This window comes from Corynebacterium sp. HMSC073D01 (assembly GCF_001815555.1).
Classification (GTDB): domain Bacteria; phylum Actinomycetota; class Actinomycetes; order Mycobacteriales; family Mycobacteriaceae; genus Corynebacterium; species Corynebacterium glucuronolyticum.
Genome location: NZ_KV821047.1, coordinates 1 through 57,671, shown reverse-complemented (window position 1 = coordinate 57,671; position 57,671 = coordinate 1). Strand labels below are relative to the sequence as shown.

General features: G+C 60.3%; 50 protein-coding genes, 4 tRNA genes and 2 pseudogenes. 9 read left to right on the top strand and 47 right to left on the bottom strand.

From position 1 onward, the window contains the following. Window positions 1-239: 239 nt before the first annotated feature. From HMPREF3044_RS06945 to HMPREF3044_RS06920, 6 genes are all read right to left on the bottom strand, one after another. Window positions 240-1,088 carry a YwiC-like family protein gene (locus HMPREF3044_RS06945; RefSeq protein ID WP_083318128.1) on the bottom strand — a complete coding sequence of 283 codons (849 nt, stop codon included), beginning with the start codon at window positions 1,086-1,088 and terminating at the stop codon, window positions 240-242. A gap of 84 nt (window positions 1,089-1,172) precedes the next feature. Further along, window positions 1,173-2,363, bottom strand: a complete 1,191-nt coding sequence (gene tuf / locus HMPREF3044_RS06940; RefSeq protein ID WP_070740310.1) for an elongation factor Tu — start codon at window positions 2,361-2,363, stop codon at window positions 1,173-1,175. A gap of 305 nt (window positions 2,364-2,668) precedes the next feature. Then, complete coding sequence (gene fusA / locus HMPREF3044_RS06935; protein WP_070740307.1) at window positions 2,669-4,792, bottom strand: elongation factor G; 2,124 nt, start codon at window positions 4,790-4,792, stop codon at window positions 2,669-2,671. Window positions 4,793-4,949: 157 nt separating this feature from the next. After that, the gene (rpsG, locus tag HMPREF3044_RS06930; RefSeq protein ID WP_005390567.1) at window positions 4,950-5,417 is read right to left on the bottom strand and encodes a 30S ribosomal protein S7; all 468 of its coding nucleotides are present in this window, start codon (window positions 5,415-5,417) and stop codon (window positions 4,950-4,952) included. 6 nt (window positions 5,418-5,423) lie between these two features. Further along, entirely contained in the window at window positions 5,424-5,795 is a 372-nt protein-coding gene (gene rpsL, locus HMPREF3044_RS06925) for a 30S ribosomal protein S12 (protein WP_005390569.1), read from the bottom strand. Between the two features lie 271 nt (window positions 5,796-6,066). Next, window positions 6,067-7,386: a PAS domain-containing protein gene (locus HMPREF3044_RS06920; protein WP_232621896.1), complete on the bottom strand. Its 1,320-nt coding sequence runs from the start codon at window positions 7,384-7,386 to the stop codon at window positions 6,067-6,069. A 137-nt stretch (window positions 7,387-7,523) separates the two neighbouring features. Between HMPREF3044_RS06920 and HMPREF3044_RS06915 the strand changes: the two genes are divergently transcribed. Then, window positions 7,524-8,069, top strand: coding sequence for a DUF1707 SHOCT-like domain-containing protein (locus HMPREF3044_RS06915; protein ID WP_070740300.1), 546 nt, complete (start codon window positions 7,524-7,526; stop codon window positions 8,067-8,069). Window positions 8,070-8,114: 45 nt separating this feature from the next. Here the strand turns inward: HMPREF3044_RS06915 and HMPREF3044_RS06910 are convergent, their stop codons facing one another. The 20 genes from HMPREF3044_RS06910 to HMPREF3044_RS06820 all read right to left on the bottom strand — a co-directional run bounded on the left by HMPREF3044_RS06910 (window position 8,115) and on the right by HMPREF3044_RS06820 (window position 29,225). Further along, on the bottom strand, window positions 8,115-8,567 hold the full coding sequence (locus HMPREF3044_RS06910; protein ID WP_231286101.1) for a hypothetical protein: 453 nt from the start codon (window positions 8,565-8,567) through the stop codon (window positions 8,115-8,117). Window positions 8,568-8,671: 104 nt separating this feature from the next. Beyond that, complete coding sequence (locus HMPREF3044_RS06905; protein ID WP_070740297.1) at window positions 8,672-12,685, bottom strand: DNA-directed RNA polymerase subunit beta'; 4,014 nt, start codon at window positions 12,683-12,685, stop codon at window positions 8,672-8,674. A gap of 97 nt (window positions 12,686-12,782) precedes the next feature. Continuing rightward, window positions 12,783-16,268 (bottom strand): DNA-directed RNA polymerase subunit beta, encoded by a 3,486-nt coding sequence (locus tag HMPREF3044_RS06900; protein ID WP_210400533.1) that lies wholly within the window; start codon window positions 16,266-16,268, stop codon window positions 12,783-12,785. Window positions 16,269-16,465: 197 nt separating this feature from the next. Next, on the bottom strand, window positions 16,466-17,383 hold the full coding sequence (locus tag HMPREF3044_RS06895; RefSeq protein WP_168167239.1) for a cell envelope lipid trafficking protein PgfA: 918 nt from the start codon (window positions 17,381-17,383) through the stop codon (window positions 16,466-16,468). A 388-nt stretch (window positions 17,384-17,771) separates the two neighbouring features. Beyond that, the gene (rplL, locus tag HMPREF3044_RS06890; RefSeq protein ID WP_005394800.1) at window positions 17,772-18,158 is read right to left on the bottom strand and encodes a 50S ribosomal protein L7/L12; all 387 of its coding nucleotides are present in this window, start codon (window positions 18,156-18,158) and stop codon (window positions 17,772-17,774) included. A gap of 90 nt (window positions 18,159-18,248) precedes the next feature. Beyond that, window positions 18,249-18,758, bottom strand: coding sequence for a 50S ribosomal protein L10 (rplJ, locus tag HMPREF3044_RS06885; protein ID WP_034989360.1), 510 nt, complete (start codon window positions 18,756-18,758; stop codon window positions 18,249-18,251). A 273-nt stretch (window positions 18,759-19,031) separates the two neighbouring features. Then, the gene (locus HMPREF3044_RS06880) at window positions 19,032-19,571 is read right to left on the bottom strand and encodes a twin-arginine translocation signal domain-containing protein (protein WP_070740287.1); all 540 of its coding nucleotides are present in this window, start codon (window positions 19,569-19,571) and stop codon (window positions 19,032-19,034) included. A 6-nt stretch (window positions 19,572-19,577) separates the two neighbouring features. Beyond that, window positions 19,578-20,948 (bottom strand): NHL repeat-containing protein, encoded by a 1,371-nt coding sequence (locus tag HMPREF3044_RS06875; protein ID WP_070740283.1) that lies wholly within the window; start codon window positions 20,946-20,948, stop codon window positions 19,578-19,580. A gap of 173 nt (window positions 20,949-21,121) precedes the next feature. After that, window positions 21,122-21,829, bottom strand: coding sequence for a 50S ribosomal protein L1 (gene rplA, locus HMPREF3044_RS06870; RefSeq protein ID WP_005390588.1), 708 nt, complete (start codon window positions 21,827-21,829; stop codon window positions 21,122-21,124). 62 nt (window positions 21,830-21,891) lie between these two features. Beyond that, window positions 21,892-22,326, bottom strand: a complete 435-nt coding sequence (gene rplK / locus HMPREF3044_RS06865; protein ID WP_005390589.1) for a 50S ribosomal protein L11 — start codon at window positions 22,324-22,326, stop codon at window positions 21,892-21,894. A gap of 161 nt (window positions 22,327-22,487) precedes the next feature. Beyond that, complete coding sequence (gene nusG, locus HMPREF3044_RS06860) at window positions 22,488-23,270, bottom strand: transcription termination/antitermination protein NusG (RefSeq protein ID WP_070740280.1); 783 nt, start codon at window positions 23,268-23,270, stop codon at window positions 22,488-22,490. Between the two features lie 92 nt (window positions 23,271-23,362). Beyond that, window positions 23,363-23,671 carry a preprotein translocase subunit SecE gene (gene secE / locus HMPREF3044_RS06855; protein WP_070740275.1) on the bottom strand — a complete coding sequence of 103 codons (309 nt, stop codon included), beginning with the start codon at window positions 23,669-23,671 and terminating at the stop codon, window positions 23,363-23,365. A gap of 31 nt (window positions 23,672-23,702) precedes the next feature. Then, window positions 23,703-23,775: transfer RNA gene (locus HMPREF3044_RS06850), tRNA-Trp, on the bottom strand. Between the two features lie 82 nt (window positions 23,776-23,857). After that, window positions 23,858-23,931: transfer RNA gene (locus HMPREF3044_RS06845), tRNA-Met, on the bottom strand. A 21-nt stretch (window positions 23,932-23,952) separates the two neighbouring features. Continuing rightward, window positions 23,953-24,025: transfer RNA gene (locus tag HMPREF3044_RS06840), tRNA-Thr, on the bottom strand. Window positions 24,026-24,344: 319 nt separating this feature from the next. Beyond that, window positions 24,345-24,485, bottom strand: a complete 141-nt coding sequence (locus HMPREF3044_RS13225; RefSeq protein WP_005394792.1) for a DUF6198 family protein — start codon at window positions 24,483-24,485, stop codon at window positions 24,345-24,347. Continuing rightward, entirely contained in the window at window positions 24,482-24,805 is a 324-nt protein-coding gene (locus HMPREF3044_RS13220; protein ID WP_070740272.1) for a DUF6198 family protein, read from the bottom strand. The genes HMPREF3044_RS13225 and HMPREF3044_RS13220 overlap by 4 nt, the downstream gene beginning before the upstream one ends. A gap of 83 nt (window positions 24,806-24,888) precedes the next feature. Continuing rightward, window positions 24,889-27,531, bottom strand: a complete 2,643-nt coding sequence (locus HMPREF3044_RS06830) for an ExeM/NucH family extracellular endonuclease (RefSeq protein ID WP_070740269.1) — start codon at window positions 27,529-27,531, stop codon at window positions 24,889-24,891. A 512-nt stretch (window positions 27,532-28,043) separates the two neighbouring features. Then, window positions 28,044-28,129, bottom strand: a tRNA-Tyr gene (locus tag HMPREF3044_RS06825). A 73-nt stretch (window positions 28,130-28,202) separates the two neighbouring features. After that, window positions 28,203-29,225, bottom strand: coding sequence for a polyprenyl synthetase family protein (locus HMPREF3044_RS06820; RefSeq protein ID WP_070740266.1), 1,023 nt, complete (start codon window positions 29,223-29,225; stop codon window positions 28,203-28,205). Window positions 29,226-29,319: 94 nt separating this feature from the next. Here HMPREF3044_RS06820 and HMPREF3044_RS06815 point away from each other — a divergent pair, with 94 nt between their 5' ends. Beyond that, window positions 29,320-30,477, top strand: a complete 1,158-nt coding sequence (locus HMPREF3044_RS06815; RefSeq protein WP_070740263.1) for a geranylgeranyl reductase family protein — start codon at window positions 29,320-29,322, stop codon at window positions 30,475-30,477. Window positions 30,478-30,836: 359 nt separating this feature from the next. Here the strand turns inward: HMPREF3044_RS06815 and HMPREF3044_RS06810 are convergent, their stop codons facing one another. Genes HMPREF3044_RS06810 through HMPREF3044_RS06790 form a run of 5 tightly spaced genes read right to left on the bottom strand, consistent with a single transcriptional unit; the run spans window position 30,837 to window position 35,683 of the window. Beyond that, complete coding sequence (locus HMPREF3044_RS06810) at window positions 30,837-31,523, bottom strand: demethylmenaquinone methyltransferase (RefSeq protein ID WP_005390597.1); 687 nt, start codon at window positions 31,521-31,523, stop codon at window positions 30,837-30,839. 15 nt (window positions 31,524-31,538) lie between these two features. Then, window positions 31,539-32,735: a glycosyltransferase family 4 protein gene (locus HMPREF3044_RS06805; protein ID WP_034989355.1), complete on the bottom strand. Its 1,197-nt coding sequence runs from the start codon at window positions 32,733-32,735 to the stop codon at window positions 31,539-31,541. 46 nt (window positions 32,736-32,781) lie between these two features. Then, complete coding sequence (locus HMPREF3044_RS06800) at window positions 32,782-33,225, bottom strand: DUF3592 domain-containing protein (protein ID WP_005390602.1); 444 nt, start codon at window positions 33,223-33,225, stop codon at window positions 32,782-32,784. Continuing rightward, window positions 33,222-34,760: a 2-succinyl-5-enolpyruvyl-6-hydroxy-3-cyclohexene-1-carboxylate synthase gene (gene menD / locus HMPREF3044_RS06795; protein WP_005394784.1), complete on the bottom strand. Its 1,539-nt coding sequence runs from the start codon at window positions 34,758-34,760 to the stop codon at window positions 33,222-33,224. The genes HMPREF3044_RS06800 and menD overlap by 4 nt, the downstream gene beginning before the upstream one ends. Next, window positions 34,757-35,683 (bottom strand): o-succinylbenzoate synthase, encoded by a 927-nt coding sequence (locus tag HMPREF3044_RS06790; RefSeq protein WP_070740261.1) that lies wholly within the window; start codon window positions 35,681-35,683, stop codon window positions 34,757-34,759. Before HMPREF3044_RS06790 ends, menD begins: the two co-directional genes overlap by 4 nt. A gap of 571 nt (window positions 35,684-36,254) precedes the next feature. On the opposite strand from HMPREF3044_RS06790, the gene HMPREF3044_RS06785 reads away from it, so the two are divergent. Genes HMPREF3044_RS06785 through menE form a run of 3 tightly spaced genes read left to right on the top strand, consistent with a single transcriptional unit; the run spans window position 36,255 to window position 39,058 of the window. Beyond that, window positions 36,255-36,986 (top strand): DUF559 domain-containing protein, encoded by a 732-nt coding sequence (locus tag HMPREF3044_RS06785; protein WP_239171009.1) that lies wholly within the window; start codon window positions 36,255-36,257, stop codon window positions 36,984-36,986. A gap of 18 nt (window positions 36,987-37,004) precedes the next feature. Next, window positions 37,005-37,919 carry a 1,4-dihydroxy-2-naphthoyl-CoA synthase gene (locus HMPREF3044_RS06780; protein WP_005390612.1) on the top strand — a complete coding sequence of 305 codons (915 nt, stop codon included), beginning with the start codon at window positions 37,005-37,007 and terminating at the stop codon, window positions 37,917-37,919. Continuing rightward, window positions 37,919-39,058 (top strand): o-succinylbenzoate--CoA ligase, encoded by a 1,140-nt coding sequence (menE, locus tag HMPREF3044_RS06775; RefSeq protein WP_005390613.1) that lies wholly within the window; start codon window positions 37,919-37,921, stop codon window positions 39,056-39,058. The genes HMPREF3044_RS06780 and menE overlap by 1 nt, the downstream gene beginning before the upstream one ends. Here menE and HMPREF3044_RS06770 read toward each other — a convergent pair. Next, the gene (locus tag HMPREF3044_RS06770) at window positions 39,029-39,892 is read right to left on the bottom strand and encodes a hypothetical protein (RefSeq protein ID WP_005390614.1); all 864 of its coding nucleotides are present in this window, start codon (window positions 39,890-39,892) and stop codon (window positions 39,029-39,031) included. The two genes, menE and HMPREF3044_RS06770, sit on opposite strands and share 30 nt — an antisense overlap. A gap of 62 nt (window positions 39,893-39,954) precedes the next feature. Here HMPREF3044_RS06770 and HMPREF3044_RS06765 point away from each other — a divergent pair, with 62 nt between their 5' ends. Continuing rightward, window positions 39,955-40,830, top strand: a complete 876-nt coding sequence (locus HMPREF3044_RS06765) for a 1,4-dihydroxy-2-naphthoate polyprenyltransferase (protein ID WP_005390615.1) — start codon at window positions 39,955-39,957, stop codon at window positions 40,828-40,830. On the opposite strand, the gene HMPREF3044_RS06760 is transcribed toward HMPREF3044_RS06765, so the two are convergent. Further along, window positions 40,816-41,124, bottom strand: a complete 309-nt coding sequence (locus tag HMPREF3044_RS06760; RefSeq protein ID WP_005394773.1) for a DUF4229 domain-containing protein — start codon at window positions 41,122-41,124, stop codon at window positions 40,816-40,818. The two genes, HMPREF3044_RS06765 and HMPREF3044_RS06760, sit on opposite strands and share 15 nt — an antisense overlap. 54 nt (window positions 41,125-41,178) lie before the next feature. Between HMPREF3044_RS06760 and HMPREF3044_RS06755 the strand changes: the two genes are divergently transcribed. Next, entirely contained in the window at window positions 41,179-41,412 is a 234-nt protein-coding gene (locus tag HMPREF3044_RS06755) for a hypothetical protein (protein WP_005390617.1), read from the top strand. 602 nt (window positions 41,413-42,014) lie between these two features. Here HMPREF3044_RS06755 and rfbA read toward each other — a convergent pair. The 4 genes from rfbA to HMPREF3044_RS06730 are packed head-to-tail and all read right to left on the bottom strand — an operon-like array spanning window position 42,015 to window position 44,903. Next, on the bottom strand, window positions 42,015-42,887 hold the full coding sequence (rfbA, locus tag HMPREF3044_RS06745) for a glucose-1-phosphate thymidylyltransferase RfbA (protein WP_070740254.1): 873 nt from the start codon (window positions 42,885-42,887) through the stop codon (window positions 42,015-42,017). Next, on the bottom strand, window positions 42,888-43,481 hold the full coding sequence (gene rfbC, locus HMPREF3044_RS06740; RefSeq protein WP_070740251.1) for a dTDP-4-dehydrorhamnose 3,5-epimerase: 594 nt from the start codon (window positions 43,479-43,481) through the stop codon (window positions 42,888-42,890). It abuts the gene before it with no gap. Further along, on the bottom strand, window positions 43,444-44,619 hold the full coding sequence (locus HMPREF3044_RS06735) for an MFS transporter (protein ID WP_070740248.1): 1,176 nt from the start codon (window positions 44,617-44,619) through the stop codon (window positions 43,444-43,446). Before HMPREF3044_RS06735 ends, rfbC begins: the two co-directional genes overlap by 38 nt. After that, window positions 44,616-44,903: an SdpI family protein gene (locus HMPREF3044_RS06730; RefSeq protein WP_231286103.1), complete on the bottom strand. Its 288-nt coding sequence runs from the start codon at window positions 44,901-44,903 to the stop codon at window positions 44,616-44,618. The genes HMPREF3044_RS06735 and HMPREF3044_RS06730 overlap by 4 nt, the downstream gene beginning before the upstream one ends. A gap of 145 nt (window positions 44,904-45,048) precedes the next feature. Here HMPREF3044_RS06730 and HMPREF3044_RS06725 point away from each other — a divergent pair, with 145 nt between their 5' ends. After that, window positions 45,049-46,248, top strand: a complete 1,200-nt coding sequence (locus tag HMPREF3044_RS06725; RefSeq protein WP_070740245.1) for an Nramp family divalent metal transporter — start codon at window positions 45,049-45,051, stop codon at window positions 46,246-46,248. Here HMPREF3044_RS06725 and rfbB read toward each other — a convergent pair. The 8 genes and pseudogenes from rfbB to hemL all read right to left on the bottom strand — a co-directional run bounded on the left by rfbB (window position 46,226) and on the right by hemL (window position 53,385). After that, window positions 46,226-47,209, bottom strand: coding sequence for a dTDP-glucose 4,6-dehydratase (gene rfbB, locus HMPREF3044_RS06720; RefSeq protein ID WP_070740242.1), 984 nt, complete (start codon window positions 47,207-47,209; stop codon window positions 46,226-46,228). The two genes, HMPREF3044_RS06725 and rfbB, sit on opposite strands and share 23 nt — an antisense overlap. Continuing rightward, window positions 47,206-47,507: pseudogene (locus HMPREF3044_RS06715) on the bottom strand (multidrug efflux SMR transporter). Before HMPREF3044_RS06715 ends, rfbB begins: the two are co-directional and overlap by 4 nt. A gap of 57 nt (window positions 47,508-47,564) precedes the next feature. Beyond that, window positions 47,565-48,482, bottom strand: coding sequence for a c-type cytochrome biogenesis protein CcsB (gene ccsB / locus HMPREF3044_RS06710; RefSeq protein ID WP_005390636.1), 918 nt, complete (start codon window positions 48,480-48,482; stop codon window positions 47,565-47,567). An 11-nt stretch (window positions 48,483-48,493) separates the two neighbouring features. After that, a complete protein-coding gene (locus HMPREF3044_RS06705) occupies window positions 48,494-50,035 on the bottom strand; it encodes a cytochrome c biogenesis protein ResB (protein ID WP_005394764.1) in 1,542 nt (513 codons plus the stop codon). Continuing rightward, window positions 50,036-50,806 carry a cytochrome c biogenesis CcdA family protein gene (locus tag HMPREF3044_RS06700; RefSeq protein ID WP_005394763.1) on the bottom strand — a complete coding sequence of 257 codons (771 nt, stop codon included), beginning with the start codon at window positions 50,804-50,806 and terminating at the stop codon, window positions 50,036-50,038. It abuts the gene before it with no gap. Between the two features lies 1 nt (window position 50,807). Then, window positions 50,808-51,401, bottom strand: a complete 594-nt coding sequence (locus tag HMPREF3044_RS06695) for a TlpA family protein disulfide reductase (protein WP_070740238.1) — start codon at window positions 51,399-51,401, stop codon at window positions 50,808-50,810. Continuing rightward, window positions 51,398-52,003, bottom strand: a complete 606-nt coding sequence (locus tag HMPREF3044_RS06690) for a histidine phosphatase family protein (protein ID WP_005390640.1) — start codon at window positions 52,001-52,003, stop codon at window positions 51,398-51,400. Before HMPREF3044_RS06690 ends, HMPREF3044_RS06695 begins: the two co-directional genes overlap by 4 nt. A gap of 50 nt (window positions 52,004-52,053) precedes the next feature. After that, window positions 52,054-53,385: a glutamate-1-semialdehyde 2,1-aminomutase gene (hemL, locus tag HMPREF3044_RS06685; protein ID WP_005394758.1), complete on the bottom strand. Its 1,332-nt coding sequence runs from the start codon at window positions 53,383-53,385 to the stop codon at window positions 52,054-52,056. Between the two features lie 63 nt (window positions 53,386-53,448). On the opposite strand from hemL, the gene HMPREF3044_RS06680 reads away from it, so the two are divergent. After that, entirely contained in the window at window positions 53,449-54,885 is a 1,437-nt protein-coding gene (locus tag HMPREF3044_RS06680) for an Hsp70 family protein (protein WP_070740235.1), read from the top strand. Here HMPREF3044_RS06680 and HMPREF3044_RS06675 read toward each other — a convergent pair. Both HMPREF3044_RS06675 and HMPREF3044_RS06670 read right to left on the bottom strand, forming a co-directional pair. Then, window positions 54,870-56,261, bottom strand: coding sequence for a protoporphyrinogen oxidase (locus HMPREF3044_RS06675; protein ID WP_070740232.1), 1,392 nt, complete (start codon window positions 56,259-56,261; stop codon window positions 54,870-54,872). The genes HMPREF3044_RS06680 and HMPREF3044_RS06675 overlap by 16 nt on opposite strands. Before the next feature lie 562 nt (window positions 56,262-56,823). Next, window positions 56,824-57,671 (bottom strand): annotated as a pseudogene (locus tag HMPREF3044_RS06670) (hypothetical protein); the annotation flags it as partial.

The window sequence follows — 57,671 nt, the reverse complement described above, 5'->3', positions numbered from 1 at the left end:
GGCCGCACTCGGTACCTTGGGGTCCCAACGCGGCCCGGCAGGTGGACTGCTCTCGGCAGCAACGCGGGGCTGGGCCGCATTCCGAACCTTGCTGGCCCCAACGCGGCCCAAACGGAACCAGCTACTCGGCCGCCTCGCTACCCGGGCCGCACTCGGTACACGTGGCAACAGAACACGGCCCGACAGGATTCGGCCACGCGCCAAAGGAAGCGCTCGGGCCGCCTTTCGTGCTTAGCGGGTTAGAGAAGGATGTCGATGAGTCCCCAGAGTGCAAGGACGTAGGCTGCCACGGTAATGGGAACCTCCATCATGCCGACCTTCTTTGCGGTGAAGGCCACACCGCGATCCTGCAGCATGGGGACGCGAACGGCTCGGTACAGTGCTGCAGCCATGACCAGGGGGCACAAAATGACATAGATCTTGGGGCACATAATCGCTGCGGCGATGGCTGCAACAAGGCACAGGACGTGGTATGAAACCGAGGCAAGGCGGAACTTTCGATCGCCGCGTTTGCGGATGACGGACTTGACGTACATCGTCGTAGAGAAGTGATAGAGGCCGATGAAGATGGTGACGGCGAAAATGGGGCCGGTGGGGCGGGTGACCAGGTGCAAAACCGCAGGGATGATGAAAGCGGAGGCGAAGGTCGTCGAAAAGCCAGAGAGAAGTGAGCGGGGCCGTCCACGCCAGCTTTCGTAGGTGGCGACGGCTATGAGAATCCCGAAGGGAATGCCCCAAATGAGTAGGTGGGGGTACAAGACGACGGCGATGGTGCAGGCGACCGCACAAGTCGGACCGTAGACCTCAAGGGGCCGAGCGTAGAGGCGACGGCGGGAAGGGTTGCGAGCCTTCACCCACAGCCCGAACGCGAAGAACGTAAAGTAGCCCATCAGCCACGCGACGAGGATGGCCACGAGCGCAATGGCGACGAGCCCGGGCTCTGATGAGGAGCCGCAAACCAGGGCCACAACGAGCGCGATGGTAGCGACGATGGCGGGGCCAAGGAGCATGGACCAGGCGCCGTGCTGGTTGGGTAACCAGGCGGAGACGTGCGGCTTGCGGGACTGTGTAGAACTTTTTATGGTCACCTAACTCATACTAATAGATGAGGCTTTGAGCAAAAGAAAACCCCCGACACGAGTCGGGGGTTTCTCAAGAGCTAAGAGCTGGTGTTACTTGATGATCTTGGTAACACGGCCAGCGCCCACGGTGCGGGAGCCCTCGCGGATAGCGAAGCGCAGGCCCTCGTCCATAGCGACGGGCTGGATGAGCTCAACGGTCATGTCGACGTTGTCGCCAGGCATAACCATCTCGGTGCCCTCGGGGAGCTTCACAACGCCGGTCACGTCAGTGGTACGGAAGTAGAACTGCGGACGGTAGTTGTCGAAGAACGGCGTGTGGCGGCCGCCCTCGTCCTTGGACAGAACGTAGACAGAGCCCTCGAAGTTGGTGTGAGGGGTGTAAGCGCCGGGCTTGATAACAACCTGGCCACGCTCGACCTCTTCGCGCTTGGTACCACGGAGAAGCAGACCACAGTTGTCGCCAGCCTCGGTGTAGTCCATCTGCTTGCGGAACATCTCGATACCGGTAACGGTGGTGGAGATGGCCTTGTCCTTGATGCCGATGATCTCAACGTCCTCGTTGATGTTCAGCTTGCCACGCTCGACACGGCCCGTAACCACGGTGCCACGGCCGGTGATGGTGAAGATGTCCTCGATCGGCATGAGGAACGGGTGGTCGATGTCGCGAACCGGATCCGGGATGGAGTTGTCGCAGGCATCCATGAGCTCCATGATGGAGTCTTCCCACTGCTTGTCGCCCTCGAGAGCCTTGAGAGCGGAGATGCGGACGATCGGAGCCTCTTCGTCGTAGTCCTGCTCAGCCAGAAGCTCGCGGACCTCCATCTCGACGAGCTCGATGAGCTCCTCATCGTCAACCATGTCGCACTTGTTCAGAGCAACGAGGATGTAGGGGACGCCCACCTGGCGGGCGAGGAGCACGTGCTCGCGGGTCTGCGGCATCGGGCCGTCGGTAGCGGCAACCACGAGGATTGCGCCGTCCATCTGAGCGGCACCGGTGATCATGTTCTTGATGTAGTCGGCGTGACCCGGGGCGTCAACGTGTGCGTAGTGACGCTTCTCCGTCTGGTACTCCACGTGGGAGATGTTGATGGTAATGCCACGCTCCTTCTCCTCCGGAGCCTTATCGATGTTGTCGAACGGCGTCGACTCGTTAAGGTCGGGGAAGCGCTCTGCCAGCACCTTGGTGATGGCAGCCGTCGTGGTGGTCTTACCGTGGTCAACGTGACCAATGGTACCAATGTTAACGTGCGGCTTGGTACGCTCGAACTTCGCCTTTGCCACTTCTTTGTCCTCCTGGACTCGCGGTGGCCACGGATCTCGCAGCCACAAGTTGATTAATACTTACATTGTCTATGCCCGCCGCCGTCAATAGTTACTGGCAGGCAGAAGGCACAGAAAATTTTTGTGCCAGTTACATAATCCTAGGTAGTTCTATGGACATTTTCAAACTAGCACGTCACAGTCGGCCTTAGGGGTAACGGCCAGCTCACCTGCAAGCGGTGACTCTTGTAGGTCAGCTGACCATTACCCCGCGTCCAGTCCCGGGCAGGAGATCCCTACCCGGGCGGGACGGCCATGATGGAGTTTTAGTTGCCGGTACGCTCGGCGATGATCTCCTGAGCCACGTTCGAGGGAACCTCGCCGTAGGAATCGAAGATCATGGTGTAGTTGGCGCGACCCTGCGTCTTGGAGCGCAGGTCACCAACGTAGCCGAACATCTGGGACAGCGGCACCTTGGCCTTGACCACCTTCGCGCCGGAGCGATCCTCCATTGCGCTGACCTGGCCACGGCGGGCGTTCACGTCACCGATAACTTCGCCCATGTACTCCTCAGGCGTGATGATCTCAACTGCCATGAGGGGCTCAAGAAGAACAGGCTTTGCCTTGGCAACAGCTTCCTTCAGAGCCTGGGAACCAGCAATCTTGAAGGCCATCTCAGAGGAGTCAACCTCGTGGTACTGGCCGTCGAGAACGGTTGCCTTGATGTTCACCAGCGGGAAGCCGGCGAGGTAACCGTACTGCATGGCGTCCTGGATACCAGCGTCGACAGACGGGATGTATTCCTTCGGAATGCGGCCACCGGTAACGGCATTCTCGAACTTGTACGTTGCGGACTCGCCCTCTTCCAGGGTCTCCGGATCCGGGTTGTACGGCTCGATGGAGATGATGACCTTAGCGAACTGGCCGGAACCACCGGTCTGCTTCTTGTGGGTGTATTCCAACTTCTCCACGGGCTTGCGGATCGTCTCGCGGTAAGCAACCTGCGGGGCACCAACGTTAGCCTCAACCTTGAACTCGCGCTTCATGCGGTCAACAAGGATGTCCAGGTGGAGCTCGCCCATGCCGCCGATAACGGTCTGGCCGGTCTCCTCATCGAGCTTCACGGTGAAGGTCGGATCCTCCTCGGCCAGCTTCTGAATAGCAGTGCCGAGCTTCTCCTGGTCAGCCTTGGACTTCGGCTCAATGGCGACCTCGATAACCGGATCCGGGAAGTCCATGGACTCGAGGATGATCGGATCGTGCTCGTCACACAACGTGTCACCAGTGGTGGTGTGCTTGAGACCGATGAAGGCGTAGATGTTACCGGCGTGAGCAACGTCTACCGGCTGCTCCTTATTGGAGTGCATCTGGAAGATCTTGCCGACGCGCTCCTTGGAATCCTTGGTGGAGTTCAAGGTGGTGTTGCCGGGCTCGATGGTGCCGGAGTACACACGCACGTAGGTCAGCTTGCCGAAGAACGGGTGAACCGCGATCTTGAAGGCCAGAGCGGAGAACGGTGCGGACTCGTCCGGCTTACGGGTCAGCTCGGTGGACTCGTCGCCCATCTTATGACCGTGAACCTCGCCGATGTCCAGCGGGTTCGGCAGGTAATCAACAACAGCGTCGAGCAGCGGTTGGACACCCTTGTTGTGGTAGGCGGTACCGCAGTAAACCGGGTAGATCTCGGAAGCAACCGTCATCTTACGGATAGCGCCCTTGATCTCGTCCATGGTGAGCTCTTCGCCGGAGAAGTACTTGTCCATGAGAGCCTCGTCGGACTCAGCAACGGTCTCAATGAGCTTCTCGTGATACTCCTGAGCCTTGTCCTTGAGATCGTCTGGGATCTCCTCAATGGTCGGCTCTGCGCCCACGTCCACCTTGCCACGCCACGTAATGGCCTTCATCTCGAGCAGGTCGACGACGCCGTCGAAGGCATCCTCCGCACCGATCGGGAGCTGCATAACCAGCGGCTTAGCGCCGAGGCGGTCGATGATGGTCTGAACGGTGTAGTAAAAGTCCGCACCGAGCTTGTCCATCTTGTTCACGAAGCAGATACGCGGAACGTCGTACTTAGCAGCCTGACGCCACACCTGCTCGGACTGGGGCTCAACGCCTTCCTTGCCGTCGAACACGGCGACTGCGCCGTCGAGGACGCGGAGCGAACGCTCCACCTCCACGGTGAAGTCCACGTGGCCAGGGGTATCGATAATGTTAATCTGGTGGTTATTCCAGAAACAGGTCACGGCGGCGGAGGTAATCGTAATGCCGCGTTCCTTCTCCTGCTCCATCCAGTCCGTCGTGGAGGCACCGTCGTGGGTCTCGCCAACCTTGCGGTTGATGCCGGTGTAGAACAGGATACGTTCGGTCGTGGTCGTCTTACCAGCATCGATGTGGGCCATGATGCCGATATTGCGGACCTTGTGAAGATCTTTAAGCACTTCTTGTGCCACAGTAGTTCCCCAAATCGTATTATTGCGGCAGTTCCCCACCGACAGTGCCGGAGCCCGGCCACAGCGGAGAAAATACCGTTTTGGATAATGTACGTTTGTTTATCTTGCCATCACAGGAGCTGCCGCGCATGGCGGAAGCTGATGACCGAAAAAATTTCTACCAGCGGTAGTGAGCGAAGGCGCGGTTGGCCTCTGCCATCTTGTGGGTGTCCTCGCGGCGCTTCACCGAAGCACCGAGGCCGTTAGCGGCATCGAGAATCTCGTTAGCCAGACGCTCTTCCATCGTGTTCTCCCGACGCTGACGAGTGAAGCTCACGAGCCAGCGAAGAGCGAGCGTGTTGGCGCGGCCGGCGCGAACCTCAACCGGGACCTGGTAGGTAGCGCCACCGACGCGGCGGGAGCGAACCTCGAGCTCGGGGCGAATGTTGCCGAGAGCCTTCTCCAGGGTGCCGACCGGATCGGTACCGGTCTTCTCACGGCAAGCCTCGAGGGCGCCGTACACGATACGCTCGGCGGTAGCCTTCTTGCCATCGACGAGAACCTTGTTCACCAGCTGAGTAACGAGAGCGGAGTTGTAAACCGGGTCCTTTACCAGCTGGCGCTGGGGTGCCTTACCTTTACGCATTGTTTCTTACTTCTCCTTCTTCGCGCCGTAGCGGGAACGTGCCTGCTTGCGATCCTTCACACCCTGGGTGTCGAGGGAGCCGCGGATGATCCTGTAACGAACACCCGGGAGGTCCTTCACACGACCGCCACGAACGAGCACCATGGAGTGCTCCTGGAGGTTGTGGCCCTCGCCGGGGATGTAGGCGGAAACCTCGATGCCGGAGGTCAGGCGAACACGCGCAACCTTACGGAGAGCGGAGTTCGGCTTCTTCGGGGTGGTGGTGTACACACGGGTGCACACGCCGCGACGCTGAGGGGATCCCTTCAGAGCAGCGGTCTTTACTTTCGACTTCTTGCTGTGGCGGCCCTTACGGACCAGCTGCTGAATTGTTGGCATTAACCGTCTTTCCTCAAAAATTGTCTTTTTTAGCCTGACGCTCGACGACCCGACTTTTCGTGAGCCCTCTTGCGAGAGGCCGCGGGCGACGGCCCCTGCAGACCGTCCGACATGAAACTTCAAGCTTTGTGCGAAAACCCAAGGTATTTTAACCGTGCGAAACCCAGTCAGCCGCTCTCGCTGGCCTACTGGGTGATTCTCGCTCCCGAAACTTAAACGGGACTGGAATAGCACACTACATTGTTAGAGGCGAAATTCCAAACCCCACGGGCTAGACCTGCAGCTTTCGCACTTCAGCGTCTACAACGTCGAGTTCGTGGAGCATCGCACGGGGACTTTTTTGCTCAATAGTGCTCAAGCGCTCCAGGAGTTCGTTGAGCTCTGTCACCATCGCGCCCGTGGACTCGATTTCGGCAGCCACGGCACTGATGAGATCCGGCATATCGATGGATGGCCCGAACTCCTTCACGTTCTTCCACCAGTCCATAATCATCTGCTGGGGAATCTCCACGAGGCTCAATACGCCGCGGAGACGACGTTCACACCGGCCAAGGTTCTGCCCATAGCTCGCCACATCCTTGCCCATTGCTTCCACTTCCGTGGTCAGGGCGCTGGTGAGTGTTCGCATCGACGCGATTCCTGCGAAGCCGTCTGCGGTTTCCCGCACAAAGCTGGCGAGGGAATGCGTCTGGACGCGGGCGAGAGCGATTGTGTAGCGGGCACTATCGATGCATGAGCGCAGTTCAGCGAGCTTATTAGCCAAATCGTCGACGTAGTCCGCAACGATGCTTCCCATAGAAACGGCCACGTTGAGCGGGATCGATTCCATCGGCGTGAGCTTGGAGCTCCACGCCTCTGCCTGTTCCTTGAGTTGCGCAGTATGCTCGAGCGATTGCTTCGTCCTGCCGGCTACTACTGTGAGCCTTTCGGCCAGCTCGGCCATGGCATCCTGGCGGCTGCTCCACGCCTCTTCCTCGGTCCGCAGCCGACTCACGGCTTGGGACAGAGGGGCAAGGGATCCGTCGGAAACATCCCACAGCGTCATCTCACCGCAGGCTGCCTCCCACGCGGCGATCTCGTGCGGCAGAAGGAATCGCTGCAACTCGTCGTAGGTGCCAAAGCCGTAGTCCCCAACTTTGTCGTTGATGAATGTGGCGCCCCTTTCGGCTGCGTCACGGCGGTTCTTCCCCTGCCCTAGGAGGACATCTTCTTCCGCCCTGGTTTCGCCGTAGAGCCACCAAATCTTCGATGCGAAGTCGGGGTCGCTCACCCGCGTGCGCACGGACAGGTAGCCACCCTCCGCCAATGGGGTCACAGTGGACAGCACCTCATATGGGAGGCCGTCTTTTGCTTGGTTGCGCACGTAGGCAACGAACGGTTTGCCCGCCTGGAGGGTGTCCCACATGAGACGGAAGGCTCCGCCAGGCATCTCGGGGTTTCGAATGATGTTGTGCGGTGAGCCAGTGAGCTCCTCGCGGGAGTAACGGGAGATGTCTACAAAGACAGAGTTAGCATCGGTAATTACGCCTTTGTCGTCAGTGACAGAGAAAAAGATCTGCTGCGGTCCAACGTCATGCTTCTGGTCAGTCATGATGAATTTTTTCCACAATCGCTTCGCTAGGAGTGGCCACCAACAGGTGACCGGTGAACTTTTTTACTTTATCACTGGTTCATGAGAATTTCTTAGCTTTGAGAACAAAACCTACCCCTGCTACGTACAATGGTGCTGTGACTCACCCAGACCGCCGCGCAGGCGATAAAGACCGCGAATCCACCCTCGCTATCCTCCGCACCGCCGTCGATTCAGGACAGCTCAGCGTGTCAGAATTCGATTCCCGCTGTTCTCTGGCTTGTTCCGCGACGACCATGGGGGAACTCGTTTCACTTGTCGACGATCTGCAGGAACTCGGGCCCTCGTCTGCTACCCCCGTACTCGATCCGGGACGCTCCACAGACCTCGCCCTTTTCGGGGGTACTGTTCGCTCGGGAGTCTGGACTTGCGGGAAGAGATACACACCCGTCGCCATCTTCGGCGGAATTGACATCGACCTCCGGAATGTCCAATTGCAGACCAATCCGACGGTCATTTACTGCGTCGCAGCGTTCGGCGGAATCGATATCTACGCACCCCGGGGGATGATTGTCGACGTGCGCGGTCACGGTGTCTTTGGTGGTTTCGACACCGATGGCGAAGCGGCCCCCTCCCCCGACAGTCCTGTCGTGTACGTCGACGGCATCGCCCTCTTCGGAGGCGTCGAGGTGCACTTCACATAAAAGAACCCGTGTGCGTATGCACACGGGTGAGGTATAGAGGCTCTACTACGGGGCGGGGGTCTCCACAGCGGTTTCCGTCACCATCGTCGTGGCGTCGACGGTGGTTGCCTCGGGAGACACGGTCTCGGTCACTTCCGTCGTGACATCGACGGTGGTGGTTGCAGGAGCAACCTCGCCATCGTCCTTCTGTCCACCAAGCAGCCACCACAGGAGCGCAGCGAGGAGCAGCAAGACGATCACGCCGATGACCCAGGGAAGGGCCGAGCCCTTCTTCTCGGCGTCTTCGACAACGCGCTGCGGGCGCTCGCGATGGGTTTCCACCACGGGCTGCTCGGTGACGCGCTCAACATGGGTCTCCTGTGCAGGGATGACCTTTTCTACACGCTCAGGGGTTTGTTCAGTGTGAAATTCGGGGTTTACGCGGGTCGTGTCATCGGCGGAGAAGGTGTGGGAACCACCGTCGATGTTGTCCGGATTAAGGTTATGCTTATCAGTCATGTCCACCAGAGTACAGTCATTCCGCTCAGCGTGCCAGGCAAAGAACGAAAAAGTGGGCCTCACAAACGCGAGGCCCACCTTATTTTTGCCGGTCAGGCACCTTTTTAGAAGGCCGTGTCATCCAGCGGCACAGATGCGCCGGTGTACTCGGCATATGCATCCTCACCGCCGTAAATGGCATCGCTATACGTCGGGATGGAGTACGTCGCGTTGCGCGCAGCCTCCGTCGGTTTGACGGAAATGTTGCGGTAGCGCGAGATACCCGTACCAGCGGGGATGAGCTTACCGATGATCACGTTCTCCTTCAGGCCGATGAGCTTGTCGGAGCGCTTGTTGATCGCTGCATCCGTGAGAACACGGGTGGTCTCCTGGAAGGAGGCGGCCGACAGCCAGGACTCCGTGGCCAGGGAGGCCTTGGTGATACCCATGATCTCCACGCGGAGGTCGGCGGGCGTGCCGCCTTCCTTACGCACCTCGGTGTTGACGATCTTCGCCTCGGAGATGTCGACGAGCGTACCCGGCAGGTAGTCCGTGGTACCCGGGTCGATGACCGTGGCACGACGAAGCATCTGACGGATGATGATCTCGATGTGCTTGTCGTGGATGGCCACACCCTGGGTCCGGTACACGGCCTGAACCTCGTCGATAAGGTGCTTCTCCACACCGCGACGTCCGAGCACAGCGAGGACATCGTGCGGATCGGCGGGACCGCGCAGGAGACGGTCACCCATCTCTACGTGGTCGCCGTCGGCAATTGCACGATCCGTCGTAGCGCCGGGGATGCCGGGCAGCGGAACGGTGATCTGAGCAAGGCCCTGGCGCTTGGAGAGCTTCTCGTACACCTTCTCCTCGGAGCCGTCGTCAGGCTCGATGGTGAGGGTGTAGAAATTCGAACCGTCGTCCTCGAGGTGAACCGTACCGGACACCTCGGCGATCGGGGTCTTGTTCTTGGGCACGCGGGCCTCGAACAGCTCCTGTACACGGGGCAGACCGCCGGTGATGTCGCCACCGACACCGCCCTGGTGGAACGTACGCATTGTCAGCTGCGTACCAGGCTCACCAATGGACTGTGCAGCAACGATACCCACAGCCTCGCCGATATCGACGAGGTGGCCAGAAGCCATGGACTTGCCGTAGCACTTAGCACAGACACCGGACGGTGTCTGGCAGGTGAGCACGGAGCGTACCTTGATCTCCTCAACGCCCTTGTCCACCAGGGTGTCGATGTTCATATCCGTCAGGTCTGCACCGGCCTCGAGCACAACGTTGCCGTCAGCATCGGTGGCATCCTGCGCGAGGACACGACCAGAAACGGACGTTTCGATGAGACCGTCGCGCTCGTAGCCCACAATGGTGCCCTCGGAGTCGCGCTGCGCGTGGCAGACAGCGACGCGAACACCCTGGTGGGTGCCACAGTCCTCCTCTCGGACGATGACATCCTGTGCCACGTCCACGAGACGACGGGTGAGGTAACCGGAGTCAGCGGTACGCAGAGCCGTATCGGCCAGGCCCTTACGGGAACCGTGGGAGTTGTTGAAGTACTCCAACACGTTCAGACCTTCACGGAACGATGTCTTAATCGGGCGGGTGATGTACTCGCCGCGGGAGTTCACAACCATGCCCTTCATGCCGGCCAGGGTCCACAGCTGGCGCATGTTACCGGCAGCACCCGACTTCACGATCATCGGAATCGGGTTGTCATCCGGGTACAGGTTCTCCACTGCCTTACCGACGACGTCGGTAGCGTCCTTCCACAGCTCCACCAGGCGGTCGTAGCGCTCGCGCTGGGTAAGGGCACCCTTGACCCAGTACTTGTTCTCGACCTCGGCAGCTGCCTTCTCGTAGCGCTCGAGGATCTCCTTCTTGTTCGGGAGAACAAGCACGTCACTCATGGTGATGGTAACGCCGGAACGGGTGGCCCAGTAGAAGCCACAGTCCTTCATCTTGTCCACCGTCTGCGCGATGGTGATCATCGGGTACTTGGCGGCCAGATCGTTAATCACGTCACCGAGGAGGATCTTGCCCTCTCCGCCGCCCTTACGGACCATGACGCCCTCGAGGTAGGGGTAGTTCCACGGCAGCAGCTCGTTGAAGTAGATGCGGCCGAGCGTTGTCATCGCCGTCCACGTGTCACCACGCTGCCAGCCATCGGGGAACTGTTCTGCCTCGATGTCTGCCGGCGGGCGCAGGTGCGAGATGCGCACGCGGATCGGTGCCTGCAGGCCAATCTGCTCGCGGTCGTAAGCCATGATGGCCTCGGCGACCGACGAGTACTCGCCCTCTGCCGGGTGATCGGTGGTGGCGGGCTTGTACCGGCCCTGGCCACCAATCTCGTCCTCGCGCTTATCCATCGTGAGGAAGTAGAGGCCGGTCACCATGTCCAGACGCGGCATAGCCAGCGGCTTACCGGATGCCGGGGACAAAATGTTGTTGGAAGCCAGCATCAGGATGCGGGCCTCGGCCTGTGCCTCAGCGGACAGCGGCAGGTGAACAGCCATCTGGTCACCGTCGAAGTCGGCGTTGAAGGCCTCGCAGGCCAGCGGGTGCAGCTGGATAGCCTTGCCCTCGACGAGCTTCGGCTCGAAGGCCTGAATGCCGAGGCGGTGCAGCGTCGGTGCACGGTTCAGCATCACCGGGTGCTCGGAAATGGCCTCTTCCAGCACGTCCCACACCTCGGGACGCTGGCGCTCCACCATGCGCTTCGCGCTCTTGATGTTCTGCGCGTACTCGTTTTCCACGAGGCGCTTCATCACGAACGGCTTAAACAGCTCAAGTGCCATGAGCTTAGGCAGACCGCATTCGTGCAGCTTCAGCTGCGGGCCAACGATAATCACGGAACGGCCGGAGTAGTCAACACGCTTACCCAGCAGGTTCTGACGGAAACGGCCCTGCTTGCCCTTGAGGAGGTCGCTCAGCGACTTGAGGGCACGGTTACCCGGACCAGTGACGGCACGGCCGTGGCGGCCGTTGTCGAACAGCGCGTCGACGGATTCCTGCAGCATGCGCTTCTCGTTGTTGACGATGATCTCGGGCGCTCCGAGGTCAATCATGCGCTTGAGGCGGTTGTTGCGGTTGATCACACGACGGTAGAGGTCGTTGAGGTCAGAGGTGGCGAAGCGGCCACCATCGAGCTGCACCATCGGGCGCAGCTCCGGCGGGATGACCGGGATGCAATCCAGAATCATCGAGGCCGGATCGTTGCCGGAGCGCTGGAACGCGGCGACAACCTTGAGGCGCTTGAGGGCACGCATCTTCTTCTGGCCCTTGCCCTCCTTGATGATGGTGCGGAGGTTCTCCGCCTCAGTATCGAGGTCAAAGTTACGCACGAGGGTCTGGATAGCCTCAGCGCCCATGCCGCCGGTGAAGTAATCCTCGTAGCGGTCTACGAGCTCTTCGTAGATAGTCTCATCGATGATCATCTGCTTCGGGGCAAGCTTGACAAAGGTGTTCCAGATCTCGTCGAGACGCTCAATCTCGCGCTCAGCGGCCTGGCGGATGTGGGTCATCTCACGGTTCGCGGCGGACTGAACCTTCTTGCGGGCATCCGCCTTAGCGCCGTTTGCCTCCAGCTCAGCGAGATCCTCTTCGAGCTTCTGAGCGCGCTCCTGGATCTCCTCTTCTGCGTCAGCCTCAACATCCTTCTTCTCCAGAAGCATGTCTGCCTCAAGCGTGGTGAGATCGTCGTGGCGAGCCTCCTCATCAACGGTGGTGATGATGTTGGCTGCGAAGTAAATCACGCGCTCCAAGTCCTTCGGAGCGAGATCCAGAAGGTAGCCCAGGCGGGAGGGAACGCCCTTGAAGTACCAGATGTGCGTAACCGGGGCGGCGAGCTCAATGTGGCCCATGCGCTCACGGCGCACCTTGGACTTGGTCACCTCAACGCCACAGCGCTCACAGATAATGCCCTTGTAGCGGACGCGCTTGTACTTACCGCACTGGCACTCCCAGTCGCGGGTAGGTCCGAAGATACGCTCGCAGAACAGGCCGTCCTTCTCTGGCTTCAGGGTGCGGTAGTTAATGGTCTCCGGCTTCTTCACCTCGCCCTTGGACCAACGACGGATGTCGTCAGCGGAGGCAAGGCCGATGCGGAGTTCGTCAAAGTAGTTGACGTCGAGCACAGTTAAAACCTTTCACTCGTGTCTTTCACACGAGGCTTTTCGTCTTTTTAAGAGTAATTTTCGGTTCGAATGCAGGCGGGATGTACCCGCCTACCTGCTATGCGATATCGTCTGCGCGCTCGTCACGGGACAGGTTAATGCCCAGGGACGCACTAGCCGATTCGAACTCGTCGTCATCTGCCCCGCTGAGCTCAACAGGCGTTCCGTCAGCGGACAGAACCTCAACGTTGAGGCACAGGGACTGCAGCTCCTTCAGCAGCACCTTGAAGGATTCCGGGATACCAGGATCGGGGATGTTGTCACCCTTCACGATCGCTTCGTACACCCGAACACGGCCATTCACATCGTCGGACTTGATGGTCAGAAGCTCCTGCAGGGTGTAGGCAGCGCCGTATGCCTGCATTGCCCACACCTCCATCTCGCCGAAGCGCTGGCCACCGAACTGTGCCTTACCACCCAGCGGCTGCTGGGTAATCATCGAGTATGGGCCGGTGGAGCGGGCGTGGATCTTCTCGTCCACGAGGTGGTGCAGCTTAAGCATGTACTTCTCGCCCACACAGACCGGGTACTTGAAGGGCTCGCCGGAACGACCGTCGAAAAGCTTCGCCTTACCGAACTTGTCAACCAACCGGTTGCCATCGCGGTCGGGCAACGTAGAGCCGAGCAGCCCCTCGATCTCCTCGTTGGTTGCACCGTCGAAGACGGGGGTTGCCACGAGCGAGTCAGCCGGGACGTTGCGCAGCTCCTCGGGGATGCGCTTGGCCCAATCCGGATCGCCTTCGATGGCCCAGCCGGCCTTCGCCAGCCAGCCGAGGTGGACCTCGAGCACCTGACCGATGTTCATACGACGTGGCACACCGTGCGTGTTGAGGATGATGTCGATCGGGGTACCGTCCTCCATGAACGGCATGTCCTCCTGCGGGAGGATCTTGCCCACAACACCCTTGTTGCCGTGGCGGCCGGCGAGCTTATCGCCGTCCTGAATCTTGCGCTTCTGGGCAACGTGGATGCGGATCATCTCGTTTACTCCCGCAGGCAGCTCGTCGCCCTCGTCCCGGGAGAAGCGGGAAACACCGATGACCTTGCCGGTCTCGCCGTGCGGCACCTTCAGAGAGGTGTCACGAACTTCGCGGGCCTTCTCACCAAAGATGGCGCGGAGCAGGCGCTCCTCTGGAGTCAGCTCGGTCTCGCCCTTCGGGGTGACCTTACCGACGAGGATGTCGCCGTCGCGGACATCTGCACCGATGCGGACGATGCCACGCTCGTCGAGGTCCTTCAGCACATCCTCGGACACGTTCGGGATCTCGCGGGTGATCTCCTCAGCACCAAGCTTGGTGTCGCGGGCATCGATCTCGTGCTCCTCGATGTGGATCGAGGTAAGGAGGTCCTCCTCCACCACGCGCTGGTTGAGGATGATGGCATCCTCGTAGTTGTGACCCTGCCACGGCATGAACGCCACGAGGAGGTTCACACCGAGGGACATCTCGCCGTCGTGGGTACCCGGACCGTCGGCCATAACCTGGCCCTTTTCCACACGGTCTCCGATGTCCACCAGCGGCTTCTGGTTGTAGCACGTGTTCTGGTTGGTGCGCTCGAACTTGCGCAGGCGGTAGGTGTCACGCTTGCCCTCATCGCTCATCACAGTGATGAAGTCAGCGCAGACGTTCTCGACCACGCCAGCGTGTTCGTTGATGACCAGGTCGCCAGCATCGTATGCGGCAGGGGCCTCCATACCCGTGCCGACGTACGGCGACTGGGAACGGATCAACGGCACGGCCTGACGCTGCATGTTCGCACCCATGAGGGCACGGTTAGCGTCGTCGTGCTCGAGGAACGGAATCATGGCAGTAGCGACAGACACGATCTGACGCGGGGACACGTCGATGTACTCGATCGCCTCCGGGCCAACAACCTCAATGGCGCCGTCCTTCAGACGAACCTCATTGCGCTCCTGGGTAATAACACCGTTCTCGTCGTGCTCCGTATCTGCCTGACCGATAACGAAGCGATCCTCTTCATCGGCGGTGAGGTAGTCGACCTGATCAATGATCTTGCCGTCTTCAACCTTCTGGTACGGAGTCTCGATGAAACCGAAGGGGTTCACGCGGGCATAGGATGCCAGCGAACCGATAAGGCCAATGTTCGGGCCCTCAGGGGTCTCAATGGGACACATGCGACCGTAGTGGGACGGGTGCACGTCGCGAACCTCGATGCCGGCACGCTCACGGGACAGACCACCGGGGCCAAGAGCCGAGAGGCGACGCTTGTGCGTCAGGCCGGACAGGGAGTTGTTCTGATCCATGAACTGGGAGAGCTGGCTCGTTCCGAAGAATTCGCGGATAGCTGCACTCACGGGGCGCACGTTGATCAAGCTCGTCGGCGTGATCGACTCTGCATCCTGCGTGGTCATGCGCTCGCGCACCACACGCTCCATGCGCGCCAGACCAACGCGCACCTGGTTCTGAATCAGCTCGCCCACGGTACGCAGGCGACGGTTACCGAAGTGGTCAATATCGTCCGTCTCGAGCGGGATCTCCACACCATCCGGGGAGGTCATCGTCCGCTCACCGGCATGCAGGCGAACGAGGTACTCGATGGTGGTAGCGATATCTTCCTCGGTCAGCGTCTTCACGCCGTCGTGATCGCCACCAAGACCGAGCTTGCGGTTCACCTTGTAACGACCCACCTTAGCCAGGTCGTAGCGCTTCGGCTTGAAGAAGCTGTTCTCCAGCAATGCCTGTGCAAGATCGCGCGTGGGCTGCTCACCCGGGCGCTGCTTGCGGTAAATCTCGAGCAGAGCCTCGTCCTCGGAAGCCGCGCCGTCGTTTTCCAGCGTGGACATCATAATCTCGGAGAAGCCGAAACGCTCGCGGATCTTCTCCTCAGACCAACCCAGGGCCTTGAGGAGCAGAGTCACCGGCTGGCGACGCTTACGGTCGATGCGGACACCGACGGTGTCCTTCTTGTCGACGTCGATTTCCAACCACGCACCGCGGGAGGGGATAACCTTCACTGCGTGCAGCGGGCGCTCCGTGGACTTATCCAAAGTCTCATCGAAGTACACGCCCGGGGAACGAACGAGCTGAGACACAACGACACGCTCGGTGCCGTTGACAATAAAGGTGCCCTTCGGGGTCATCATCGGGAAATCGCCGATGAACACCGTCTGAGACTTAATCTCACCGGTGTCCTTATTCTCAAACTCGGCCGTCACATACAGTGGCGCAGAGTAGTTGATGTCCTTCTCTTTACACTCATCAACACTTGCCTTGACCTGCTCGAAGTACGGCTCCGAGAGGGACAGGCTCATGTTGCCAGAGAAGTCCTGAATAGGAGAAAGCTCCTCGAGGATATCTTCAAGGCCACTCGTTACCTTGTAATCCTCACCCTTCTCAGCCTTCTGTTGTTCACGCCACTCGGGCGTACCAACGAGCCAAGCAAAGGAGTTCAGTTGTAGGTCTAGTAATCCAGGTAGCCCAATAGGCTCCTTGATCTTCGCGAACGAGTATCGCTTAGGAGCTCCAGGGTTCTTAACGTTCATATTGGTCTGGCGGGAGACTGCCAAGATGCATCCTTCCAGCACCTCGCGCGGCCAGAAGCACCCCACTATTTGAGCACCTGACCGCTTGGTTTTGTAAAGCTTTCGGTCTGCTATAGGAAACGGTGCCCAGATAGCACTGAATGACCTTGTCAAATTCCGGCTTTTGCCTTCCTCTGATCAAGGCCTTCAAAACAACGGCCACCGAATCTAGCGCAACGAATAATCCTAGACCATCCGGACTAATTTGTAAAGTGCTCTCTTCTGCGTTTGTCAAATGCACCGAAAACGCCCAGCACACCGAGCAAAGCCAGAACCCCGCCGATGCCCGCCGCGACCCAGTTCGCGGTGCGCCATGCCGACGGATCCGCGACACCCGCTGCCAGTTCGCGCAGGTTTTCGGATTCTTCCGGTGCTAATGACCCCTCAAAAAGGAGAACGTCTTGACGTTGCCCATCTGTGAGGTAGTAGTCCTCCAGCTTGGCTGTCACGTCGACGATGATTCCAGTAGCCTTGTCGACGATCAACTCGCGCCTGGCGCCATGGTACAACACACGGCCCGCCCCATCAGCGTCACCCACCGTTTCCGGCTCGAACTCCTGCACGTACGTGACAAGCTCGCGCCCGTCTACCACGCTCTCGGCTTGCTTGACAGCGGGGCGTGAGGCGCGGAGGGTGGCGTCGAAAAGAGGATAGGATTCCGCGCTCGCGTTGGGGGGAAAAGCGAACCACAGCCCATCGACGTCTACCGTCGCAACCGGGCTCGCCAACTGCTCAGAAACCGTCGCGGGTGTCACAGCCCTCCCCGACATCCGATCGAGCCTGTAGCTGTAGACCTCCGCCTTCAGCAGCCCGTCCAAATCTGTCGCCCGCTCGGTCCGCCGCTCAGACAGCCCGATCCGCACCGTCGCTTCCTCATTGGTAATGGGCGAGGTGTACACCACATGAAGCTGACGTTCCACCGGCTCTACCTTGGTCGCCATGTCTGCCGGCGCGAGACTCTTCGCGTTCTCGTCCCGCAGTGTGTACGTAAGCTCACCATGGGCGACAGGCACGTTCTCCCCCACCAGCGTAAACCGAGGCGTGACCAAACCCCACACCAGCAGAGCGAGACCCAGGCCGATGAGGAGAGCTGAAATTACGCGCGAACGTGGAAGCATGTCTTTCACTGTACATTGACATGCCCGGCCCGTTTCAACCCACGTCTTCATCACTGGACCAAACAAGGCCTATCGGTCGCACCCCCTTGGTGATTGCTGCGCTGCGCACCCGCGCAGTACCGAATGCGGCCCAGGAGGTGGAATCCGCAACCGTCCCGGGTTGGGTCGGGCCGCGTTGCGCACCCGCCAATCCCTAATGCGGCCCAGCTGCTACCAACCACCGACACCCCGGAGCCGGTCGGGCCACACTGCACACCCACAAATCCCGAACACGGCCCGACCCCCGCCAACAGCCGAGATGCCGAATCAAATCGGGCCGCTTTGCGCTGCGGATGGCTGCGGGCATAAAAAATCCCCCGGCACGAACCGGGGGAAAAGCAGTAAGAGACTACTTGAGGGTGACGGAAGCGCCAGCCTCTTCGAGCTTGGTCTTAGCAGCCTCAGCGTCTTCCTTGGAAGCGCCCTCGAGGATAGCCTTCGGAGCAGCCTCAACGAGCTCCTTAGCTTCCTTCAGACCCAGGCCGGAGACGATCTCGCGGACAGCCTTGATCACGCCGATCTTCTTGGCGCCGGCATCCTCGAGCACGACGTCAAACTCGGTCTTCTCTTCCTCAGCAGCAGCCTCGCCGCCGGCGGCACCTGCAGCAGCAACGGCAACCGGAGCAGCAGCGGTAACGTCGAAGGTCTCTTCGAACAGCTTGGTGAACTCAGAGAGCTCAATGAGGGTCATTTCCTTGAAAGCTTCGATGAGCTCTTCGTTGGTGTACTTAGCCATAACGGTCAAGTCCTTTCAGTTTGTTTTTCCGAGCACATGCTCGGGGAGGTAAATGGTGATGAAATTTTCGATCCCTGGGGAAAGGAAGATTTACTTCTTTTCCTGCAGTGCAGCGGAAAGACGTGCGACCTGAGATGCAGGGGCTGCGAACAGGCCTGCAGCCTGGTTCATCTTGCCCTTCAGGGCGCCAGCCAGCTTGGCCAGCGTGGTCTCGCGGTCGTCGAGGTCTGCAAGTGCCTTGACCTGGTCGGCATCCAGAGCGGCGCCGTCCATGTATCCGCCCTTGACAACGAACTTGTCGTTGTCAGAGCCGAACTTCTTCATGGCCTTGGCAGCATCCACTGCCTCGCCCTTAATAAAGGCGACAGCGGTAGGACCGGTGAGGAGATCATCAAGGCCCTCAATGCCAGCCTCAGCTGCGGCTCGCTTGATGAGGGTGTTCTTGGCGACGTGGTACTTCACGTCTTTACCGAGATCAGTGCGGAAATCAGTGATCTGCTGAACAGTCAGACCACGGTACTCGGTGAGCACCAGAGAATCAGCCTCGTCAAAGTATTCCTTGAGCTTGGCCAGCTCCGCAGTATTCTTCGGGTTTGCCATTTCCTCGCCTCCTTCCATTAAACGGTTTTTAAAACATTTGTCCGCCACAGGGCACAAATAATGCCCCGTGCAAGAGCACAGGGCACAAACCAATTCAAACATTGGAAGGTGTTGCAAGTGACTCCTGCGTGGGCCGTTTCCTGTTTTATGAGGAAACCTTCGAGCCTTTCGGCTGACCGACGGTCTACGGTGAAACTTGGGCAGGAAGCGCCGGAAGCGCTTCCTCACAAACTTCGTGGATTGACCATACAGCCCACGCCGGAGTTATGCAAACTAGCTGGACAACGGGGATGCTGACTCAGCCGAGGTGGGTGCAACGGGGATCCCCTCATAGATGAATTCCTCCGACTGCACCTCGCGGTAGGTCTCGCCCGGGATAACGACAACTGCCAAAACCTGCGTGCGGGGCAGGTAGGAGAAGTTGAACAGGCCGGTCTTCCACAGCAGCTCGAAGGTGACCGGCGTGTGAGCGGGAACGTCTTCGGGGAGCGCGAAACTGTACTCGCCTGCACCTTCATCGGTGGGGGCAATCGTCGACAAGCGAGGAGCGATAGACGAGGGGCCGGTGACCAGACCGGAATCGTCCAACGCGCGGGCGAAGATCGTCAGCTCAGTGCCGGCCGGAAGATCCGTATCGACATTAACCGTCACGGCGATAGGAAGCATGAACGACTGCCCCTCGGCGACAACGGAGCCGACCTTGAACGTAATACCCGGAGCATCCTGAGCCACAGCGATGGCCGGGAGGGATGCAACGGCAGCTGCGGCCGCTGAGCCGGCGAGGAACGTACGACGGGTGAAAGTGAAAGTCATGACTACCTACTTCTTTGTGATCTTGAAGATGCCGCCGATGGTGCCCTGCCACCACGTGCCGTTGTTATCAATCGTGCCAACCATCTGCAGCGTATCGACGCCGAAGACGGTGACCAGCCCCGGGAAGTCCTGCGAGTAGACGGTTTCGCCGGTTTCCATATCGATGATCGAACCGGAAATAACTGAGCCGTTGACCAGGCCGAAGCGCTTGCGTTCACAGATGTAGATGTAGCCGTCGGCCGTCGACAAGCGTGGAACCACAGCCGAGTAGACATCCCTCCGTTTCCACACGTCCTTGAGCCCCGCTGGGGTCACATCGTAGCGCTCGAGACCAGGCGCAAACAGCGCGGATGAGGGGACGGACGGGCCGGCACCCTCCGGGTAGCGCGGGTACGGATAGCCATACGTGGAGCCCACGACGATGGAGTTCTGCACACCGATGGCCGAGCACTCCGTGCCCGACGTTCCTGGCTGGAACACGCCCGTGGAACCAACAAGGCGACCGGTAGCGGTCTCATAAACGATGAGATTCTCCTGCTCGTCGGCGTTATCCGTGAGCATGACGTAATCCGAACCGTTCGGCCCAAAGAACGTGGGCGATGCGCCGGAGCCCCAGGACAGCTGGCCGGGCTTGCGGGCTGTTCCCCGGTCGTAGAGGGCGTGCCAGAGAATCTCCGGGGTGCCGTCCTCGTCCGCATCCAGCATGTAGATCGCATGAGAGGTGACCACCGACACACCCTGCGGGCACGCGGAAATCGAGTTATCCACCGTCTCATAGTCCGACTGGGACTTTTTCAGAAAGATCGAGCGAACCTCGCGCTTATCGGCATCTACAACACCGATCGCGCCGTGGGCCGAAGCGACCCAGACACGGCCCTGCCAGTCCGGAACCACGCCGACGACCTGGTCGCCCTTGTACTGCGACAGGAAGCGGTTGAGGGACACACGCTCGTCCACGTACACGGTCCGACCGTCGGCTGAGTGGGCCACGCGCAGAAGCGTGTTGGAACCATCCACGAAAACCATGCGGTCCTTGTGGTCGATGTAGGCGTAGACACCGCCGAGAAGAGCGCCCTTCGGCACCTCCAAGCTACCGAGCGTCTCGCCGCTTTCTGGATCCAGGATGGCTACCTTCGGCTGCAGGAACGTGAGCTTCGAGCCGAAACGCTGCGTCACCAGAACCTGGATGTAGCCATCCGACCCGACCATGATGGTCGGGCATGCGCCACCCATGTCGATGTGTTTGACGTCCCATGGACCGGCACCCGGGCCGGGAACCGGCGAGCAGTCCGATGACTGGGCCTCACCGTGCATACACGCCATACCTGGCGTACCGAGGTAGGCATTTTCCTCGGCGTTATATTCAAAATTTGACATTAACAATCCTCGTCGCTGGAGAATATTTTACCTTGTACCACCTGGTAGTTTACATTGGGAAAACAAAAAGCTCATCTCTGAGAAAGAGATGAGCTTTTATTATTTACTTTTCGACGCCCGACCGTACAGGTTTTCGGTTCTGTTACGGTTAGCGCGCCTTAAAGCCTGGTGGCTTAAGCCTCGGTGAAGTCCTTCTGAATGGAGGGATCGACCTGGATGCCGGGGCCATTGGTGGCAGCGACGGTGATCTTCTTCACGTAGATGCCCTTGGAGGAGCTCGGCTTCAAACGGTTGATCTCGTCGAGGAGAGCGCCGTAGTTCTCAGCCAGCTTCTCAGCATCGAAGGATGCCTTGCCGATGAGAGCGTGGAGGTTGGAAGCCTTGTCAACGCGGAAGGAAATCTTACCGCCCTTGATCTCCTTCACAGCCTTGGCGACATCCGGGGTCACAGTGCCAGTCTTGGGGTTCGGCATGAGACCACGCGGGCCGAGGACGCGAGCGACGCGACCAACCTTGGCCATCTGATCAGGGGTAGCGATAGCAGCATCAAAGTCGGTCCAGCCACCCTGGATCTTCTCGATGAGCTCAGCGGTGCCGACGAAATCAGCGCCTGCCTCCTCAGCGGCGGTAGCGTTGGTGCCCTCAGCGAAGACGACAACGCGAACTTCCTTGCCCGTGCCGTTAGGCAGGGACACGGTGCCACGCACAAGCTGATCAGCCTTGCGGGGATCAACGCCCAGACGCATCACAACGTCGATGGAAGCGTCGTAGTTCTTGGAGGAGGTCTCCTTAGCCAGCTTGACAGCCTCGAGCGGGGTGTACAGGTGGTTGGAGTCCACCTTTTCAGCGGCCTCGCGGTAAGCCTTAGAGCGCTTTGCCATAATTCATCAATCCTTTCGATGTGTGGTGAGCGGGCCTGGCCGGCCCTTCCACAAGATGTTTCTTACAGACCCTCGACAACGATGCCCATGGAGCGGGCGGTGCCGGCAATGATCTTGGCGGCAGCGTCGATGTCGCGTGCGTTGAGGTCCGGCTCCTTCTGCTTAGCGATCTCCTTGACCTGGTCAAGAGTCACCTTGCCCACCTTATCGGTGTGCGGAACGCCAGAACCCTTCTTCAGGCCAGCGGCCTTGAGCAGCAGCTGAGCTGCCGGCGGGGTCTTCAGCTTGAAGTCGAAGGAGCGGTCTTCGTAGACGGTGATCTCCACAGGGACAATGTTGCCGCGCTGGTTTTCCGTGGCAGCGTTGTACGCCTTGCAGAACTCCATCATGTTCACGCCGTGCGCACCAAGCGCAGGACCAACCGGCGGTGCAGGGTTAGCCTGACCAGCCTCGATCTGCAGCTTAATGAGGGCCGTGACTTTCTTCTTCGGGGGCATCTTCTACCTACTTTCCTTGTTACCAGCGCCCCGCCTCGAGATGCGTCAAATAAAAGGGCGAGGTGCCGTCCGGATGCCTTGTTACAGCCACCGGGAAAAACGTTTACGTACATGCCTATAAGGCACGGGCGAAGATGTTACACCACGTGCCCCACAAAACGCTAATTGATCTTTTCCACCTGATCGAAGGTGAGCTCCACCGGCGTATCGCGGCCGAAAATGGACACGAGAGCGTGCAGCTTGCCGGAATCCCGGTCAATATCAGAAATCGTGGCAGACACCGTCGCAAGAGCACCGGACAGAATCGTCACCGACTCTCCCACCTCGAAGTCAACCTCAACCGGCTTCTTCTCCGCCGCAGGTGCAGCAACAACCGTGTCGCCCTCAGCATCCGCTGCCTGCTCCTCCACCGCCTGCTGCGGCATGAGGAACTTCGCCACATCCTTCGGCTTCACCGGAGTTGCCTGGCCTTCGTTACCCACGAAGCTTGTCACACCCGGCGTCCCACGAACAACCGACCACACGGAGTCGTTCATCTCCATGCGCACCAAGACGTAGCCCGGAAGCAGCTTCTTCTTCACGATCTTCTTCTTGCCGTCACGCATCTCGGTAACTTCCTCGACCGGCACGACAATATCGTGAATATACTCGTCCACCTCAAGGTTCTCCGCACGCTGCGTGAGGTTCGTCTTCACCTTGTTCTCGTAACCCGAGTACGTCTGAATGATGTACCAGGTACCAGGCAGCTTCTTCAGCTCGCGGATGAACTTGCGCAGGCGCTGCTTATACTCCTGCAGTGCCTTCTCCTCAGCAGAAAGCTCCTCCGTCTCCGGGGTTTCCGGGGTCTCCGTCTCCGGGGTCTCCGGAGCCTCTGGCTCGGTGGCCTCCGACTCCGGGGCTTCCACCTGGCTCTCAACCTGTTCGACGTTTTCTTGCTCTTCCATCTTCACTCTCTCCAGATCAAAAATTTATCCCGCCTCCCTGGAATGTCCAGGAGGCGGGATAATGAAGTATCACAAACGTTTATACCATCTAGCTACGGGGTGAGCAACCACTGCACGCCCTTGGCGGTGAGAATATCCGTTCCCCACACAACGATCGTCATCACGATGAGGAACAGGAACACGATGAGCGTGTAGTTAAGCATCTGCTTCCCCGTCGGCCAGATGACCTTCTTCATCTGCTCGATCACTTCGGGGATGTAAGACTTGATGCCGCCACCCCACTTTTCGTCCTTGTTTTCCTTCACAAGGCGCTTTTCAGCGTAGGCATCAGCACTCGTAGTGCTCGCGCCCGTAAGCTGTCGCTTACCTGTAGGACGAGCAGTGCGATTTTCATCAGCCACGTTAAATCCTCTTTGCACTAGGAGTACTTTGCAGGGGCGACAGGACTCGAACCTGCAACCTGCGGTTTTGGAGACCGCTGCTCTACCAATTGAGCCACGCCCCTATTCAGGACACATGTATTTCACATGCACCTTGCACACTGTACCAGAAAACCCCCGCACCTTGGCGAGGGGGGCTCAGTGCAGTAGCGGTGGAGAGGTTCGAACTCTCGACCTCACGATTATGAGTCGTGCGCTCTCACCAGCTGAGCTACACCGCCATCGTTCCAATAAAAGAACAGAGCCCCCTGTCAGAATCGAACTGACGACCTTTTCCTTACCATGGAAACGCTCTGCCGACTGAGCTAAGGGGGCCGTGCTTCATGTTGAAGCCTTGGATAGAGTAACTGACATTCATGCATTCACACAAATCGGCACGTCAGTTGCTATTTTCCACTCCTATTCCGGTTTTGCGGCCCAACCGGGTGATCGTGGCCTGCTTTTGACTGCGCTTGGGCCGTGTTGGGGACCCAGCAATACCCAATGCGGCCCAACTGGTGCAAGCATCCCGGGCTTTGACCTTGCCTGGGCCGTGTTGCGGACCCAGCAATACCCAATGCGGCCCAACCGGTGCAAGCATCCCGGGCTTTGACCTTGCTTGGTCCGTGTTGAGGACCGCTGCGAGGTACGCCCCCTAGCGGTATTTCTGCAGTGGCTCCAACCAGCGAACGAAGTATTTGGCGATGAAGCCGACGAGGAGGGCGGCTGCCAAGGTGCCCTCGCGGATGCCTTCGACACGGCCAAGAACGGCGAAGGAAAGGACAGTCGCAATCACGACAAGGCTCGTATCCACGGTGATCTTGCAGTTACCAAAGGCGTGCCATTTTTTGGCTCGAACTTCCGGTTGAGCGTGGTGGAGACGGCAATGGCCAGGCCATCGCCGTCCATGACGACGGCGGCGGGCAACTGGACGAGCTGCCGGGGATCGTAGCGTTTGCACAGGAGGAGCATCTGCAAGATCATGAAACCTGCGTTCATGGCGATGGTCCCCGTACCAACCGTGAAAGAGCTAATGAGGCTCAAAACGTACGGAAAGCTGGAGATCGGTGATGTCCCCAGCTCCGCGATGATAGATAGCGCGATTCCGCACGCCATCAGTGATAATCCAATTATTCCCAAAATATATCGACGCACTAAATTTTCTTTCGTGCAAACCATAGTGCGACGAATGGGATTATCTAAATTCCAAACAAGCCCTTGACCTGGTTAACAAGGTCCGGTGCGAAATGCTGGGCCGCAGCACCGATCCCCAGCAGTCCAAGGATCGCGCCAACGAGACCGCCGATGACCTCAAGCGCCGCCACGGCCTCCGGAGGAAGGTCGGAGGAAGTGTTGGATCCGGTGGCAGCACCGGAGTCGCCCGAGTCGCCGGGCTTGCTGGGCTGGTCGGGCTTGGCGGTGCCCAGGTTGAAAGCGACCTTGATCGGGTCGTGGTCAGAGGAGCGGAAGACGGAGTCGTCGACAAGCGGGGCGATGTTGTAGTTTTCGCGGGAGTACTCGAAGGCGATGGACTCATCCGAGTTGATATCCCACACATCCGCGTCGACGACAAGCTTCATCGCCGCAGCGTTGCCAAAGGCATGATCAAGGGAACCGATGCGGCCCGCAAACTGGTACGAATGCCCGGAATCGTACGTTGCGGCGATATTGGTGTAACCGGCATCCTCGAGGACCTTCATCGTGTCTTCCTTGGTGTAGGAGTTGAGGTCGCCGACGACGAAGACCGGCATGTCGTTCCATTCCTCGTGAGCAGCGATCGCCTTCGTCAGCGCGCGAGCTTGCTCGGCGCGGAGGTTCGGGTTATTGCCCTGGCCGTCGTTTTGGTCCTTATCGCCTCGGGCAACCGAGCCCTTGGACTTGAAGTGGTTCACCACGGCGACGAACTCGGGATCCTTCTGCCCCACACGAGCGAAAGCCTGGCCCAGTGGCTGGCGGGCAACACCGGTGTAGGCCGAGTCGTCGATGATGACAGAGGGGCCGACAGGCGCCACCTTCGTCTTGTTGTAGATGAATGCCACGCGGATAACATCCTCCCGGCCGGGCACCTTTTCCGGCGATGCGACGAGCTCCCATGTCGGCTCTTTACCTCTCGCTGTGAGGTCGGCGTTGAGAGCTGCCACAAGTTTGCTCAGAGCTTCATCCCGGCGGCTGGCATCGCCGGTGACGCTGGCTGTATTTTCGATTTCTTCCAGGCCCAGAACCGACACGTTGAGTGTGTTGATGGCATTGACGATCTTCGCCTGCTGTCGCGTGAAGGCCTGCGTGGACCAGGCACCGCGCACCGTGCACCAGTTAGCGGTGACGTTGTTGCCCTCGCGGTCGGTGTAGGCCTTGCAGCCCTCCTCCGTCTCGCCGAGAGTGGTGAAGTAGTTGAGGACGTTAAACGAGGCAAGCGACAGCTCCGAGTCCTTCACGTTCGGGCCCGCCTCTTCTGCGGCCCGAGAATCCTCCCATGTGATGGGGAGGCTCTCGGAGTTGCCGGTAATGGGCACCGTGGGCTGCAGGCCCCACTTGTCGTACCTGCCGCTCACAATCACAGGCTCAGTGAAGATGACAGTGTCCCCGGCGCGCAAGGACTTCACCGTCTTTCCGCCGGTAACCAGGTAAGGAAGCGGGGTTTCTGTATCGGATTTGGCATAGTTGCGCGACCTTCCGTCGTCAAGCGAAACCTCCCGCAACCCCTGGCTAACGGCGAGCTTTTGCACCTCCGAGTTCGGGTCCGTCGAGGGCGGGAAAACATCCGTGGGCTGGTAGAACGGCTCCGTACCCGGGGCGAGCCCCACCGTACCGTACGTGTTGAGCTCATAGTTGTTACTCACCGTGTAGGGGCCCGTGACCTGCACAAGCATCCCCTCATAGGCCTCGCGCGCCGCGTCCCCCTCCGGCAACTCCGAAAATTCAGTTGGAACAACTGTCGGGCCGCAATCCGTGTCCGGGACCACCTCGGGGTCACTCAGCTGCGTCTCCCCCGTGTACTCTCCCGCCGTGCCCGTCACCGTGACGCAGGAACCGACCTCCGGCACCTGCCCATCCCGACCAAGGAACACGAAGATGCCGTTCGAAGCCTCCGACTTCTCACCGCCCTGCTGCATGTAGAAGCCGTCGAAACCACCCTCCGGATAGCTCGCCGTTACATACCCACTGGTCGTTACCCGCTGGCCATCCAGGGGTGTCACAGGGCCCGTGCCCTGGATCTCCGCAATGGTCACCGTCCCCGCATTCTCCGGCTTCAGATCACCCGGCGTCGGCGCTCCCGTCACGAAATCCGTGGCGTTGTTGTCCGTGTCCACCCCCGTCTGTGCTCGCTGGACCGAGACGCTATTCGACGTCCCCGGGGCCGCATTCCCCTCCGCAAAGGTCGCCTCTCCCCAACCAAGCAGGTCCACAACCTGCGCCGACGGGGTCCACGGATCCGCACTGTTGGTCAGCGCCACGATGCCGCCCTTACCGCTCATCGCGATATCGCCCTCGAGATCCGCTTCAATGCCCCGCGTTCCGCCACTGCCCTGCGCCAGCTGGATCAGCGTGTAGCCCTTCGCCGGAGTCTCCCCCGCAAGCTGCAGGATGTTCCCGCTATTCGGCTTCTTCCCCTTCACCGACGTGTACTGCAGGTACATGCCATCCAGGGAAATCGGCGCGTCTGTGGGGTTGTACAGCTCCACGAAATCATGCGTGTACGTCGCACCCGAGTTCCCGCCGCCGCCGTACACCTCGTTGATGACGATGTTCGTCCCATCCGGTGCCGCCGCCGCAGGTGACACCGCCGAAGCGACAATCGCCACCGAGCTGACTAGCGCCACGCCCAGCCTTGAAAACCTCATCTAAACCCTCACCTCTTAGTAGACAAAAACTATCTGTAGTTCTTTTCTTACCGGCTCCACGTGGACTTCGCAGCGCAAGTTTCCGGGCTTCTACCCCCCGCCTGTTTTGGGGCGCGTTTCGTGTGCAGCCGGGGTGCTGTCGGGGAGCAGTTGGGGTGCATATGCGACCGGCTGCCTTTCGCGGCCCAAGCCGAGACGGGTTCTCGGGGTTTGGAGGCAAACGGGCCGCAGTGCGGCACGCACCCGCGCACAACACGGCCCAAGGGCACCCGAACGTCGACAAGCAAGAACCGGATGGGCCGCAATGCGCAACACCGGTACCAAGCGCGGCCCAAGCCGAGGCGGGATCCCGGGCTTTGAAGGCAAACGGGCCGCAGTGCGGCACGCACCCGCACACAACACGGCCCAAGCGGAGGCAGGGACCCGGGATCCAAAGAAAGATGGGCCGTGTTGCGGCGCGGAGAACCTGCGCATGCGAAAACCCCGACCCTCGTGGCGAGGATCGGGGTTATTGGTGCCAGGTAGAAGATTCGAACTTCTGTAGGCGAAAGCCGACGGATTTACAGTCCGCTCCCTTTGGCCGCTCGGGCAACCTGGCCCGCACTTCGTGAGTGCGAGACATACTTTACTATGTCCCCACCCCCAAAAGGCAAACCGGCTGCACAGCGGGGCTATCGGACGCGGGAGATGGAGTACTCGGTGAGGGAACGGAGGGCGGAGCGCACGGGACCGTCGGGAAGCGTGGAGAGCTCGTCGAAGGCTTTATCGGTGAACTGCTGCACAACTTCGAGGGCCTGCTCGCGCCCGGAGGTCTGCTCGATGAGGGCGAGGGCACGCTCAACGTCGTCATCGCTGGTGAGTGGGCCGGTGAGGAGGCCACGGAGCTCCTCACCTGCGGGGGACTCGTCCTTCAGAGCGAAGAGGACGGGGAGGGTGAAGACGCCTTCGCGGAGGTCGGTGCCCCGGGTCTTGCCGGACTGAGCGGAGGCGGAGAAGATGTCGATGATGTCGTCGACGATTTGGAAGATCGTGCCGATGTAGACACCGAATTGCTGCAAAGCTCGCGTGATCTCCGGCGAGCATCCGCCGTGGAGCGCGCCGAGGTAGCCGGCCGACGAGATGAGCACACCGGTCTTTTCGTGCACAACGTTGAGGTAGTGCTCGATCTTATCGCCATCGCCGGGGCCCACAGTCTCGCGCATCTGGCCGGTGACGAGATCCCCGAAGGTCTGCGCGAAGTGGGCGACGGTATCGGTACCGAGAGTGGCCATAAGCCGCGAGGCGTGGGCGAGGAGAATGTCCCCGGCAAGGATCGCGACAGAGTTGCCCCAGCGGGCGTTTGCGCTTTCCACCCCGCGGCGGCGGTCAGCTTCGTCCATGACGTCATCGTGGTAGAGCGTGGCAAGGTGCGTCATCTCCACGACGGTCGCAGCTTTGATCACATCCTCGCAGGAAGCACGTGTGCCGAGCTGCGAGGCCAACACCGCGAACATGGGGCGGAAACGTTTTCCGCCGGCAGCAGCTAGATGAATGACCTTTTCATTGACAAAGTCTTCGCCGTGGTTGAGTTCTTTTTGCAGGAGCTCTTCCACGCGCTGAAGGTCGCGTGAAACCGTAGCCGCGAGCTCGGGCTCATCAAATGAAATCCCAGTTAGGGGCGTGTCCCTGTGCAGCCGGGGGCGGGTGTCATTCATAGTGTAAAAACTGCCCTCTGTCCGATACGTTGGTTAGATAACTTACCCCTTTACCGTAGTCTAAACATGCATTTCTACCTACCCCAGGGTACAAATGAGGGCCATGGAGTTTTTTCCGGAGGTAGCCATTATCGGCGCAGGCCCAGCTGGGTCAGCTGCAGCAATTCATCTACAGGACAAGGACGTGCTGCTCATCGACAGTGCGGAGTTCCCCCGCGACAAAACCTGCGGCGACGGTCTTACTCCACGCGCGATGCGTGAGCTTTCGGCGCTCGGCATCGATCTGCCGTTCCGCACTCGTGGTCTTAAGCTGCATGGCTTTGGCCGCACGGCGGAGATCCCGTGGAAGTGGGGTGTTGGTTCGGCGATGCGTCGGCAGGAGTTCGATGCGCTCCTCTACAACCGCGCCCCCGCGCAGAAACTCACGGGGGTAGCTACCTCCCCCGTTGTGGAGAACGGCCGGGTCGTGCGCTTCCAGGTAGGCGAGCATGTCGTGCATCCGCAGGTGGTTCTAGTCGCCGATGGTGTCCGCTCCACCTTCGGCACGCAACTCGGCCGCGTCTGGCACAAGCAGCAGGTCTACGGCATCGCCGCGCGCAGCTACTGCACCTCCCCCCGCTCCTCGGAGCCCTGGATCCACTCCCACTTCGGTGACCTCCCCGGTTACGGTTGGTTTTTTCCGCTTGTCGACGCCGCCAACGTCGGCTGTGGGGCTCTTTCCACCGCGGCTCGCCCAGCCAAGGTGAACACCAAAAAGCTGCTGCGCTTCTACGCCTCATCCATTCAGGAAGAATTTGGGCTTGGTGAACCCACGTCCGTCACGTCTGCGGCCCTGCCCATGGGAGGCTCCGTCTCCGGGGTGTCGGGCCGCAACTGGGCACTGCTTGGCGATTCGGCCTGCTGCGTCAATCCCCTGAACGGCGAAGGCATCGACTACGCCCTCGAAACAGCCCGCCTTGCTGCCTCATTAATTGACGAGGACCTGCGCGTGTGGCCCTCCGTCCTGCGCGAACACTACGGCGAAACCTTCACCCTCGCCCGCAGCCTGGCCAAGCTTCTTACATACCCCCGCATGCTGCCCACCTTTGGTCCGCTTGCATTCCGCACTCCCCTGCGCACTCTGCTCATGCCCACCGTTGCCCGCGCGATGGGTAACCTCATCGACGATTCCGACCGCGACCTCGCCGCCCGCGTCTGGCACGCCGCAGGCACGGCGACCCGCTCCCTCAACACCGCGCCACTCTGGGGCTAGGCTTCCACCTCCCCTTTCTCCCCCTGTTTCTCCCCTTTTGCGGCCCGATCCAGTTCGCGTACTCGCGCTCCGTCGATAGTCGGGCTGCAAAAAGGGATCGGCGAGGGGAAACGTAAGCACGGAGTTCCTCATACGGCCCAGACGGGGTGAAGCTCTCGGGGGGTAGCGCGAGTCGGGCCGCGTTTGGTCACAGGACTCTCCAGCCGCCGCAAAAAGTGGCCCAAGCGGAGTGGATCACTCGGGCTTCAAGAGGGAATGGGCTGCAAAAGGGACTCCAGGGATCCGAATGCGGCCCAACTGCAACCACCCACACGGGTTTCAGGAAAAGATGGGCCGCAAAAAGGGACGGGTAGTTAGGGTTACTCCTTGATGGCGGAGTGCATCGCGGTGATGCCGAACGTGAGGTTCTGCCAGCCGCAGTCGGACCAGCCGTTGGCGTTCACGATGGTGGCGAGTTCCTCTTGGTCGGGCCACGCGCGGATGGATTCGGCAAGGTACTCGTAGGCCTCGCCGTTGGAGGAAACCTGCTTGGCTACCAGTGGCAGGATCCGCATGAGGTATTCCTTGTAGACGAAGGAGAACATTGGCAGAATCGGGGTGGAAAACTCGGCAATGGTCAGTCGACCGCCCGGCTTGGTAACGCGGGCCATCTCGCGGAGGGCCTGGCCCGTGTCCTGGATGTTGCGGAGGCCGAAGGAGATCGTGACGGCATCGAAGGTTTCGTCGGCAAACGGGAGGTTCATACCATCGCCGACAACCTTGGGCACGTCGCGATGTGCACCAGCCGCGAGCATGCCCTGGGAGAAGTCACAGGCCACACACCAGGCACCAGATTTGGCTAATTCCTCGGTAGAAACGGCGCTTCCGGCTGCCAGGTCGAGGACCTTCTCCCCCGGCTTCAAAGCAAGGCGCTCGCGGACACGACGACGCCACATACGATCCTGGCCAAAACTCAGGATCGTATTCGTGATGTCATAGTTCTTGCCCACGTCATCGAACATGCGGGCAACGTCGGACGGGTCTTTTTCTAGGGTTGCTTTAGCCACAAGTGACTAGTCTAGTCAGACGCGCGCACCGAGAGCCTTCGCGGCCCAGCGAGGCAACTCGGGGATGGGGCCGAAGATCGTGAGTGGCACACGCCGGGATTGCTCGATAACAGCGGCGTAGTGCTTGACCAGCTGAGTGCAGAGGTTTTCCCACGTCTTGGGCCGCACTCCGTCACGGGCTGCCTGGCGCATACGGGTATAGTGCCGGGGGTCAAGAATGGTGTCCAACGTGGAGGAGAGCTTCTCCTCGAAGGTGTCGACATCGAGCAGGTAGCCGTCGACACCTGCGGTGATGAGGTCGATGGGGCCACCAGCACGCGGGCCGATGACGGGGACACCCGAGGCAAGCGCTTCCTGAATGGTCTGACAGAAGGTTTCGAACTCGCCAGTGTGGACGAACACGTCGAAGCTGGCGTACGCCTGGGCGAGTTCCTCCCCAGAAAGCGCACCGGTGAAGACTGCGTTGGGGCACTCGTCGACAAGCGCATCCCGATCGGGGCCGGAACCGACGATGACAACCTGAACATCGGGGCGCGCGTCAAGAACCCGGAGGCGACGGACACCCTTTTCTGCGGCGAGGCGACCGACGAAGCCGACGATGACCTTCGTACCCTCCGGATCCCAGGTGAGACGCAGCGCGTCTGAGCGCTTGGAGGGATGGAAGCGAACCGTATCCACACCGCGGCCCCAGTGGTAGATGTTGTGAATGCCGTGAGCTTCGAGCTCCGCGATGGACATGGAGCTCGGGGCGAGCGTGCGCTGGCACATGTTATGAATGTAGCGTGTCCACTCCCAGACTGCGGTGGCAAGAAGCGTGAAGTGATACTTGGTGGCGAAACCTGCGACATCCGTCTGGTAGACAGCAATGGCTGGGATCCGCAGCTGACGGGCCGCAATCGCGCCAGCCGCACCGAGGACGAACGGGCTGGCGAGGTGCACGACATCCGGCTTGAACTTCGCTAACGCGCGGGCGACAGCGGTGGTGGGAACGCCGACGGGAAGAGAGTTAACACCGGGGAACATGATCGTAGGAACCCGAACAATGGGATATCCCTCGTACTCGGCGACTTCTTCTTCGTGGCCACGGGCACCCGGCGCGATGACAAGCGCCTCGTGACCTTCTCGACGCAGATGCTCGAGGACGCGCAGCACGGAATTCGTCACTCCATTGATGTTTGGCAAGAATGCTTCTGCCACAATCGCAACTCGCATACCGGCCATTATGCACCCATTGCCTGACAATAACGTGGAAGAAAAGTTAAATGTTGGTGACGTTTTGGTTTCGTGACTGTGCGGCAGAGCGACGCCGAGAAATTGCCGTAACCAGGCCAAAGAGCACACCGGCGACGGCAGAGGCCACCGCCAAAATGGATAGCGCTGGCCTAAATGCAAGCGTCCACTGGCGCCCATCCACCTTGACCACATCCGGTCGAGCCGCGTTGTAGGTCACCCACACCCGCTGCCCCTCGTTCAACCCCGTTGGGTACAAAAGGCCAAGCTCAGGGCTTTGAAGCGAACCGTGGACATCCTGAAAATCGATGGCGGTGCGGAGTGTACCCACCGACGTCACGCGTGCTAGGGAACGCACGGGGGCCTCGGCAATGAGGCGATCGTTCATGTACGCGCCGCCGACCATCGCCACGCACATGATGGCCGCAAGGATCCAACTGCCGATGATCGCCTGCTTAATTCGCCTGGTCACACGTGCATCCTCGCGCGCATCTTGGCGTGAATGTCACGCAGGTTGTCCCGGTCGGTGACGGCTTCAATGATGCGGATGCCGTCAGGCTCCGTCTCCAGCTCCTTTTGCAGGCTAGGCAGGTCGATGACCTTGGTGTATTCGATGTCGTAGGCCTCGGCGATGTGGGCAATATCCACGTCGGTGTGCGGTGTGCCGAAGAACGGCTCGAAGGCGTCCCGATATTCCTGTGCTCCCTGCTCGAGGGTCTCGAAGATCCCGCCGCCGTTGTCGTTGGCAACCACGATGGTGAGATTTTCGGGCCGCGGCGAGCCGTCAACAATAAGAAGGCCACCGATATCGTGGAGGAACGTGACATCGCCGAGGAGGGCGACAGTTCGAGGCGCGGTGGGCGCGGTCGGATCCGCTGCCTGATGTGCAAGCGCCACACCGATCGCCTGGCTCACGCTGCCATCGATGCCGGCAGCCCCACGCGGTGAGTACGTGTCCACGCCGTCGAAAGGCAGCCCGGCTAAATGCATGTCCCTGATGGGGTTGGAAGCACCGATGAAGAGGGCGTTTGACTGGTACAGAGAATCTGCTACCGCTGCGGCGACGGTCAGGCCAGTAAATTGTTCCAGTTGCTCACGAACCGCTTCGGCACCAAGCTCGCTCGCTGCGTCGAGCACCTTCAGCCACTCATCACGGGGCTGACCCGTCACTTTCAGGTCTGTGGCGATCTCCTGGGCAGTCCCCTCCGGATCGGTCACATAGTGCTCACCGGGCTGCTGAACAACAATCTTCGGCACCTCGTTGGTGAGCTTCATTACGTCTCGGTGCAGCGTCGGGTGCCCCACCACAACGATCTGCTCCGGCTTGTCTAGCTGGTCAAACATGGCCGCAGCGAGCGGATGCACCGGATGGTACGGCGCCGGTGCCGTGGGCTCAGCAAGGGTGGGCACGTCTTCCAACCCCGGGATTTCCTTCGCCCCGTCTCCCGCAATGACCAGGGTGTTCTTGGTGATATCGAGGCTTACTTCATGCTTGTCGACGTCCGGTCGCACCCACGTCCCCACCGTCGACTCCGGGCTCACGGCCGGGCCGACAAGGGGCACGTCAAACGAAACGTTGATATGGACCTGCGGGTGCTCCAGAGCCACCCCCACAGAGGTCACCGTCGGCGCGTACGGCTCAAACAAACCCTTCTGCACAATCGTCTGGCTCGCGCCCTTGCCCACATAGCGCTCCGGACGATCTGCAGAAAGCACCACAAACGGAGTGGCCGAATAATAGGCCTCCACCATTGCAGGAAGACAGTTTGCGACGGCGGTGCCCGAGGTTGTGACGACGGGAACCGGCCGCCCAGACACCCGGGCCATTCCCAAGGCGGTAAACGATGCAGACCTTTCGTCGATACGCGAATGAACCCTCAGCGAGGACTCCGCAAACGCCAAGGCCAACGGCGCGTTCCGGGAACCCGGACAATACACCACATCCGTCACCCCCGACTTTTGGAGGTCCGCCACAATCTGCTTCGCCAACTCCGGTGAACTAGTCATGACCTCGATTGTAAATAACCCAGGCACTCCTTTAAACGCCGATACCAAAAGTCCTCGTTCTTGCAGGCAGGGAAGTTCGTCGGTGCGACAGGCGTGACATCAATCGCACCGTCCACAATCTGTCGCCTCTCCGCCACATCCTCATAGAAGAACCCACCCGTACCCAGGCCCGCTGCGGGCTGAACATCTTGGGCCGCAGCAGTTGCCAGGCACGCGTACATCCCCACCGCAGTTTCCAACGCGCTCGACACCGTCACACGCAGCCCCAACTCCTTTTCCACCTTGAGGACGTTCGTCGGGCCACCCATTGGCTGGCACTTCAAAATCGCGTAGTCAACGCGACCTTTGACCTTCAGCGGGTCGCTTTCCTTGCGAATACTCTCATCGGCTGCCACCTTGACATACGGCCTGACCTGCTCCAACTCCTCTATCGTTGCGCACGGCTGCTCCATATACTCAAGCGGGCCCAGCCGCTTCGCCGCCTCTATCGCTTGGTCGACTGACCAGCCCCGATTCGCATCCACACGAATGGTCGCCTCAGGCATGAGGCGACGCACCTCCTGCACCCTCTCGATGTCATCCTGCAGACTCTGGCCCCGCTCCGCGACTTTCACCTTGACCGTCTTCACCCCAGGAAAACGGGCCAGAATATTCTCCACTTCTCCCGCCGCCACCGCCGGAACAGTACCATTGACCTGGACTTTCGTTCGCTTCGGCGTAGGCACACCGACGTACGCCACCTCCAGCGCACATTTCAACCACGTTGCCGCCTCCGGGGTCTCATACTCGAGAAATGGTGACCACTCCGCCCATCCCTTCGGCCCCTCGATCAGCATTGCCTCCCTGTGGGTGATCCCGCGGAACTTGATCATCGGCAAATCCACAACTCGCGCTCGCTGCGCAATCTCCTCAAAGGTAACCATGACTTCCAGGGTATCCCTGCCCGCCCCTTTTCACGGCCCAAGCGGTGCTATTCAGCGAGTAGTCCGCCCCGGCCGGGCTGCACTAGGAACCACAGGCGTACGGGCACGAAGCCCCCTCCCTCGAAAACAGCCCAAGCCACATCGCGCACCCGAGACACACAACCGGTCGGGCCGCATCCGGCACCCAGCCCGTCACAACACGGCCCCAGCGGTGCTAAAGCGCGAGTAGGCCGCCCCGGCCGGGCCGCAATCCAGGTCGAGCAAGCAACCCCGAATGCGCATTCGAAAATCACGTCAATACCGGTCACGTAAAGTTCGTTATTTACAGTACGTGAACAGTATTTTTATTCAATTCGAACGTGCGTGTGTATGCCGTGCTCTATGGTGTATTCCAAACCACTGACCACCACATCACCAAAAGGAAACCACCATGGATTACGGATACATCCGAACAAGGGATCTGGGTCTGACACGGAGCCAAATCCGGCAAAAGATGAAGAACGGAGAGCTATTCCGGGTTCGCCGGGGTTGGTACTGCACGCACGAACCCACGATTTTCGATCAGCTGCTTGTGCTGCAGGCCATGCATCCAAACCTAGTTTTCACAGGAAAGACTGCTTTAGCGCTCCACCTCAGGCAGCTACCTGAGGGAGAAATCGAAGCAGTAATTCCAAAACACCAGCGGATTCCCAAGATCGCCGGAGTGAAAATCAAGCGAAGCCGGAGTGTGAAGTCTGAAGTTGTCCGGATTTTCCGCTGCGTTTCGATGATCGAGGCAGCGCTGGAAACGCCGGAGGACGAACGACCACGGGACTTGGTGGAAAAACTCAACGAGCATTACGCCAAGCGCAAGGGGAAGAGACAATGGATATACGACATCAAAAACGTCCGGAGAAGGCACTTGGCGCGCGCGGTGAAAAAGGACTTCGCTTACGTTTTGCCGGGTGCATATTCCAAGCAGGAGCTGCGAGTGGGACAAGGTCTGGTGCAGCGGGGTTATGAGGTGGAAATGAGTTTTAAAGTCTGCGGGTACATGTTCGATATCAAGATCAGAAAAACCGATGTACTCGTGGAGCTAGATTCGTTCATGTTCCATGAGGGTGAGGGACGTAAGAGGACGTTTGTAACGGATCGGTGGAAACAAAACGCGGCAACGATGGCAGGACACCGGGTGCTGCGTTTCACCACCGATGACACTTTCCATTACCTGGACCTGGTCCTCGACGAAATCGAGCGAGCAATTCATTTCCAGGAGACGGCTGTTACTGAGGTGTGGAAGGGCCTCGATCCGGCAGTGGCCTGACCGTATAGAGTTACAACCATGACTGATAATCCGTTTGACTCGTCGCAATGGAAGCCTGTTCCAGGCTTTGAGGATCTGACCGACATCACCTATCACCGCCATGTCGGCACGGAGCGCAAGGATGGCATTGTTCGCATCGCATTTGACCGTCCGGAGGTACGCAACGCGTTCCGTCCACACACGGTGGATGAGCTCTATAGGGCTCTCGACCATGCCCGCCAGACCCCGGATGTCGGCGTGGTGCTGCTTACCGGAAACGGCCCGAGCCCGAAGGATGGCGGTTGGGGCTTTTGCTCCGGTGGCGACCAGCGTATTCGCGGTCGCTCCGGCTACCAGTACGCAAGTGGTGATACCGCGGAAACCGTGGATAAGGCACGGGCCGGCCGCTTGCACATCCTAGAGGTCCAGCGCCTCATCCGGACGATGCCCAAGGTTGTTATCGCACTGGTTAACGGCTGGGCCGCCGGCGGCGGGCACTCACTCCACGTGGTGTGCGATCTCACGCTCGCCAGTAAGGAAGAAGCTCGCTTCAAGCAGACGGATGCTGATGTGGGATCTTTCGACGCTGGTTATGGGTCCGCCTACCTGGCGAAAATGGTTGGACAGAAGAAAGCCCGGGAGATTTTCTTCCTCGGCCGCACCTACTCCGCGCAGGAGATGAAGGATATGGGCGCGGTTAACGAAGTTGTGCCACACAAGGATTTGGAGAAGGTGGCTATTCAGTGGGCCGAGGAGATTAACGGCAAGTCTCCCACCGCTCAGCGGATGCTGAAGTTTGCCTTCAACCTTGTCGACGATGGCCTCATGGGACAACAGGTATTCGCCGGTGAGGCAACACGCCTTGCGTACATGACCGATGAGGCTGTGGAGGGTCGCGACAGCTTCCTGGAGAAGCGTGATCCGGACTGGTCTGAGTTCCCCTTCTACTACTGATGAAAACACTGGAGGAACTTCCCATCCCCAGCCGGGGGATGGTGGACGAGCTGGAAAGAGCAATCGCCGGAGAAACGGCATACTGCCCTGTCCCTAGCGGAGCATCAGCAGGAGATCGGGCGCGCGCCACATCGCTGCGCGCAACGCAACGTATTGGGGAAGCCATCGACGATGATGTTGCCCTCGTAGTAGCGACGTCTGGATCGACCGGTGTTCCCAAGGGTGCGATGCTGACTGCCCAGAACCTGGTGAGTGGCGCGGATGCGACGCACGCCAGGTTGGGAGGTCCGCGTCCGTGGTTGTGCGCACTGCCTGCACACAATATTGCGGGTCTGCAAATCCTCGTTCGTTCACTGGTAGCGGGCTATGACCCTCTGGTCATGGATGTCTCCCACGGTTTTAGCGTGGAGGAATTCGCGCAGAAGACAGCAGAGATCGGCGAGGGGTGTTACACCTCGCTTGTGCCGAATCAGCTGGCGAAGCTTCTGCAATCGTTGCAGGGAGTGGAAGCCCTGCAACAGTTCGAGGCAATTCTTGTCGGTGGCGCCCCTATCACTGGCGACATGGCGACGCGAGCTGCGCGACTCGGGATCAATATCGTCACGACGTATGGGTCCTCGGAAACCTCTGGTGGCTGTGTGTACGACGGTGTGCCGATCTCTGGTGCAAAGGTGCAGCTCCACGGGGAGCGGATTTGGCTCGGCGGGCCGATGGTGGCGAAGGGCTACCGAAATGTCGCCAGCGAGGAGGCTTTTCCCCAACCGGGATGGTTCCGCACCAGCGATGCCGGGCGCATCGAAGACGGGAAACTCCACGTCATCGGACGGCTGGACGCGATCATTGATTCCGGCGGTTTGAAGCTGCATCCCGAAGTGCTGGAAAAGGCGATCATGCAGATTCCAGGCGTGACGGAGGTGGTCGTGGTCGGTGTGCCCGACGAGCGACTCGGCACGGCGATCTCGGCTGTCTACGCAGGCTCCCCCACCCCAGCGCAGATTATCGAGGGCCTAAGCGATCTGCCGCGTTGGCAGCTCCCCAAGCACCTCAGCCACGTTGCGGCGGTGCCGAGGATGACCAGCGGTAAGGTCGATCGTCGACAAGCAGAAAAGTTAATCCTCAGCGGCGCTGGCCCGAAGTAGAACCTCGAGGTCAGCGGGCGTGTAGGTGGCGGCGATCTGCGCATCGTTGGCGCCGGCGAGGTTGTTCTGGACGAGCGAGGTGAGCTGGGTCGACGGGATGACCGCGAAGTTGCGCGGCTGTGCGAAGACCTGGCGCACCTTGTGCCCGGAACGTAGCTCCATGAGGTGCAGCCACACGTCGTCGGCGTTGGGTGCATGTTCGGCGAAATCACCGCCGTGAGCTGCGACGTAGTCGATGAAGCTGGCTGGGTAGAGAACACCGGAGACACCGGTGGCGAAGTGGAGGATGGATGCGGAGGAGCTGATCGCCTTGGACCATTTGGCGTACGGGCGAATGAGACCGTCGCGTAGCTCGATGCGGTGGGCGCGGTAGGCGACGACGGTGTCGAAGCGGTACTGCCCCACTACCAGCAGTTTTTCCACGAGCCACTCTGGGTAGATGATGTCATCGTCGACGGTGATGACACGAGTGCCGGTACCCGCAACCTCGCGAAACTGGTTCCAATACTTCGTGTGCGGCCCGTAATGCCCATCGGAGCAGCGCACCTGAACCCCGCGGTCGATGAGTCGCTGCAGGGACGGCGGGTACGGTCCGCCGTAATCTTCCGGGTCGAGCCACAGGATGATCGGAACCTTGACGTATCCGCGGGCCAGCGACTCGAGAGTGAGGTAAACCTTTTTGAGGCGCGCGCCGTGGGTGGTCAGGGAGATCACAACGTCGCCGTCGCGCGGAATGCGGCCCTGGCCGAAGCGGTTGCGGAGGTTGAGTGGAACCATGCGGCCGAGCGTCAAAAAGATGCTCACCACCTGGCCGAGCACGTAGCTCACCCACATCCTTGGTCCTCCTTTTGCTTGTCGACGTTTAGTTTTCCATCAAAGCGTGGATAATAGACCACATGCACGCAACCGTTCACGATTGGATCCAAGCCGCCCGACCTCACACATGGCCAAACGCCTTTGCGCCCGTGATCGTCGGCTCCGGCGCCGCCGCCTTCCACTTTGGCTTCGACCTCGGGCACATGTTACTCGCGCTTCTTGTGGCTTGGTCGCTCATTCTAGGCGTGAACTTTGCAAACGACTACTCCGACGGAATCCGTGGCACCGACGAAGATCGTTCCGGTCCGCTCCGCATCACGGCGTCGGGCAAGGTCAACCCCACCGTGGTGAAACTGGCCGCATTCGGATGCTTCGGAGTTGCTGCCATCTTTGGCCTCATTCTCACAGTCAGCTCCGGGCATGTATGGATGATTCTCATAGGAATTATCTGCATTCTCGGTGCCTGGTTCTACACCGGTGGCTCCCACCCCTACGGCTACATCGGACTAGGCGAAGTCGCCGTCTTCATCTTCTTCGGCCTCATCGCCGTACTCGGCACCGAATACACCCAAGCCGACCACATCTCCTGGGTAGGGATCTGCTCCGCCATCGGCATCGGCTGCATCTCCGCAGGTGTCAACCTTGCTAACAACATCCGCGACATCCCCACCGACGAAGCCTCCGGCAAGATGACACTGGCCGTCCGCATCGGCGACTCCCGCTCCAGGTTCCTCTTCCAAATCCTCGTCGCCATGCCGTTTATCATGTCTTTCTTTATCGCCGGCCAGACCGTGTTCGCCCTCATCGCCTTGGCGGCACTCCCCCTCGCTGTCATTGCCGTCATGCCCGTCAGAGAAGGAAAAACCGGCCAGGATCTCATCCCTGTACTGGGACTGACCGGCCGGTGCATGATTGTGTGGTCCGTTATCACCGCACTTGTACTAGCGCTTACGTAGCTCCTCATCCATCCACTTCTTGTGCTCCTTCCGCTGCCGATCCCACTCGGCGAGCTCCTGCGTCACCCGCAGCCTCAGCCCCCGGAACAGGAACATCGACAGCGGGAAGGCGACGATGAGCGCCAGCAGTGCGGAGATCATCAGCGGGAATGTCACCCCCACAAGAACGGAAAGGCCCTGAATAACGGCCGTCAGCACGACAAACAACAACAGACGTGCCAACCCGTACAAAACGACATCCAGCCACGCGCGGTGGCGCAGCTTCTTATCTGGTGTAGGTGCAGTATCGGTCACAAGGGGTAAGCATATTAAACTAAATCTGAAACCTACAATCCAAGGAGGAGTTTCGTGGGACGTGTCCTGATACTTGTCCTCATCGTTGTCGCCATCTACCTGGTCTGGAAGGCCTTCGGGCCACAAACCTGGAATCGCACCCCGCAGGCCCCCGAGATCAAGGGCCCCGACGATGACGAGGAATTCCTCTGGGAGCTGGAAAAGAAGCACTTCAAGGAGATGCGTGCCCGCCAAGAAGCCGAAGAGGCCGAAAGGGAGCGTCGCCGTCGCGAGGGGAAAGAGCGCTAGTTTCTCTGCTGTATTAGATTCGTTTGCGGCCCGCTCAGTGTGGTGCTTTCAGGGGTTGGTAGGAATTGGGCCGCTTTGGCTCTGGGGCTGACCTGAAGCTGGCCCACGTGCTCCCGGGGATTCGGCCATTCGGCGAAGCTGGGCTGCAAAAGGAATGCGCTTGCATGACTGGAGGAGGATATAAGAATGAGGGTTCGGTGGCCATGGCAGCGGTGGCGAAAATATGACCTGACCGTCAACGAGTATAGCTTCCGTGTGTGGGTCAACCCTGTGCAACGGGATGTACAGTGGCTCAATTGCCCGAGCCAGTACGTGCCTAGTGGCTACTCGTCAGCAGCGTATGTTGCAGATGGAGGATCATGGCTCGACCGATGGAAGCTCCCAATCCCCTCTGAAGAGGATATGCGAGAAGAAATCAGTTATTGGCTTGAGAACATCGATGACCCAGATGAGTGATCCCGAAGGTGGCCCGTCGTCATCCAACCACCCGAGCTTTAATGGAAGATGGGCCGCAAACGGAATAGCGGCCAATTCAATTGCGGCCCGAGGGGAATCACGCGCCCAGGAATCGATGCCAGATGGGCCGCAATCGGGAACAAAACCTAGTGGAACTCGCGGTCTACTACGGAGCGTAGGTACGTGCCGTAACCCGACTTCTCCAGTAAAGCGGCCTGCTCCAAGAGCTGTTCGGTAGAAATGTAGCCCATGCGCCAGGCGACTTCCTCGGGGGCGCCAATTTTCAAACCTTGGCGCTGTTCGATGGTGCGGACGAAGTCGCCGGCGGCCATGAGCAGATCGACGGTGCCGGTGTCGAGCCAGGCGGTGCCGCGCGGGAGAACCTCGACGTGGAGGGCACCTTCTTCTAGGTAGCGGTTGTTGATGTCGGTGATTTCGAGTTCGCCGCGGGCGGAGGGCGTGAGGGATTTGGCGATCTCGATGACGCGGTTGTCGTAGTAGTACAGGCCGGGAACGGCATAGTTGGAGGCGGGGTGAGCAGGCTTTTCTTCAAGCGAGAGTGCGCGCCCTTCGGAATCGAAGGAGACAACGCCGTAGGCGGTGGGGTCGGCAACCCAGTAGGCGAAGATCGCGCCGCCGTCGATGTCACGGAAGCGGCGGAGCTGGGTGCCAAGGCCTGGGCCGTAGAAGATGTTGTCGCCAAGGACGAGGGCGACGGAGTCGTCGCCGATGTGGTCCTCGCCGACGATGAAGGCCTCGGCAAGCCCGCGGGGTTCGTCCTGTTCAAGGTAGGTGAGCGTGATGCCGAATTGTTCACCGGTGCTGAGCAGGCGGCGGAATTGGGGCGCGTCCTGCGGGGTGGTAATGATGGCGATGTCAGTGATGCCGCTGAGCATGAGGGTGGTCAGCGGGTAGTAGATCATCGGCTTGTCAAAGACGGGCACAAGCTGTTTGGAAATGCCCTTGGTGATGGGATACAGCCTAGATCCCGTCCCACCTGCGAGGATGATGCCCTTCATCTAGGCATCCGCCCACGTTGCGCGCACCACGTCCTCGAATGCTTTGCACTCGTTGTAGCGCGGCAGTTCCACCTCGCGAAGCCCCGGCGCGTTTTGATCCTTATCACTCAAAATAACGTCGCGAGACGGCCAATCAATGCCGAGTTCCTCGTCGAAGGCATTGATGCCGTGCTCGTGGGAGGGGTTGTACCCCTCGCTGCACAGGTAGGCGACGGTGGAATCTTCCAGCGCGACAAAACCGTGTGCGAAGCCGACGGGAAGGTAGAGGCTGTGCCGGTTTTCTGCGGATAGTTCGACACCGATGTAGCGTCCGAAACTCGCGCTCCCCTTGCGGATGTCGACGGCAACGTCCCAGATCCGGCCGCTGATGCACGAGACGAACTTGGCTTGTCCCGGGGGGACATCGGCGTAATGGAGACCTCTCAGGACTCCGCTTTTCGACGTCGATACGTTTGCTTGCTGGAGGTCGAACGGGAAACCTACGGCTTCCTCAAAGTCGATGGCCTTAAACCATTCATGGAAGGTTCCCCGGTCATCTGGGTGAATCTCGGGGACGCTAAGTAAGACTCCTGGTAGGTTCGTTTCCTGCAGCATGCCCCCAGTTTAGCGCGTAGGCCACACCGACGACGCTGAGAACGACAACGAATCCTACAGATACAGGCAGGATGACGGCGGTGGCGATGCCGAAGATGACCATGCCGGTGGGGATTGCGGCGGTGTTCACCAACTGATCCTTGGTGGCGAACTGATGGACAAGACCTGCCGAGTCGAAGGATTGCCCTGCCACATCCCAGGCAATCCCGGCCATGGTGGTCAGCGCGGAGCTGAGGGCTGCCGCCGCGACGATGAGCGCGACGGATGGGGCCCATACGAGGAGGATGACGTAGACGGCAGAAAGCACAAGAGCGAGGGCCTGCTTGTACCTAAACGGGAATCTCATTACGACGGATCCTGCTGATCCTGCTAGGGAGCCGGCGGCGGCACCAGCAGCCACCCAGCCCCACATCCGCTCGTCGAAATGCTGCATGACAAGGGTCGGTGCAGCCGTGCCGAGGAAACCGATGGAGGCGGATAGCACGAACCAGGTGGCGAGACCCGGGTTGACCCACGCGGGAAGTTTTTCTTTTGCGTAAGACTCCTCCTCTGGCGCGCGATGTGTTCCGCGTGTGAGCGGCCAGAAGCTGGCGAGGATGAGGATAGAGACGGCGAAGCTGGCAGCGTCGACAATTAATGCCGCCTCGAAGCTTGCGTGCACCGTGATGAACGTGCCAAGCAGCGGACCGCAGACAAAGAGCACATCCCCTACTGCCGATAGCAGGCTGTTGAGTTTGACCTTCTCGTTTTCCGTCTTGCAGACGATGCTGATGAGCTCGAATCGGGCCGGGTTAAAGAAGGCTGTTGCTAGCCCGTAGGTAAGGCACGAAACGAAGAATGCCGCCGCGAAGTGGGAGCTTTGGGCCACTACCCACCACAGGAGTAGGAGCTGGGCGAGCATGCGAACGATGTCGGAAAGGATCATCCAGCGTGCAGGGAATGTTGGTGCGGGCATGCGTTGCGCCGCGATGGAAGATAGAAGGCGTCCGAGCCAGAGTGAGAGCAGGACGATGGTTAAGAGCCTGCCGGATTCGTCTAACCGGTAGGACTGGATGGCGAAGCTTGCGGGGATAATGCTGTCGCCGACCCCTGAGATGGTGTAGGCCAGCGCGGTGCGGGTTTTTCCGCGTCCGTTCAAACGGTGTCTCCTTTTTCTTTGGCGTCTGCATTCGCAATTGCTGCGCAGTTGATGAAACCACCGATTGTTGTGGCGTAAGCAATGAGAATGATCGCGAGGGCAATATCCACATAGCCATAGGCACGCAGACGGGGAGCCGCTGCTTCATGTCCACGCTTCCACGCAGCGTCGCTTCTCTTCGTCTGCCTCGTTCGAATGCCAAGGCTCCCATTGCGCGGGATGGTGGAAGCCACAGCGCCGAGGAACGCCATGGACACCGAAGAAACAACAAGGGAAATTCCCACGAGGTGACTACTTTCAGCTAGACAATGAGATCCGACGTAGGCACCAGGTTACAACTTTTCCCTCCACCCCCCACTAGGGGTTATTATTGCAATTAAATTTTTCATTCAACAAACAACCGGTTAGTTTTCGGCTCTTTGAACTTGTATGCTCATAATCATGAAATTGATGAGACGCGTCTCGCTTCTAGGTCCAGCGTTTGTCGCCGCCGTGGCCTACGTCGATCCAGGTAACGTAGCGGCAAACATCACCGCCGGCGCACGATACGGATTCCTTCTTATCTGGGTCCTCGTCCTCGCCAACGCGATGGCCGTCGTCGTCCAGTACCACTCCGCCAAGCTGGGGATCGTGACAGGGAGGTCACTCCCGGCGCTACTGGGCGATACGATGCCACGCACGCCGCGCCTCTTGTACTGGATCCAGGCAGAGATCGTCGCAGGCGCAACCGACATCGCCGAGGTGGTCGGTGGCGCCATCGCCCTCAATTTGTTGTTCGATCTTCCGCTTCTGTGGGGCGCAATCATTACTGGCTTGGTTAGCCTGCTACTCCTGGCTATTCAGGGCGGTGGCCGCCAACACATCTTCGAACGCGTCGTCATCGGGTTGCTGCTCATCATCGCCGTTGGGTTTTTGGCAGGACTTGTCATTGATCCCCCGAATCCGGCAGAGGTATCCACGGGACTTATCCCCCGCTTCAAGGGGCCGGATACGGTCATGCTGGCGGCGAGTATGCTTGGCGCGACAGTCATGCCGCACGCCATCTACCTGCACTCCACGCTCGTCGTCGACAGGTTTGGGGACAAGGGCCACAGCACGAAGGAACTCATTCACTCCACCAAGGTCGATGTTGTCGGTGCGCTGATCCTTGCGGGCCTGGTGAACATCGGCCTCCTCGTTGTGGCTGCAAACTCCCTATTCGGAGTGGAGGGCACCGACTCGATTGAGGGAGCACACCGCGCAATTGTGGAAAACCTCGGCTCCGGAATCGGCTTTATTTTCGCCATCGGCCTGTTGGCTTCCGGGCTTGCCTCGACCTCCGTCGGCGCCTACGCGGGCTCGGAGATCATGCGCGGGTTGTTGCACATCAACGTGCCGATTCTTGCCCGCCGCCTGGTCACCCTCATCCCGGCGATCCTCATTATCGCCTGGGGAGCGGATCCGACAATGAGCCTCGTGTGGAGCCAAGTGCTCCTCTCCGTAGGTATCCCCTTTGCCGTCATTCCCCTGTTCTGGGCGACGGCAAGCAAGAAGGTCATGGGCGAGTACGCCACGGGGACGAAGACGAATGTGATGAACATTGTCATCGCCGCCATTGTTATTGCGCTTAATCTAGCGCTTGTTCTCTAGCCCGGTAGATCTTTTCGGAGCGATCCCGGGCTTCTTCCCACCAGGGTTTATTCGCACGGTACCAGTCAATAGTCTGGGCTAGCCCCTCGGTAAACGAGGTGTAGCGCGGCTTCCAGCCCAAGGCCTCCACGGAGGAGGGGTCTATCGCGTATCGACGATCGTGTCCAGGCCGATCCGTCACATGGATCACCTCGGCTCCCGGGTAGTGCTTCACCAGCTCGTCGACCACCTCACGGTTGGACAGCTCCCCGTTGGCACCGATCAGGTACGTCCTGCCGATCTCACCGCGCTCAAGGATCGCCCACACCGCGGAGTTGTGATCGTCCACGTGAATCCAGTCCCGAACATTGAGCCCGTCGCCGTAGAGGCGCACGGGCTCGCCGTTTTCCAGGGCGAGGATCTGCCGGGGAATGAACTTTTCCGGGTGCTGCCGCGGCCCATAGTTGTTCGAGCAGTTGGAGATCGTCGCGCGTAGACCGAAGGAACGCCCAAAGGCGCGGACGATGTGGTCGGCAGAGGCTTTCGACGCCGAGTACGGGGACGACGGCCGGTACGGGGTGTCGGGGGTGAAGCGTTCGCCACCGGTCAGCGGAAGATCGCCGTAGACCTCGTCGGTGGAAATATGGTGCAGACGAACGTCGTGGCGCGCGCAGGCGGCGGCAATAACGGTCGTCCCCTCAACGTTGGTGCGGACGAAGGCGAGCGGATCGCGCAGGGAATTGTCATTGTGGGATTCGGCGGCGAAGTGGACGACCACGTCGGATTGCTTCACCAAAGCGTCGACAAGCTCCTCATCGAGGATGGAACCATGGACGAGACGGCAGCCCTCCGGAACCGAAGCGGGGTTGCCCGCGTAGGTGAGGGCATCGAGGACGGTGACCTCGTGGTCGTAATGCGCACGGGTGTAGTGGCAGAAGTTGGAGCCGATGAAGCCCGCGCCACCAGTAACAAGAATGTTCATACCAGCTTCAATCCTACGATGCCACCGACAATCATGGCAGCAAAGATGACCTTGAGAAGCGACACGGGTTCCGCGCCGGTGAGAAAGGAGTACAAGAGGGCACCGACGCCGGCCCAGACCGCTTACGACGTGCCGACAGGGAGGGCCGCATGGCGAATGCGAGGCCACTCATGGAGATGGCGCACGCGATAAGGAAGACAAGCGACGGGACGAGCCGGGTGAAGCTGTGGGACAGGGACAGCGCCACAGCCCACACGGATTCGAACAAACCGGAAACAATGAGGATAAACCAAGCCATAACTGTAGCCGTCTTTGCTGTTGACCTGGGTACGGCTCCCTTGTCCGGTCGAGCGGTTTAAACCCCAGCGTATGAGTGCATGCCGGAGACCACCAGGTTGATGACGAACAGGTTGAACAGCATCGTGCCCAGCGCCACGATATTGATCCAGGCGGCGATCTTGCGCCACGCAGGGGTTGCGCGAACATGCAGGTAGGCGGCGTACATTACCCAGGTGATGAGGGAGAAGGTCTCCTTCGGATCCCAGCCCCAGGGGCGACCCCACGCAGACTCGGCCCACAGCGCACCCAGGATGATGCCCAGGCCGAACACCGGCAGGCACCACACGGCGAGCTGGTAGGCGACGCGGTCGATCGTGTCGGCGGACGGCAGGATAGACAGCGGGAACACGTCCGGCTTCCAGCGCTTGAGCAGGTACAGGATGCTGGCCACACCCGAGAACATGCCGATCGAGGCGCCGATGGACACGCAGGACACGTGGAACGGCAGCCAGAAGCTCTTCAGCGCCGGGTTCAGCGGGCCGGCACTGACATACAGCTGCGTGCCGCCGTAGAACATGAGCGCCACGATGGGAGCCAGAAGCCACGGCCACAGGGAGACGATCTTCGTACGGGTAATCACGAATGCCGCGATGAGCATGGTGAACGCCGCGATCATGGAGATGTACTCGTACATGTTCCCGAACGGGAACCGGCCGGTACTCAGGCCACGCAGGATGATGGACACGAACTGGATGACAACGCCAAGCCAGACGAGTGCCGTCGTCATGCCCGCGAAACGGTCCGCCCTGGAACCGCTTTCGGCGGGCTCGTCGACAGGCGGCCCGCCAGCACCGACGAGCTCACGCTGCTTTTCCTTGGCAGCGTGCGACAGTCCGTAGAAGACAAGCGACGCAGCGAGCGCCACCACGTAGATAACCAGCGCCGTCTTGAATGAAAGGTCAGACAGCCCTGCGAGTTCCGAGTTTGCCAGCATAGTGCATTAGTCTAGCGCGCAGAAGTAATTTCCTCGAATAAATCATCGTGCTCAGCCCCCCATCCGGCGTGGTCAGTTCGTGCCAACCCGCCCGTTTCCACATGGGTTCCGCCGTCGGCGGGGGTGAGACGCACCCACATGCGACGCCGCTTGGTCATCAGCGACCCCACAAGACCTGCAAGCATGATGAGCGTGGTCGCAAGCAGCCACCCCTGCGAGGGGTCGTAGGAAACCTGCAGGTTGGCGAAGGGAACTGCGCCGTCGAAGCGGACCGTCGTGCCGTCCTCCAGGGTGACCGTCTCCCCCTGCATGAGGTTGACGCGGGCAACCTTCTGCAGCTCCCCCATCGCGATCTGGCGCGAATCCAGCGAGAACAGCTGTTGACCAGTGCCGGAGTCCAGGCCGTTGTCACCGCGGTAGACATCGATGGCGACGGCCGGATCCGTCAGCTCCGGGAAGGAGGAGGCGAGAATGGTGCCATCCCAGGAGGCCGTCGGGGCGAAAAGGCCCTGCAGGGACACCTGGTTTTGGCGGCGGGTGAGGTCATCCTCGTACAGGCCCGCCGGCGGGTCAAAACGCATGGCACCGGTGGACAAGAGGTTAATCGGGTCGTCGGGGCGGAACTGCAGGGTTTGGGTGCGTTCCTCGCCGTTCGGCCAGGTGACGGTGAACGTCGGCGCGTAGCCGTGACCCTGCAGGTAGACGCGGTAGCCTTCGAGGCGCAGGGGCTCGTTCACCTTGAGGTGGTAATCCTGCCAGTCGGGATTGGCCACGTCCGTGGTGTAGCTGACGTTGGACTCGAACATCTCGGACTGGCCATTGGGGAGGTAATTGGCGTCGAAGTCGTGGATGGTGACGCAGAAGGGGGTGAGGTCGGTGCCGTCGACGAGCCGGCCGGCACGGAAGGAGTCGAAGTTGGACAGTGCGGTGTTGCAGAACTCGTTGGACTGGCCGTCGACGACAACGATGCGGTGGCCCTCCGTGTAGACGAGGCGGCCCCAGGCAATGACCACGAGCATGGCGACGATGCCTAGGTGGAAGATGAGGTTGAAGATCTCGCGGGTGAAGCCCTTCTCGGCACTGAGGGTAAGTGCTCCGGCGCGGTCCTCGGACGGCTGATACCAGCGGGTGTGCCAGCCCTTGAAGATGCGGGTGACGTTTTCTTGAACCGTATCGATGGACTCGTCGATAAGCCCGGAAGCGTGCTTGGGCAGGCGGGCGAGATTACGGGGCGGGCGCACCGGCTCGCCTCGCATGACCTTGATGTGATCCCACGTGCGGGGGATGATGCAGCCGACGAGCGAGATCCCCAAGAGGAACCAGATGGCTGTGAACCACGAGGAGGAAAAGACGTCGAAAAGCTGGAGCTTATCCATGAGCTCCGCAGTGCGACCACCAGAGGCGATGTACTCGATGACCTTCGATTCGTTGAGGCTGCGCTGTGGCAGGAGGGCGCCGGGGACCGCGGCGAGGGCCAACAGAAACAGCAGAATGAGGGCGGTGCGCATGCTTGTCAGCCACCGCCAGGCGCGAAGGAAGAATACTTTCACCATTTAGATCAGTGTCGCTCCATACTCCAAGGTGAGAACTTGAATCCAGCCGATAAACTCCGCCCACAGGCCGGTGACCAGGGCGACACCGACGGCGACGAGCAGCACCCCACCCACGATCTGGATGGTGCGCGAATGCCGACGCAGCACGTCAATGCCCCGCATGGCACCCGCAGAACCCAGCGCGACCAGCACAAACGGAACGCCGAGGCCGAGGCAGTAGAACACGATGAGGAGCACCCCGCGGAGGGCGGTCACCCCCTCCGTTCCGGCGGCGACGGAAATAATCGCCGCCAGCGTCGGCCCGAGGCACGGTGTCCAGCCGAGGGCGAAGACCGCGCCGAGCAGCGGCGCACCGATCCAGGTAGACAGCTTTTTGGGGGTGAGGCGCGTGTCGCGGTTCAGCGCGGGGATGAGCCCCATGAATGCGAGCCCCATGACGATGGTCACCACTCCGCCGACGCGCTGCAGCGTCGTGGCAGACAGGGTGAGGAAACTGATGGCACCGAAAACGGTCGCTGTGGCCAGCACAAAGATGACGGTGAACCCGGTCACGAAGAGCAGCGCGGCGAGCGCCACCCGGCCCCGGGAGCCCTTCTTCACACCATCGCGGCCGACATCCCCACCGACGATTCCGGCGAGGTACGAAATGTAGCCCGGGACAAGTGGCACGACGCACGGGCTCGCGAAACTCACAAGCCCAGCGCAGGCGGCCGCCAGTAGTCCCAGGATGAGCGGGCCGGAGGCGGCGATCCCCGCAAAGGTCTCGCCCATGCTAGCCCACCAACTCCTCAACGATTGGACGCAGATCGTCCACCGTCACCTCCGTGAGGAACACGGCGGCCGGACGGTGCTGCTTATCCAGCACAATCGTCGTGGGAATGACCGTCGCGGGAATGCCACCGAGGGCTGCTGCGGTGCGGAACGGCGGATCGTAGATGCTCGGGTAGGTCACGCCGTTGTCCACGACGAAATCACGGGCGGCATCCTTTTGCGGATCGCGCACGTTAATGCCCAACACGGTGCCCTCGTCCCCCAGCTCCTCGTGGATCGCCTCGAGGTCGTCGACCTCCGCGCGACACGGGCCACACCACTGGCCCCACGCGTTGAGCACCACGACCTTACCTGCGTAATCGTCAAGGCTCACCGTCTTACCGTCCTCCATGAGGGACTCGCCGGAGAAGGACTGCACCGGCTGGCGCTCCTCCTCCGGGTAGGTGATGACGGTCTGCCCCCCGGGGCTGACAAACGAGAACGTGCCACCCACGGCGACCGCATCCTTGCCCGCCGTCTGGTCTTCGGAGCAGCCGGTCAGCGCTGCCATGGCGACAGCGGAAGAAAGGATAACAGTGACTAGTTTATGCATCATATCTCCTGCGCGGGCTCCGAATAATAGATATCGAGTATTTCTCCGTCACAATAGTGCAGAGAGGTAACACTAGCCAAAGCGCACTTCCTCCTCGCGGGGTTGTGTGGCAGCGGCAGGCCCGCGACGCTGCGCTGCACCATGACGATGGGGAGCTCGTGGCTGACCAGGATTGCCTCGTGGCCCTCGGCGATCTCCGCCGCCTTCTTGGCGGCGCTGAGCATGCGCGTGGCGATCTGCTCGTAGGGCTCACCCCAGCTGGGGATGCTCGGATCCTTCAGCAGCGGCCAGCGCACGGGATTCCAAAGCTGCGAATTCCAGGCGTTCACGCGCAGCCCCTCGAAGCGGTTGCCCGCCTCGATGATGTCCTCCCACGCCTCCGGGTCCTGCCCCGTCACCTGCGCGATGGGCTGGGCAGTTTCCTCTGCCCGCGTAAGGGGCGAGTGCGCGAGCAGGGTGACATCATGGCCGGCGAAACTGTCCGCCGTGGCGCTGGCCATGGCGCGCCCGCGATCGGAGAGGTGATACCCGGGCAGTCGGCCGTACAGGATGCGGCCGGGGTTGTACACCTTCCCGTGGCGCACGAGGTGAACGATGGAGCTCACAGTATTTTCTCCTTTTTTCAGGCTTCTTCCGAGGGGCTACCTGCGTGCGGTTACTTTGTTTCCGTGGCGGCAGCTGCTGCCTTGGCGGCGACGGCGGTGGCCTTCTCGATGCGGTCGAAGTCGTCGTCGGAAAGCGCGGTGGAGACGAACCACGTCTCGAACGGGCTCGGCGGCGCGTATACGCCGTGATCCAGAAGCGCGTGGAAGAACGCCGGGAAGCGGAAGGTCTCGGCCGCTTTCATATCGGCGAAGTTGTGGCCCTCGCCCTCGGCGAAACGGATGGACAGCATGGTCGCTGCGCGCTGGATGTGGTGGTCTACGCCCTCGCGGGTCAGCGCCTCGTCGAAAATGCCGGCGAGCCGGTCGGCGTTGGCGCGGATGATGTCGTACACGTCCTCCGTGGCGTTTTCCAGGTTGGCGATGCCGGAAGCCATGGCCACGGGGTTACCAGAGAGGGTACCCGCCTGGTACACGGGGCCGAGCGGGGCGAGTTTTTCCATGATCTCGCGGCGGCCACCGAACGCTGCTGCCGGCATGCCTCCGGAGATGACCTTGCCAAATGTGGTGAGGTCAGCGGCGACATTGTCGATGCCGTACCAGCCGTTGTAAGAGGTGCGGAATCCCGTCATGACCTCGTCGAGGATGAGCAGCGCACCGTACTTGTGGGCCACATCCTTGAGCTTCTGGTTGAAGTTATCCTGCGGCGCGACGGTACCCATGTTGCCGGCAGCTGCCTCCGCGATAATGCAGGCAATGTCCTCAGGATTCTCCTCAAACGCCTTGGTCACGGCATCAATATCGTTGTAGGGCACGACGATAGTGTCGGCTGCGGAGGCACCCGTCACACCCGGCGAATCCGGTAGGCCAAAAGTGGCCACACCGCTGCCCGCGCTGGCGAGGAGGGCATCCACGTGGCCGTGGTAGCAGCCCTCGAACTTAATCACCTTGGAACGTCCCGTGTAGCCACGGGCCAGGCGCACGGCGCTCATCGTGGCTTCCGTGCCGGAGTTAACCATGCGCACCATGTCCACGCTCGTACGGTCGATGACCAGCTGCGCGAGCTTCCCCTCGGCCTCGCACGGGGTGCCGAAACTGAGGCTATTCTCGGCGGCCTTCTTCACGGCTTCCACCACGGCGGGGTGGGCGTGGCCAAGCAGCATCGGCCCCCAGGAGCCGACGAGGTCAACGTAGTCATTCCCGTCCACGTCGGTGAGGTGGGAGCCCTGTGCCTTGGCGATAAAACGCGTCTGGCCACCAACGGAACCAAACCCGCGCACCGGCGAGTTCACGCCACCGGGGATGACGTTTTTGGCGGCCGCGAAAAGCTCGGCCGACCGAGAGACATTATCAGATGTGACGGTTATAGAAGTGGAAGAACTCATGGCCTTATTGTACGTTTACGGGTTTCACTGCTACATTAGCGCTCCGCTGCTACGCTAACCTACATGCACTTTGGGATCGATTTTGGTACTACACGCACAGTTATCGCAGCTAGCGACCGCGGAAATTACCCCGTTGTTCCCAGCGAGGATCGCCACGGTGACAGCCACGATTACATCCCCTCCGTCATTGCGATCTCCGGCGAGGAGCTGGTGTGCGGCTGGGACGCGATGGAGCTTCGTGGTACCCCCGGATTCACTCGCTCCTTCAAGCGCGCCCTCTCCGGCCAACACGTCACCTCGGCCACTCCGGTTCGTCTGGGCACCACCACCCGTACCGTGGGCGAGATCTTTGAGGCCTTTGCACAGTACGTGGTGAGCCACCTGAGGCGGTTTCAAAACGACCTCGCCGATAGCTCCCCCATCGAGGTTGTGCTGGGGGTTCCTGCCCACTCGCACCACGCGCAGCGCCTTCTAACCATGGCCGCGTTTTCCCGCACCGGGATCACAGTGCAGGGGCTCATTAACGAGCCCTCCGCCGCCGCCTTTGAGTACACGCACCGGCACGCCCGCACTCTCAACAGCAAACGTAAGTCCATCCTGGTGTACGACCTCGGCGGCGGTACCTTCGATGCCTCTCTGGTGGCCATCGACGGCGTGGGCCACACCATCGTCAACACCGTGGGGCGCCCCCGGCTCGGTGGGGACGATCTTGACGTCATCCTCGCCGATCTCGCCCTGGCCTCCCTAAGCCGCTCCTCCGACGCTTTTTCCGCCACCGCGCGCATGAGGCTTGTCGACGAAGCACGCTCGGCGAAAGAGGCGCTTGTGCCGCAGTCGCGGCGCATCGTCATCGCCGTGGGCGACGACGACGTCACTATCCCCGTCAAGGATTTCTACGCTGCGGCCACACCGCTCATTGATGAGACGCTCACCGCCATTGAGCCTCTTATCGGCTCCGATTCCCTCCGCGATACCGATATCGCCGGCATCTATCTCGTGGGCGGCACCACATCACTGCCTCTTATTTCCCAGACGCTGCGCAAGAAGTTCGGGCGGCGCGTCCACCGCTCCCCGCTCCCTTCGGCTTCCACGGCCGTGGGGCTCGCCATCGCCGCCGACCCCGATTCCGACTACGCTCTCCATGACACGCTCTCCCGCAGCATCGGTGTGTTCCGCGAGTGGGACGCGGGAAGCGAGGTGAGCCTCGATCCGCTCATCACCCCCTCCACGCCGCGCACGGCCACCCGCATCTACCGCGCCGCCCACAACGTGGGGTGGTTCCGCTACGGGGAGATCGGCGATGATTTCTCACTCATCGCCGAAATCGGTGTGCCCTTCACCGCAGAGCTTTCTCGCCTTTCTGAGGACGAGCTCCGGACCGTCCCCGTCACCCGCGTCACCGAAGGCCCGCTCGTGCACGAGGAGGTCACTGTAGATGACGATGGAATAGTCTCCATCGCCATCGACGTAGACGAGCTGGGGATTCACTTGAGGCGCTGAGCAGCCGCCCGCGCCCCGGCGATGATCGCGGGGACCCCCACACCATCGATCCAGGCCCCGCACACCTCAAGTCCATCAAGCGAGGCGATAGCGTCGCGGAACGCGGCAACATAGGTGAGGTGCTCGGCGTCATAGCGTGGCAGCGCACCCCACCACACCTGCACGTAGGCCTCCTCCAGCTCCCCGGAGTACCCAGTGACCTTGCGCAGATCCTCCTGGGCCCACTCGATGAGCTTTTCCGGGTCCTCCCGCAGCATCTCATCCTGACGGTACTTGCCAAAACTCACCCGCACCAGCGCGCCTCCGCGACGCTCGTAGTGGCCCCACTTCTTGGAAGAAATAGTAAAGGCCTTGGCGTGCATATCGGGCTCGTCGGATGCCACGAGCACGCCCGAAATATCCGGCAGCCCCTCGTCGGAGGCGAACTTCAAGCTCACCACCGCGCACGAGGCGAGCTTCTGCTTCTGCGCCTCCGCCGCTGCCGCGGGGCAAAGCTTCTTCAGTTGCATCGCCACAGTCGGCCCTGGCGTGGCGATTATAACACCGTCATAGATGCCATCGCCCGCACCAAGGAGCTTGTACCCTGACTTTTCCTTCTCCACACCGGTGACGAAGGAATCTACGTAAATCTCCGCCCCCGATGCCTCGGCGAGCCTTTCGTACAGAACCTGGTAGCCCTCATCAAAGGTGGCGAAAACAGGCATCGGCTTGGCAGCCGGGTCCTGCGTTTTCCCGGCACGTTTATCGGCGATCCGCTGCACGGCCCCGGAGAGCGTGACCTTTGCCCCCTCCTGCGTCATCGCGTCAAACTCCTGCGCAAGCTGCGGCACCGTCGCCCGCACGCCGAGCTCATCGGCATTGCAGGAGTACACGCCCCCGAGCATGGAATCCACTAGGTGCTCCACCACATCATCCCCATAACGCTCCCTGACGAGCTTGCCCAGGCTGCGATCCTCCCCCACTGTCCAATCGATGCCCTCGCCTTGCGCCTCGGCATCAATCCTGGCGCACGACTCGGCTGAGATTATCTTTTCCAACCCTGCGGATGAGGCCGGAATCCCCATCACACCACCCCGGGGCAGCTCCTGCAGCGTCCCGCCGGAATACACCCGGGAGTGCCTACCGGCCGGGTACACCAACCTATCCTTAATTCCCAGCTCATCAAAGAAAGCATGGGCATCCCTGCGGAAATTGATGAAGGCCTCCGCACCCATATCCGTCGGGCCGTGTTCGGCATCGATGGTAAGAAGCTTCCCGCCGATCCTATCGGTCGCCTCAAAAACCTGCACAGCCGCGTCCGGATGATTCTTCTTCAGCTCATAGGCTGCCGTAAGCCCTGCAAGCCCCGCCCCCACTACCGCATAACGCATGGTCATCCCACCATTTCCTTTCAACACATGAGTCCGCTCATATTCATTGTTACCCCTTAAGCGTACAAGCCCTCCCCCACCCCACCGCTGCCAGTCCGGCTGCCTGCCCAAATCATGACCCCGCCACCGCATCCGCAAAGCGTTGTGTGCTGCATTGTGTTCGGCGGGGGCGGGGGTTTAGCCGGACGCGCTGTGCGTACCGCGTGTGGGCACACAGCCCGTCGTCATCCGCGCGTTTGTCCCCCACCGTGCTCGGCGTATCTCATGTCACTGCGCTGCACGCACCAAACGCCACAGCATAAAACGCCACAGCATAAAACACCACAGCACAAAACATCACGCCCCTACGACTGACCCATGCGTTACCTCACACCCCGGCCACCAGACTCTTCCCCTCCTCCCCCGCTACCCGGGGTCCGCCTACCTACCAAGTAGAAACTCCCCGGTGTGCACCGCATAACACAGAACACACCGGGGAGAAACCCTTTATCGTGTTATCCCCACCCCACCAAGAGGACAACCACTCCAGGTCACCACACGAGGTGGGAAGGGGGAACCACTTTGTTATTTAGTTTTCCTCACCGGTGGGGTTCTCCTCTGCAGGAGTTTCCACCTTATCGGCGTCACTGTTTTCCACAGCGGCTTTATCACGCTGTTCATCCTCTGGGGTGTAGGAGGAACCCTCCACACCAACCATGTGATCATCAGAGGACAGGTTAGCGTTCTCATCCTCAGACACCGCCGAGAAATCCCAGCCAACACCCGTGGTGCACTTGGAAGCGTAGTACGCACCCGTCGCCGCGATGAACGCCGCCGCACCCAGCAGAGCCAGGATACCTGGCACGTTAATCTGCGCACCGATAGAAGCCAACCACGCGTTACCGTCACGCACCCACTGCGGCTGCTGGATACCATTTTCACCAAACGGATTCAGTTTCCGCAGCTCATCCTGGATAGAAGCAGGAAGAGGAGGAATCTCAATCTGACTCAACGCACCAACAGCAGCCAACGGGAAGCCCCACAACAGCGGGTTCGACCACGAGTTCGTAGCCAACTGGAAACACTTACCAGCACTTGACCCCTCAGCACTACCCGCATCAGTACCATCCGACGGGTCCTTACCATTGTTATCCCCACCAATTTGGCCAGGAACAATCGAGGCATCATTGGGATCAGTCTGCTTACCACCGTTAGCCGGATTCAACTCCGCACCATCGGTATACCCATCACCATCGGTGTCAGCATCCTTCGGATTGGTGTTACCCGGCTTACCCGAAGGATCAAACTTGTTGTCCTTGAACGGGTTCTTGGTGCCGTTAACCTCATCACCATCATTGATACCATCACCATCAGAATCAGGGTTATGAGGATCAGTACGATGCTCCTTCTCCTCATCGTTGGTCAACCCATCCTTAT

Bases quoted from the DNA above. Each gene is read 5' to 3' on its own strand.
- HMPREF3044_RS06895 (WP_168167239.1), bottom strand. From the start codon at position 17,383: ATGCTTCCACGTTCGCGCGTAATTTCAGCTCTCCTCATCGGCCTGGGT.
- HMPREF3044_RS06765 (WP_005390615.1), top strand. From the start codon at position 39,955: ATGCACGCAACCGTTCACGATTGGATCCAAGCCGCCCGACCTCACACA.
- HMPREF3044_RS06675 (WP_070740232.1), bottom strand. From the start codon at position 56,261: ATGACCATGCGTTATGCGGTAGTGGGGGCGGGGCTTGCAGGGCTTACG.
- HMPREF3044_RS06695 (WP_070740238.1), bottom strand. From the start codon at position 51,401: ATGATGCATAAACTAGTCACTGTTATCCTTTCTTCCGCTGTCGCCATG.
- menD (WP_005394784.1), bottom strand. From the start codon at position 34,760: ATGACTAGTTCACCGGAGTTGGCGAAGCAGATTGTGGCGGACCTCCAA.
- rfbA (WP_070740254.1), bottom strand. From the start codon at position 42,887: ATGAAGGGCATCATCCTCGCAGGTGGGACGGGATCTAGGCTGTATCCC.
- rfbC (WP_070740251.1), bottom strand. From the start codon at position 43,481: ATGCTGCAGGAAACGAACCTACCAGGAGTCTTACTTAGCGTCCCCGAG.
- HMPREF3044_RS06830 (WP_070740269.1), bottom strand. From the start codon at position 27,531: ATGAGGTTTTCAAGGCTGGGCGTGGCGCTAGTCAGCTCGGTGGCGATT.
- rplA (WP_005390588.1), bottom strand. From the start codon at position 21,829: ATGGCAAAGCGCTCTAAGGCTTACCGCGAGGCCGCTGAAAAGGTGGAC.
- HMPREF3044_RS06875 (WP_070740283.1), bottom strand. From the start codon at position 20,948: ATGTCAAATTTTGAATATAACGCCGAGGAAAATGCCTACCTCGGTACG.
- HMPREF3044_RS06790 (WP_070740261.1), bottom strand. From the start codon at position 35,683: ATGGTTACCTTTGAGGAGATTGCGCAGCGAGCGCGAGTTGTGGATTTG.
- HMPREF3044_RS06725 (WP_070740245.1), top strand. From the start codon at position 45,049: ATGCTCATAATCATGAAATTGATGAGACGCGTCTCGCTTCTAGGTCCA.
- rplK (WP_005390589.1), bottom strand. From the start codon at position 22,326: ATGCCCCCGAAGAAGAAAGTCACGGCCCTCATTAAGCTGCAGATCGAG.
- HMPREF3044_RS06680 (WP_070740235.1), top strand. From the start codon at position 53,449: ATGCACTTTGGGATCGATTTTGGTACTACACGCACAGTTATCGCAGCT.
- nusG (WP_070740280.1), bottom strand. From the start codon at position 23,270: ATGGAAGAGCAAGAAAACGTCGAACAGGTTGAGAGCCAGGTGGAAGCC.
- rpsL (WP_005390569.1), bottom strand. From the start codon at position 5,795: ATGCCAACAATTCAGCAGCTGGTCCGTAAGGGCCGCCACAGCAAGAAG.
- HMPREF3044_RS06770 (WP_005390614.1), bottom strand. From the start codon at position 39,892: ATGTGGGTGAGCTACGTGCTCGGCCAGGTGGTGAGCATCTTTTTGACG.
- rplJ (WP_034989360.1), bottom strand. From the start codon at position 18,758: ATGGCAAACCCGAAGAATACTGCGGAGCTGGCCAAGCTCAAGGAATAC.
- ccsB (WP_005390636.1), bottom strand. From the start codon at position 48,482: ATGCTGGCAAACTCGGAACTCGCAGGGCTGTCTGACCTTTCATTCAAG.
- HMPREF3044_RS06705 (WP_005394764.1), bottom strand. From the start codon at position 50,035: ATGGTGAAAGTATTCTTCCTTCGCGCCTGGCGGTGGCTGACAAGCATG.
- HMPREF3044_RS06805 (WP_034989355.1), bottom strand. From the start codon at position 32,735: ATGCGAGTTGCGATTGTGGCAGAAGCATTCTTGCCAAACATCAATGGA.
- rplL (WP_005394800.1), bottom strand. From the start codon at position 18,158: ATGGCTAAGTACACCAACGAAGAGCTCATCGAAGCTTTCAAGGAAATG.
- HMPREF3044_RS06820 (WP_070740266.1), bottom strand. From the start codon at position 29,225: ATGAATGACACCCGCCCCCGGCTGCACAGGGACACGCCCCTAACTGGG.
- HMPREF3044_RS06780 (WP_005390612.1), top strand. From the start codon at position 37,005: ATGACTGATAATCCGTTTGACTCGTCGCAATGGAAGCCTGTTCCAGGC.
- HMPREF3044_RS06910 (WP_231286101.1), bottom strand. From the start codon at position 8,567: ATGACTGATAAGCATAACCTTAATCCGGACAACATCGACGGTGGTTCC.
- rpsG (WP_005390567.1), bottom strand. From the start codon at position 5,417: ATGCGTAAAGGTAAGGCACCCCAGCGCCAGCTGGTAAAGGACCCGGTT.
- HMPREF3044_RS06700 (WP_005394763.1), bottom strand. From the start codon at position 50,806: ATGGGCGAGACCTTTGCGGGGATCGCCGCCTCCGGCCCGCTCATCCTG.
- HMPREF3044_RS06880 (WP_070740287.1), bottom strand. From the start codon at position 19,571: ATGACTTTCACTTTCACCCGTCGTACGTTCCTCGCCGGCTCAGCGGCC.
- HMPREF3044_RS06815 (WP_070740263.1), top strand. From the start codon at position 29,320: ATGAGGGCCATGGAGTTTTTTCCGGAGGTAGCCATTATCGGCGCAGGC.
- HMPREF3044_RS06920 (WP_232621896.1), bottom strand. From the start codon at position 7,386: ATGACTGACCAGAAGCATGACGTTGGACCGCAGCAGATCTTTTTCTCT.
- HMPREF3044_RS13220 (WP_070740272.1), bottom strand. From the start codon at position 24,805: ATGGCGTGCGGAATCGCGCTATCTATCATCGCGGAGCTGGGGACATCA.
- hemL (WP_005394758.1), bottom strand. From the start codon at position 53,385: ATGAGTTCTTCCACTTCTATAACCGTCACATCTGATAATGTCTCTCGG.
- rfbB (WP_070740242.1), bottom strand. From the start codon at position 47,209: ATGAACATTCTTGTTACTGGTGGCGCGGGCTTCATCGGCTCCAACTTC.
- menE (WP_005390613.1), top strand. From the start codon at position 37,919: ATGAAAACACTGGAGGAACTTCCCATCCCCAGCCGGGGGATGGTGGAC.